60 protein-coding genes, 6 tRNA genes, 1 pseudogene and 5 riboswitches are annotated in these 56079 nt (G+C 36.3%); of the genes and pseudogenes, 44 read left to right on the top strand and 23 right to left on the bottom strand.

Features of this window, described 5'->3' with window-relative positions; genetic code table 11:
• The first annotated feature begins 7 nt into the window (after positions 1 to 7).
• The 8 genes from LOK41_RS21680 to LOK41_RS21645 all read left to right on the top strand — a co-directional run bounded on the left by LOK41_RS21680 (position 8) and on the right by LOK41_RS21645 (position 2560).
• Positions 8 to 80: transfer RNA gene (locus tag LOK41_RS21680), tRNA-Phe, on the top strand.
• An 18-nt stretch (positions 81 to 98) separates the two neighbouring features.
• Positions 99 to 174 (top strand) — tRNA-Thr (locus LOK41_RS21675).
• 3 nt (positions 175 to 177) lie between these two features.
• Positions 178 to 248: transfer RNA gene (locus LOK41_RS21670), tRNA-Trp, on the top strand.
• 10 nt (positions 249 to 258) lie between these two features.
• Positions 259 to 335 (top strand) — tRNA-Ile (locus tag LOK41_RS21665).
• A 3-nt stretch (positions 336 to 338) separates the two neighbouring features.
• A tRNA-Asn gene (locus LOK41_RS21660) sits at positions 339 to 413 on the top strand.
• 1 nt (position 414) lies between these two features.
• Positions 415 to 486 (top strand) — tRNA-Glu (locus LOK41_RS21655).
• 174 nt (positions 487 to 660) lie between these two features.
• Positions 661 to 1080, top strand: coding sequence for a CBS domain-containing protein (locus LOK41_RS21650; protein WP_241818237.1), 420 nt, complete (start codon positions 661 to 663; stop codon positions 1078 to 1080).
• A 328-nt stretch (positions 1081 to 1408) separates the two neighbouring features.
• Positions 1409 to 2560 carry a DUF3965 domain-containing protein gene (locus tag LOK41_RS21645; RefSeq protein ID WP_241818236.1) on the top strand — a complete coding sequence of 384 codons (1152 nt, stop codon included), beginning with the start codon at positions 1409 to 1411 and terminating at the stop codon, positions 2558 to 2560.
• 91 nt (positions 2561 to 2651) lie between these two features.
• On the opposite strand, the gene LOK41_RS21640 is transcribed toward LOK41_RS21645, so the two are convergent.
• Together LOK41_RS21640 and LOK41_RS21635 are read right to left on the bottom strand one after the other, a co-directional pair.
• Entirely contained in the window at positions 2652 to 2984 is a 333-nt protein-coding gene (locus tag LOK41_RS21640; RefSeq protein WP_241818235.1) for a hypothetical protein, read from the bottom strand.
• Between the two features lie 6 nt (positions 2985 to 2990).
• Positions 2991 to 3164: pseudogene (locus LOK41_RS21635) on the bottom strand (M23 family metallopeptidase); the annotation flags it as partial.
• Between the two features lie 790 nt (positions 3165 to 3954).
• Positions 3955 to 4067: riboswitch (TPP riboswitch) on the top strand.
• Between the two features lie 61 nt (positions 4068 to 4128).
• Positions 4129 to 4231: riboswitch (TPP riboswitch) on the top strand.
• Positions 4232 to 4315: 84 nt separating this feature from the next.
• Between LOK41_RS21635 and tenA the strand changes: the two are divergent.
• The 19 genes from tenA to LOK41_RS21540 all read left to right on the top strand — a co-directional run bounded on the left by tenA (position 4316) and on the right by LOK41_RS21540 (position 20378).
• Complete coding sequence (gene tenA / locus LOK41_RS21630; protein ID WP_241818234.1) at positions 4316 to 5011, top strand: thiaminase II; 696 nt, start codon at positions 4316 to 4318, stop codon at positions 5009 to 5011.
• The gene (locus LOK41_RS21625; protein ID WP_241818233.1) at positions 4980 to 5729 is read left to right on the top strand and encodes an ABC transporter ATP-binding protein; all 750 of its coding nucleotides are present in this window, start codon (positions 4980 to 4982) and stop codon (positions 5727 to 5729) included. The genes tenA and LOK41_RS21625 overlap by 32 nt, the downstream gene beginning before the upstream one ends.
• Positions 5726 to 6478: an ABC transporter permease gene (locus LOK41_RS21620; protein WP_241818232.1), complete on the top strand. Its 753-nt coding sequence runs from the start codon at positions 5726 to 5728 to the stop codon at positions 6476 to 6478. Before LOK41_RS21625 ends, LOK41_RS21620 begins: the two co-directional genes overlap by 4 nt.
• Entirely contained in the window at positions 6475 to 7476 is a 1002-nt protein-coding gene (locus LOK41_RS21615; RefSeq protein ID WP_241818231.1) for an ABC transporter substrate-binding protein, read from the top strand. Before LOK41_RS21620 ends, LOK41_RS21615 begins: the two co-directional genes overlap by 4 nt.
• A gap of 10 nt (positions 7477 to 7486) precedes the next feature.
• Positions 7487 to 8107, top strand: coding sequence for a thiazole tautomerase TenI (gene tenI / locus LOK41_RS21610; protein ID WP_241818230.1), 621 nt, complete (start codon positions 7487 to 7489; stop codon positions 8105 to 8107).
• The gene (gene thiO / locus LOK41_RS21605; protein ID WP_241818229.1) at positions 8100 to 9209 is read left to right on the top strand and encodes a glycine oxidase ThiO; all 1110 of its coding nucleotides are present in this window, start codon (positions 8100 to 8102) and stop codon (positions 9207 to 9209) included. The genes tenI and thiO overlap by 8 nt, the downstream gene beginning before the upstream one ends.
• A gap of 195 nt (positions 9210 to 9404) precedes the next feature.
• Positions 9405 to 9608: a sulfur carrier protein ThiS gene (thiS, locus tag LOK41_RS21600; RefSeq protein ID WP_241818228.1), complete on the top strand. Its 204-nt coding sequence runs from the start codon at positions 9405 to 9407 to the stop codon at positions 9606 to 9608.
• 2 nt (positions 9609 to 9610) lie between these two features.
• Complete coding sequence (locus LOK41_RS21595) at positions 9611 to 10381, top strand: thiazole synthase (RefSeq protein WP_241818227.1); 771 nt, start codon at positions 9611 to 9613, stop codon at positions 10379 to 10381.
• Positions 10374 to 11393: a thiazole biosynthesis adenylyltransferase ThiF gene (locus tag LOK41_RS21590; protein ID WP_241818226.1), complete on the top strand. Its 1020-nt coding sequence runs from the start codon at positions 10374 to 10376 to the stop codon at positions 11391 to 11393. The genes LOK41_RS21595 and LOK41_RS21590 overlap by 8 nt, the downstream gene beginning before the upstream one ends.
• 6 nt (positions 11394 to 11399) lie before the next feature.
• Positions 11400 to 12212, top strand: coding sequence for a bifunctional hydroxymethylpyrimidine kinase/phosphomethylpyrimidine kinase (thiD, locus tag LOK41_RS21585; protein ID WP_241818225.1), 813 nt, complete (start codon positions 11400 to 11402; stop codon positions 12210 to 12212).
• 170 nt (positions 12213 to 12382) lie between these two features.
• Positions 12383 to 12530, top strand: a riboswitch (cyclic di-AMP (ydaO/yuaA leader).
• Positions 12531 to 12623: 93 nt separating this feature from the next.
• Complete coding sequence (locus LOK41_RS21580; protein ID WP_241818224.1) at positions 12624 to 13022, top strand: hypothetical protein; 399 nt, start codon at positions 12624 to 12626, stop codon at positions 13020 to 13022.
• A 14-nt stretch (positions 13023 to 13036) separates the two neighbouring features.
• Positions 13037 to 13267: a hypothetical protein gene (locus LOK41_RS21575; protein WP_241818223.1), complete on the top strand. Its 231-nt coding sequence runs from the start codon at positions 13037 to 13039 to the stop codon at positions 13265 to 13267.
• A 263-nt stretch (positions 13268 to 13530) separates the two neighbouring features.
• Positions 13531 to 13676: riboswitch (cyclic di-AMP (ydaO/yuaA leader) on the top strand.
• Positions 13677 to 13777: 101 nt separating this feature from the next.
• Entirely contained in the window at positions 13778 to 13882 is a 105-nt protein-coding gene (locus tag LOK41_RS21570) for a hypothetical protein (protein ID WP_026592831.1), read from the top strand.
• Positions 13879 to 13959 carry a K(+)-transporting ATPase subunit F gene (gene kdpF, locus LOK41_RS21565; protein ID WP_000972378.1) on the top strand — a complete coding sequence of 27 codons (81 nt, stop codon included), beginning with the start codon at positions 13879 to 13881 and terminating at the stop codon, positions 13957 to 13959. The genes LOK41_RS21570 and kdpF overlap by 4 nt, the downstream gene beginning before the upstream one ends.
• 19 nt (positions 13960 to 13978) lie before the next feature.
• Positions 13979 to 15646: a potassium-transporting ATPase subunit KdpA gene (kdpA, locus tag LOK41_RS21560; protein ID WP_241818222.1), complete on the top strand. Its 1668-nt coding sequence runs from the start codon at positions 13979 to 13981 to the stop codon at positions 15644 to 15646.
• 13 nt (positions 15647 to 15659) lie between these two features.
• Positions 15660 to 17750, top strand: coding sequence for a potassium-transporting ATPase subunit KdpB (kdpB, locus tag LOK41_RS21555; protein WP_241818221.1), 2091 nt, complete (start codon positions 15660 to 15662; stop codon positions 17748 to 17750).
• Positions 17751 to 17768: 18 nt separating this feature from the next.
• The gene (gene kdpC / locus LOK41_RS21550) at positions 17769 to 18350 is read left to right on the top strand and encodes a K(+)-transporting ATPase subunit C (protein ID WP_241818220.1); all 582 of its coding nucleotides are present in this window, start codon (positions 17769 to 17771) and stop codon (positions 18348 to 18350) included.
• A gap of 65 nt (positions 18351 to 18415) precedes the next feature.
• Entirely contained in the window at positions 18416 to 19561 is a 1146-nt protein-coding gene (gene kdpDN, locus LOK41_RS21545; RefSeq protein WP_241818219.1) for a KdpD-like non-kinase potassium sensor, read from the top strand.
• A gap of 256 nt (positions 19562 to 19817) precedes the next feature.
• The gene (locus tag LOK41_RS21540; protein ID WP_241818218.1) at positions 19818 to 20378 is read left to right on the top strand and encodes a cupin domain-containing protein; all 561 of its coding nucleotides are present in this window, start codon (positions 19818 to 19820) and stop codon (positions 20376 to 20378) included.
• A gap of 179 nt (positions 20379 to 20557) precedes the next feature.
• On the opposite strand, the gene LOK41_RS21535 is transcribed toward LOK41_RS21540, so the two are convergent.
• Positions 20558 to 21766, bottom strand: coding sequence for an MFS transporter (locus tag LOK41_RS21535; RefSeq protein WP_241818217.1), 1209 nt, complete (start codon positions 21764 to 21766; stop codon positions 20558 to 20560).
• A 147-nt stretch (positions 21767 to 21913) separates the two neighbouring features.
• Here LOK41_RS21535 and LOK41_RS21530 point away from each other — a divergent pair, with 147 nt between their 5' ends.
• Together LOK41_RS21530 and LOK41_RS21525 are read left to right on the top strand one after the other, a co-directional pair.
• Positions 21914 to 22375, top strand: a complete 462-nt coding sequence (locus tag LOK41_RS21530) for a MarR family transcriptional regulator (RefSeq protein ID WP_174103012.1) — start codon at positions 21914 to 21916, stop codon at positions 22373 to 22375.
• Between the two features lie 502 nt (positions 22376 to 22877).
• Positions 22878 to 23732: a patatin-like phospholipase family protein gene (locus LOK41_RS21525; protein ID WP_241818216.1), complete on the top strand. Its 855-nt coding sequence runs from the start codon at positions 22878 to 22880 to the stop codon at positions 23730 to 23732.
• A 99-nt stretch (positions 23733 to 23831) separates the two neighbouring features.
• On the opposite strand, the gene LOK41_RS21520 is transcribed toward LOK41_RS21525, so the two are convergent.
• The 4 genes from LOK41_RS21520 to LOK41_RS21505 form a co-directional block, all read right to left on the bottom strand.
• Positions 23832 to 24845, bottom strand: a complete 1014-nt coding sequence (locus tag LOK41_RS21520) for an ABC transporter permease (RefSeq protein ID WP_241818215.1) — start codon at positions 24843 to 24845, stop codon at positions 23832 to 23834.
• Positions 24823 to 26310, bottom strand: coding sequence for a sugar ABC transporter ATP-binding protein (locus LOK41_RS21515; protein WP_241818214.1), 1488 nt, complete (start codon positions 26308 to 26310; stop codon positions 24823 to 24825). The genes LOK41_RS21520 and LOK41_RS21515 overlap by 23 nt, the downstream gene beginning before the upstream one ends.
• Positions 26307 to 27422 (bottom strand): sugar ABC transporter substrate-binding protein, encoded by a 1116-nt coding sequence (locus tag LOK41_RS21510; RefSeq protein WP_241818213.1) that lies wholly within the window; start codon positions 27420 to 27422, stop codon positions 26307 to 26309. The genes LOK41_RS21515 and LOK41_RS21510 overlap by 4 nt, the downstream gene beginning before the upstream one ends.
• 88 nt (positions 27423 to 27510) lie before the next feature.
• A riboswitch (SAM riboswitch) is annotated at positions 27511 to 27615 on the bottom strand.
• Between the two features lie 90 nt (positions 27616 to 27705).
• A complete protein-coding gene (locus tag LOK41_RS21505) occupies positions 27706 to 29007 on the bottom strand; it encodes an NCS2 family permease (RefSeq protein WP_241818212.1) in 1302 nt (433 codons plus the stop codon).
• Between the two features lie 234 nt (positions 29008 to 29241).
• On the opposite strand from LOK41_RS21505, the gene LOK41_RS21500 reads away from it, so the two are divergent.
• The 3 genes from LOK41_RS21500 to LOK41_RS21490 all read left to right on the top strand — a co-directional run bounded on the left by LOK41_RS21500 (position 29242) and on the right by LOK41_RS21490 (position 31547).
• Positions 29242 to 30108 carry an SDR family oxidoreductase gene (locus LOK41_RS21500; protein ID WP_241818211.1) on the top strand — a complete coding sequence of 289 codons (867 nt, stop codon included), beginning with the start codon at positions 29242 to 29244 and terminating at the stop codon, positions 30106 to 30108.
• Positions 30109 to 30224: 116 nt separating this feature from the next.
• Positions 30225 to 30986: a L,D-transpeptidase gene (locus LOK41_RS21495; RefSeq protein WP_241818210.1), complete on the top strand. Its 762-nt coding sequence runs from the start codon at positions 30225 to 30227 to the stop codon at positions 30984 to 30986.
• Positions 30987 to 31274: 288 nt separating this feature from the next.
• Complete coding sequence (locus LOK41_RS21490; protein ID WP_174103004.1) at positions 31275 to 31547, top strand: hypothetical protein; 273 nt, start codon at positions 31275 to 31277, stop codon at positions 31545 to 31547.
• 126 nt (positions 31548 to 31673) lie between these two features.
• Here the strand turns inward: LOK41_RS21490 and LOK41_RS21485 are convergent, their stop codons facing one another.
• The 13 genes from LOK41_RS21485 to LOK41_RS21425 form a co-directional block, all read right to left on the bottom strand.
• Entirely contained in the window at positions 31674 to 31889 is a 216-nt protein-coding gene (locus LOK41_RS21485) for a DUF1540 domain-containing protein (RefSeq protein ID WP_241818209.1), read from the bottom strand.
• 74 nt (positions 31890 to 31963) lie between these two features.
• On the bottom strand, positions 31964 to 32371 hold the full coding sequence (locus LOK41_RS21480; RefSeq protein ID WP_241818208.1) for a thioredoxin family protein: 408 nt from the start codon (positions 32369 to 32371) through the stop codon (positions 31964 to 31966).
• Between the two features lie 12 nt (positions 32372 to 32383).
• The gene (locus LOK41_RS21475) at positions 32384 to 32803 is read right to left on the bottom strand and encodes a disulfide formation protein C (RefSeq protein ID WP_241818207.1); all 420 of its coding nucleotides are present in this window, start codon (positions 32801 to 32803) and stop codon (positions 32384 to 32386) included.
• Between the two features lie 143 nt (positions 32804 to 32946).
• Positions 32947 to 33798 (bottom strand): LCP family protein, encoded by an 852-nt coding sequence (locus LOK41_RS21470; RefSeq protein WP_241818206.1) that lies wholly within the window; start codon positions 33796 to 33798, stop codon positions 32947 to 32949.
• 128 nt (positions 33799 to 33926) lie between these two features.
• Positions 33927 to 34175 carry a YhdB family protein gene (locus LOK41_RS21465; protein ID WP_174103000.1) on the bottom strand — a complete coding sequence of 83 codons (249 nt, stop codon included), beginning with the start codon at positions 34173 to 34175 and terminating at the stop codon, positions 33927 to 33929.
• Positions 34176 to 34296: 121 nt separating this feature from the next.
• The gene (locus LOK41_RS21460; protein ID WP_241818205.1) at positions 34297 to 34794 is read right to left on the bottom strand and encodes a PCYCGC domain-containing protein; all 498 of its coding nucleotides are present in this window, start codon (positions 34792 to 34794) and stop codon (positions 34297 to 34299) included.
• Between the two features lie 58 nt (positions 34795 to 34852).
• Complete coding sequence (locus tag LOK41_RS21455; protein ID WP_241818204.1) at positions 34853 to 35953, bottom strand: GerAB/ArcD/ProY family transporter; 1101 nt, start codon at positions 35951 to 35953, stop codon at positions 34853 to 34855.
• Positions 35954 to 35965: 12 nt separating this feature from the next.
• A complete protein-coding gene (locus tag LOK41_RS21450) occupies positions 35966 to 37048 on the bottom strand; it encodes a Ger(x)C family spore germination protein (RefSeq protein WP_241818203.1) in 1083 nt (360 codons plus the stop codon).
• Positions 37045 to 38562: a spore germination protein gene (locus tag LOK41_RS21445; RefSeq protein WP_241818202.1), complete on the bottom strand. Its 1518-nt coding sequence runs from the start codon at positions 38560 to 38562 to the stop codon at positions 37045 to 37047. The genes LOK41_RS21450 and LOK41_RS21445 overlap by 4 nt, the downstream gene beginning before the upstream one ends.
• 151 nt (positions 38563 to 38713) lie before the next feature.
• Entirely contained in the window at positions 38714 to 39916 is a 1203-nt protein-coding gene (locus LOK41_RS21440) for an NAD(P)/FAD-dependent oxidoreductase (RefSeq protein ID WP_241818201.1), read from the bottom strand.
• Positions 39913 to 40245, bottom strand: coding sequence for a (2Fe-2S)-binding protein (locus LOK41_RS21435; RefSeq protein WP_241818200.1), 333 nt, complete (start codon positions 40243 to 40245; stop codon positions 39913 to 39915). Before LOK41_RS21435 ends, LOK41_RS21440 begins: the two co-directional genes overlap by 4 nt.
• Complete coding sequence (locus tag LOK41_RS21430) at positions 40242 to 40502, bottom strand: (2Fe-2S)-binding protein (RefSeq protein ID WP_174102992.1); 261 nt, start codon at positions 40500 to 40502, stop codon at positions 40242 to 40244. The genes LOK41_RS21435 and LOK41_RS21430 overlap by 4 nt, the downstream gene beginning before the upstream one ends.
• A 70-nt stretch (positions 40503 to 40572) precedes the next feature.
• Positions 40573 to 42270: a sigma-54 interaction domain-containing protein gene (locus tag LOK41_RS21425; RefSeq protein ID WP_241818199.1), complete on the bottom strand. Its 1698-nt coding sequence runs from the start codon at positions 42268 to 42270 to the stop codon at positions 40573 to 40575.
• Between the two features lie 302 nt (positions 42271 to 42572).
• Here LOK41_RS21425 and LOK41_RS21420 point away from each other — a divergent pair, with 302 nt between their 5' ends.
• Genes LOK41_RS21420 through LOK41_RS21410 form a run of 3 tightly spaced genes read left to right on the top strand, consistent with a single transcriptional unit; the run spans position 42573 to position 45757 of the window.
• On the top strand, positions 42573 to 43751 hold the full coding sequence (locus LOK41_RS21420) for an NAD(P)/FAD-dependent oxidoreductase (protein WP_241818198.1): 1179 nt from the start codon (positions 42573 to 42575) through the stop codon (positions 43749 to 43751).
• Positions 43748 to 44770: a proline racemase family protein gene (locus LOK41_RS21415; RefSeq protein ID WP_241818197.1), complete on the top strand. Its 1023-nt coding sequence runs from the start codon at positions 43748 to 43750 to the stop codon at positions 44768 to 44770. Before LOK41_RS21420 ends, LOK41_RS21415 begins: the two co-directional genes overlap by 4 nt.
• Positions 44771 to 44827: 57 nt before the next feature.
• Complete coding sequence (locus tag LOK41_RS21410) at positions 44828 to 45757, top strand: proline racemase family protein (RefSeq protein WP_241818196.1); 930 nt, start codon at positions 44828 to 44830, stop codon at positions 45755 to 45757.
• Positions 45758 to 45795: 38 nt separating this feature from the next.
• Here LOK41_RS21410 and LOK41_RS21405 read toward each other — a convergent pair whose 3' ends face one another.
• Complete coding sequence (locus tag LOK41_RS21405) at positions 45796 to 46392, bottom strand: hypothetical protein (protein ID WP_241818195.1); 597 nt, start codon at positions 46390 to 46392, stop codon at positions 45796 to 45798.
• Positions 46393 to 46634: 242 nt separating this feature from the next.
• Here LOK41_RS21405 and LOK41_RS21400 point away from each other — a divergent pair, with 242 nt between their 5' ends.
• The 8 genes from LOK41_RS21400 (at position 46635) to LOK41_RS21365 (ending at position 52824) form a co-directional block, all read left to right on the top strand.
• The gene (locus LOK41_RS21400; protein WP_241818194.1) at positions 46635 to 47195 is read left to right on the top strand and encodes a nitroreductase family protein; all 561 of its coding nucleotides are present in this window, start codon (positions 46635 to 46637) and stop codon (positions 47193 to 47195) included.
• Positions 47196 to 47382: 187 nt separating this feature from the next.
• Positions 47383 to 48801: a stage V sporulation protein SpoVR gene (spoVR, locus tag LOK41_RS21395; protein WP_241818193.1), complete on the top strand. Its 1419-nt coding sequence runs from the start codon at positions 47383 to 47385 to the stop codon at positions 48799 to 48801.
• Between the two features lie 189 nt (positions 48802 to 48990).
• Positions 48991 to 50664 carry a CoA-disulfide reductase gene (gene cdr, locus LOK41_RS21390; RefSeq protein WP_241818192.1) on the top strand — a complete coding sequence of 558 codons (1674 nt, stop codon included), beginning with the start codon at positions 48991 to 48993 and terminating at the stop codon, positions 50662 to 50664.
• Positions 50665 to 50782: 118 nt separating this feature from the next.
• A complete protein-coding gene (locus tag LOK41_RS21385) occupies positions 50783 to 51046 on the top strand; it encodes a metal-sensitive transcriptional regulator (RefSeq protein WP_174102983.1) in 264 nt (87 codons plus the stop codon).
• A 258-nt stretch (positions 51047 to 51304) separates the two neighbouring features.
• A complete protein-coding gene (locus tag LOK41_RS21380; RefSeq protein ID WP_241818191.1) occupies positions 51305 to 51532 on the top strand; it encodes a sulfurtransferase TusA family protein in 228 nt (75 codons plus the stop codon).
• 47 nt (positions 51533 to 51579) lie between these two features.
• The gene (locus LOK41_RS21375; protein WP_241818190.1) at positions 51580 to 51948 is read left to right on the top strand and encodes a rhodanese-like domain-containing protein; all 369 of its coding nucleotides are present in this window, start codon (positions 51580 to 51582) and stop codon (positions 51946 to 51948) included.
• A gap of 14 nt (positions 51949 to 51962) precedes the next feature.
• The gene (locus LOK41_RS21370) at positions 51963 to 52259 is read left to right on the top strand and encodes a rhodanese-like domain-containing protein (protein WP_241818189.1); all 297 of its coding nucleotides are present in this window, start codon (positions 51963 to 51965) and stop codon (positions 52257 to 52259) included.
• A gap of 85 nt (positions 52260 to 52344) precedes the next feature.
• Complete coding sequence (locus tag LOK41_RS21365) at positions 52345 to 52824, top strand: DsrE/DsrF/DrsH-like family protein (RefSeq protein WP_241818188.1); 480 nt, start codon at positions 52345 to 52347, stop codon at positions 52822 to 52824.
• Between the two features lie 64 nt (positions 52825 to 52888).
• Here LOK41_RS21365 and LOK41_RS21360 read toward each other — a convergent pair whose 3' ends face one another.
• Both LOK41_RS21360 and LOK41_RS21355 read right to left on the bottom strand, forming a co-directional pair.
• Positions 52889 to 53329: a T3SS (YopN, CesT) and YbjN peptide-binding chaperone 1 gene (locus tag LOK41_RS21360; RefSeq protein ID WP_241818187.1), complete on the bottom strand. Its 441-nt coding sequence runs from the start codon at positions 53327 to 53329 to the stop codon at positions 52889 to 52891.
• Between the two features lie 173 nt (positions 53330 to 53502).
• A complete protein-coding gene (locus tag LOK41_RS21355; protein ID WP_241818186.1) occupies positions 53503 to 54768 on the bottom strand; it encodes an LCP family protein in 1266 nt (421 codons plus the stop codon).
• A 286-nt stretch (positions 54769 to 55054) separates the two neighbouring features.
• Between LOK41_RS21355 and LOK41_RS21350 the strand changes: the two genes are divergently transcribed.
• Positions 55055 to 56056 carry a YhdH/YhfP family quinone oxidoreductase gene (locus LOK41_RS21350; protein ID WP_241818185.1) on the top strand — a complete coding sequence of 334 codons (1002 nt, stop codon included), beginning with the start codon at positions 55055 to 55057 and terminating at the stop codon, positions 56054 to 56056.
• Positions 56057 to 56079: the final 23 nt, after the last annotated feature.

Raw genomic sequence — 56079 nt, 5'->3', positions numbered from 1 at the left:
ACATAAAGGCTCGGTAGCTCAGTCGGTAGAGCAGAGGACTGAAAATCCTCGTGTCGGCGGTTCGATTCCGTCCCGAGCCATCTTTTTTTTTTTGAAAAGCCGGCTTAGCTCAATTGGTAGAGCAACTGACTTGTAATCAGTAGGTTGGGGGTTCAAGTCCTCTAGCCGGCACCACTTAGGGGCATAGTTTAAAGGTAGAACAGAGGTCTCCAAAACCTCCGGTGTGGGTTCGATTCCTACTGCCCCTGTAAGAAATATGGGCCTATAGCTCAGCTGGTTAGAGCGCACGCCTGATAAGCGTGAGGTCGATGGTTCGAGTCCATTTAGGCCCACCATATTCCGCAGTAGCTCAGTGGTAGAGCTATCGGCTGTTAACCGATAGGTCGTAGGTTCGAGTCCTACCTGCGGAGCCATGGCCCGTTGGTCAAGTGGTTAAGACACCGCCCTTTCACGGCGGTAACACGGGTTCGAATCCCGTACGGGTCATAAAAAAGAGTCAGCAATTAGCTGGCTCTTTTTTCTTGTGAAAATATAATGTGAAAGCTTTTTCTTTTTGTATATACGATAACATTAATTTGAAATTCCCTTTATTTATTTCATAATAAATAAAGGGAATTTGGAAAAACTATAGTATGTATAAAAAGGAGGGAATAAAGCTACATGACAACAGTTAGAGAATTTATGAGTACCGATATTGTACAGTGTACACCGTTAGATAATGTATATGAAGCTGCTGTGAAAATGAAAGAAGAGGACATTGGAATGATTCCAGTTGTAGAGAACGATCAAGTTGTTGGTCTTGTCACTGATCGTGACTTAGTTGTTCGTGGAATTGCTGAGAAACATCCTGGGTCTAATAAAATTACAAATGTCATGACTACAGGAATTGTGTCTGTTTCTCCTGATGACCCTATTGAAAAGGCTACAGAGTTAATGGCGCATCATCGAATTAGGAGACTGCCTGTAGTTGAGAATGGCCAGCTTGTTGGGCTGTTAGCGTTAGGGGATTTAGCAATAGCAGAGAAAGCTGATGATCAAGCAGGATTTGCTTTAAGCGAAATTTCCGAGCATACAGAATAAAGGAGTATATGCAGATTATTTTTCGTTTAGAGAATAGGTAAGGGTGGATACGTTTTATTAATAATGCAAATAAAGCTATATTGTGATTAAAACGTATCCAAAATCTTACGCATGGATATAAAGATTCTCCATTAAGTGTATCTGGAGAATGACATATGTTAAGTTCATTTGAAATTTTATTTAACAATTTCCATTACTAATTTTTGTTATGTTAAAAAATGATATAATAAATATAAGTTTTATAAGAGATTTTGAATATAATAATATTATGATTATCTACTAGGCTATCAAAGATTTCATATATAAATAGAAACGGAGGGGAAATAATATGAGGGAGGTACAGAGTAATCCAAATTGGAATTTGGTTACAGAGGCCTATGTGGAACCAACTAATTTTGCAGATTTATTTTCTTTACTTGTACCAAATCATCCAAAAGGCGAAGGCAAAGAACGGACAATTTTAGCCTGGAAAGAAAAAGAATTTTATAAACAAGAAAACTTGGCTCCGTTTATTTTATATGGAATAAATAAAGTGAAGGATTTGCCACAGTTTCATAAAGATGAAATACCAACTTTAGTTCGTATTGTTCATTTGTGCCAAAAAATTGGTTGGTATAAGGAAGCTTATACATTTATGGTGAAGCATAAATTAGATGAATTTGTACATACATCCATGGAATATGAAACTTGGGACATTTTAACCCAAGTTGTGGCTTGGAACTACTTAATTGTAAAATATCGCATTGGAGAATTGGAAAATAGAGATGCAATGATATGGGAAAGAATTAAATTAAATGAAGAATGTATTCAAAAATGTGAAAAGCTATTATCACATAAGGAAGTAATGGAACTTACATTCTTTTATATTTGTAAACAGGCAAAACGATTGTCTAAAGAAGAATTAGATCAAGAGATGATGAATTTAGCAATATACTGTAATACATACGTTTATGACTTATACATATATGACTTATTAAAAAAATATCGGAAGTGTACGGATTTTTTAACATATTATGGACCAAGTCGCTCTGTTGTTGCATGTCAAAGAGCTGTAATTGCTCAAATTTCTGACCGTCTTAATCCTCTAAAAACTACTCATGTGGATGATTATCTGTATGTAATGAAGGAAATGATGGAGCATATGTCGTTTGAATTTATGAATCGATATGAGCACTTCATTGGAAAACTATTATCATATGTACCATTTTTTGAAATGATTCAAGTTCCGCAACATGCATATTATTGTGAAGAGTTGATGCATGTTTGTAAAGGAATTGAACATAAGGAAGAAATGTTACGGAATTATATATTTATACAATTACACGATTGTTTACCGTCATTTATTAAGCAATTTCTAAAGAATAAGCGTTATGCAACAATTCATGATATTTTATTTTACTGGTGCGATGATGCACAACGAATGGGCTTAGAAAAGAAGTATAATTTAAGTTTTATTTATGAGCGATATGCGTGTGGATAAAGAGAAGCTGTTCAATATAATGCATATATGAAAAAGGGATCTCACTTCAAACGTGAGATCCCTTTTTTAGTCATAAATGTAGAAGGTTGTTCTAAGCTTCTTGCTGATTTTTACGGTGTTCAGGAATGTAAATATATTGGGAAATAATGATTAGTACTCCTATAAAAAATACAGGGAATATAGCAGCCATATGAAAACCACTATAAATGATATTTGTTATTAAGCTGCTCATAATAATAAATGCAGTATATATATGAGAAATTCGTTTCTTCAGTCGGATTTTGAATGCTTCCATCAAAGATTCAATAGCAACAAATGAGATGACGATACCCAAAAAGACAAGGTTCGTATTGTAAATGACTAAGCAACAGATTAAACCGAGAAAAGCTATATACTCAATTATTAATGGTATATTACGTGACATATAATATTACCGAACCAAATAAGGCAGTGGATTTACTGCGTTTGTTTTTTCAAAATGATGATGCTGCCTAAATGAATGATCTGTATTTCCCATATGTTCTAATAATTGTCCAATCAGAACTTGATCACCAACTTGTACTGAACGGTCTTTCGTATGAGCGTGAACGGTTGTATATAGCTTAGTAGATTTAGTAAATGAAGTATTTGCTTTTTTTAAGGAATTAGTATTATTCCTTGTGTTCATTTCGTTATTAAAATATAATGTTTTTGAATTGAGTTTTATATATTGAGTGTTTTTGGTAGGCAATTGTTGAGTTGCTACAGTACGTGTATCTACTTGATTTATGGATGGAAGTAGAGATGTGACTGCGACAGTAGTTGCCGTTAAAGCTGTAGCTTTCTGTTCCATCTAATATTAGCCCCCCATAGATGTATTAATATATTTTTTATTATAGTATAAAGATATAATACTTTGTGCATTGTTCACATAACTGTAATATGAAATAAGAAAAAATAACTGTTTTTTAATGGAATCGAAATATATTACAAGAATAACAGATAAATGATTATTAGAATATGGATAAATAGATAATCGATATTTTCTGAATAGATATATAAATATGAATTAAAAAACGAAAGAAAAGCTTTCTTTTTAGGGGGAGAGAATCCGCCCATGCATAGAAGCGGTCAGAGCCTTTTTTGCCCCATGCCGAGTTAAAACAGAAAGAGAAAATGAGAGCAGATCTTCTTTTGTTTTTATAGCATCAACGTATATGTTGAAAAATTATTTTGTAACTGCCATAGGCCGATGGGGATTCATGCCTATATAAATATTTATTTTTCATATTTTATATAAGTGGAAAGTAGAACCTTGATGGAAAGATTAGATCCGCTAATCATAAATGAGATTGTAATAAATGAAAACAGTTGCTGATGACCAATGACAGTGTTATACTGACTATGGTAATTTCATATTGTGCTAGGAGAGCTGGTGTTGCCAGCTGAGAGTAAGACCGGGAGTCTTAGATCCTTTTCATTACCTGATCTAGATTATGCTAGCGTAGGGAAGCAATTCGGACTAAAGTAGTAAGTCCCGTTTCTTTTGCGCAGAGAAACGGGGCTTTTTTATTTGATAATTGAATAGTAGAAACCACTAGGGGTGCTTTATGTGCTGAGAGAGGAATAATCCTTAACCCTTACTGACCTGATCTAGATTATGCTAGCGTAGGGAAGTGGAACAATGAATAAATGTATTCTTATTTGCTGAACCACTTCTTATATAGAAGTGGTTTTTTATTTTAATAAATAGATATAAAGGAAGGGGAAATATAAATGAAATTTTGTGAGAGGTTATTTGAAACTGTGCAGCCTGTTTGGGAGAAAAGTCATAACCATCCATTTGTAACTGGAATGGGGGATGGTACGTTAGAAAAAGACAAATTCCAATATTACATCGTACAAGATTATTTATATTTGCTAGACTATGCAAAACTATATGCAATTGGAGTTGTAAAGGCAACAAATCCACATGTGATGGGTAAATTTGCGGAACAAATAGATGGCATTTTAAATGGAGAAATGACGATTCATAAACAGTATGCAAAGCGCCTTGGTATTTCTGTACAAGAGATAGAAGAGGCAAAACCATCTGCTAAAAATTTAGCGTATACAAACTATATGATGTCAGTATCTCAAAATGGTACGCTTGCAGAGTTAATTGCGGCTCTTCTTCCATGTATGTGGAGCTATTGGGAAATTGGAAAGCGTTTAAATGATATTCCAGGAGCAAGGGATCATGAGTTCTTTGGGGAGTGGATTCAAGGCTATAGCTCAGAAGAATACGGAGATCTTTGTATTTGGTTAATAGATTTATTAAATGAACTAGCGATTGGAAAATCTGAACAAGAGTTAGCTAAATTAGAAGAGATTTTCTTATATTCCAGCCGATTTGAGTATTTATTCTGGGATATGGCGTATCGTAAGGAGATGTGGGGTTTTGAGGAGCAAGAGCATACTACAATTTCATAATGTTTCCTTTCATTATGATGAAAAGCCAATCATAAACGACCTAGATGCTTTCGTGCAAGAAAAAGAGTTTGTGAGCATCATTGGACCGAGTGGCTGTGGCAAAAGTACATTGTTTCGTTTAATTACAGGATTAGAAGAACCTACGGCTGGAAATATTCAACTGACAGAAACAACGAGTCATCCTGTAGGGTATATGCCACAAAAAGATATGCTTCTGCCGTGGAGAACGATTATTGAAAATGCGGCATTGCCGTTAGAGTGCCAGGGAATAAAGAAAAAAGAAGCGCATTTGAAGGCGAAAGAGCTTTTAGAACAATTTGGTTTACAAGGATATGAACGGAAATATCCGAAAGATTTGTCGGGCGGTATGCGGCAACGAGTATCTTTTATTCGGACGCTATTAACAGGCGGGGACATTTTATTGTTAGATGAACCGTTTAGCGCATTAGATGCCTTAACGAAAGCAACTTTGCAAGAATGGTTGTTTGAACAATGGAAACAGTGGCAAAAAACAATTTTATTTATTACACACGATGTGGAGGAAGCGCTTTTTCTTTCCAATCGGATTTTTGTTGTGACAGAGCAGCCTATTACAACTTTGACGGAACGTATTGTACCACTTGGACCAGATCGCTCAAGGAAAGACTTGCATAAACCTGAAATATTAGCTTTAAAAGATGAATTACTTAGTATGCTGCAAAGGCAGGTGCTTGTATGAAACGTGTGATCGAGTTATTGCCTGCACTGATTTTAAGTAGCATACTGCTCATAGCTTGGGAAGTGGGAGCTAGAATTGTGGATGAGATGTACATCTTACCATCTCCTACTGCAATTCTAGCTAAAATGTGGGCGCTGCGAGATATATTATTTACTGTGCATTTACCGGCAACGTTATACGTTGTGTTAATAGGCGTTGTGATTTCACTTGTGCTCGGTGTGGGACTCGCGATGTTGATGAATGCTAGTACATGGATGGAAAGAGCATTTTATCCATTGTTAGTTGCATCGCAAACAATTCCAATTACAGCGCTAGCACCATTATTTGTTTTATGGTTTGAATATTCTATTTGGAGCAAAGTAGTTGTGACTGTTTTGATTACATTTTTCCCAATTGCCGTAAATACGTATGATGGGCTACGCAGTACGAAAAAGGAATGGGAAGAGCTTTTAGTTACATATGGTGCAACGAAAAAAGATATTTTTCTAAAATTAAAGTTGCCCTCTGCACTTCCATACTTTTTCTCTGCTTTAAAAATCGCTGTTCCGCTTAGTGTAATTGGGGCAGCAATTGGTGAGTGGCTTGGGGCACAAGCTGGTTTAGGCTACTTTAGTAAACGAATGATGACGCAGTTAGACGGAGCAGGCGTATTTGCACCGATTGTATTGTTATCATTACTAGCTATTTTCTTTGTATTACTTGTTTCTATATTAGAAAAGAAATTTATTAGTTGGAGGAAGCATTCATGAAATTATTAAAGCGCATCTTTGTGTTTACATTATTAGTTGCAATGATTGCAGGGTGTTCTAGCAATTCAGTGTCAGACAAGAAAAAGGCCGAGAAAGAAGTAACAGTTATGCTCGATTGGTATCCAAACGCAGTTCATAGTTTTATCTATGCAGCGATTGAAAAGGGCTACTTTAAAGAAGAAGGAGTAAAGGTGAATATTAAATTCCCTTCTAATCCAACCGATCCATTAACATTAGCGGCAGCCGGAAAAGTAACAGTTGGTCTATACTACCAGCCAGATGTTGTCATCGCAAGAGCCAATGAACAAATTCCAGTGAAATCAATTGGAGCTGTAGTCCGCTCACCACTAAATCATGTTGTATCGTTAAAATCAGCAGGTATTCAGTCTCCAAAAGATTTGGAAGGGAAAACAGTCGGTTATTCAGGAACACCTTTAAGTGAGGCGTATTTAAAAACGATGGTAAAAGAAGCTGGTGGTAATCCTGATACTGTAAAAGTAGTAGATGTTGGATTTGATTTAGTACCAGCGTTAATTACGAAAAAAGTAGATGCTGTTACAGGTGCTTACATTAACCATGAAGTTCCTGTTATGCGCCATCAAGGCCATGAACCAGCATACTTTAACCCAGCTGACTACGGTGTGCCAAATTATCATGAACTTGTTTTTGTCACAGGTGATAAAACATTGAAGAAAGATAAAGAATCATTACAAGCATTTTTACGTGGTGCGAAAAAGGGATACGACTTCATGAAGAAAAATCCAGATGAGGCACTAAATATTTTATTAGATCATCAAGAAAAAGAAAACTTCCCGCTCGTCCCAGAAGTTGAAAAAGAAAGTATGAAAATTTTATTAGAGAAAATGGAAACGAAAGATGAGCCATTTTTATCGGATTCAAAAGAGTCATGGGAAAAACAAAATAAATGGTTGAAAGAAAAAGGCATGACAAAAGAAAGTGTTCCTGCCGATGAATTATTCGAAAACATTTTAAAGTAGGCGAATGAATATGAAAAATGAGCTCCATGTGATCTCAAATGGTCAGATGACATTCGAAGAGTTAACGAATGTAGCGATGCAAATTGAGGGTGAGATTGACTATTTGCATATTCGTGAGCGTGAGAAAAATACGAAAGAGTTGTATGAAGGTGTGGAAAGCCTTTTAAAAAGAGGCTTTCCAGCATCTAAGCTTGTGATGAACGATCGGATTGATATTGCGATTCTATTAAATATCCCTCGCGTACAATTGGGATATCGAAGTGCAGATGTTAGATTTGTGAAAGAAAAGTTTTCTTATTTGCATGTCGGGTATTCTGTGCATTCTTTGGAAGAAGCAATAGTAGCTTTCAAAAATGGTGCAGATTCCCTTGTTTATGGTCATGTATTTTTAACGAATTGTAAGAAGGGTGTTCCAGCAAGAGGGTTAGAAGAAATTTCAGATATGGCAAGGCGATTAACGGTACCGATTACAGCGATTGGTGGGATAACGCCTCAAAATGCAGCAGAGGTTCTTCGGTCTGGTGTAAGTGGTATTGCAGTTATGTCTGGAATTGTCAGTGATCGTACTCCATACGAGAAAGCAAGATTGTATAAGGAAACAATAAGAAAGTGGGCGGAAAACCATGAGTAAGATATATGATGTAGCCATTATTGGCGGTGGTGTAATTGGTAGTTCAGTTGCACATTTTCTAGCGGAAAGAGGATACCAAGCGGCGATTGTTGAGAAACAAAGGATTGCGTCTGAAGCTTCTAAAGCAGCGGCAGGTTTACTTGGTGTACAGGCGGAGTGGGATGCGTATGATCCACTATTTGAACTTGCTAGGAAAAGCCGTGAAATATTTCCACAACTTGCAGAAACGTTACGTGAAAAAACAGGTGTTGATATTGGGTATGAAGAGAAAGGTATCTATCGTATTGCTCAAACGGAAGATGAGAAGAGAAGAATACTAGATATTATGAAGTGGCAACAAGAAACAGGTGAAGAATCATATTTTATGACTGGAGATGAGCTTCGTGAAAAAGAGCCATTTCTCTCTTCATCCATTATGGGGGCTGTATATTATCCGAAAGATGGTCATGTCATCGCGCCGGAACTTACGAAAGCATTTGCGCATTCTGCAGCCGTTTCTGGAGCTGATATATATGAACAAACAGAAGTATTTGATATCAAAATAGAGAACAACCGAGTAGTAGGGATTATTACGAATGAAGGTATGATTCTATGTGAAAAGGTAGTAATTGCCGGTGGTTCATGGAGCACAAAACTCCTTCATCATTTTGATAAAGAGTGGGGTACATATCCTGTGAAAGGAGAAGTGGTGGCTGTGAAGAGCAATAAACCATTACTGAAATCTCCTATTTTCCAAGAACGTTTTTATATTGCACCAAAACGTGGTGGACGCTATGTAATTGGAGCAACAATGAAGCCTCATACCTTTAATAAATCTGTACAACCAGAAAGTATCACTTCAATACTAGAGCGTGCTTACACAATCTTACCAGCTTTGAAAGAAGCAGAATGGGAAAGTGCGTGGGCGGGGTTACGCCCGCAATCTAATCATGAAGTCCCTTATATGGGAGCACATGAAGAAATAAAAGGATTATATGCTTGTACAGGTCATTACCGAAACGGTATTTTATTAAGTCCTGTTTCTGGTCAATATATGGCAGATGTAATAGAAGGAAAGCAAGGGAATGATTTACTAGATTCATTGCTTTCAAAGTCAGTTTAGCTAAATGCAAATAAAAAACCAACTTTTTAGGTAGGAGAGAGTATCCAGCCATGCATAGAAGCGGTCAGGTCCTTTTCCTGCCCCATGCCAAATGAAAACAAAGAGAGAAGACGAGAGCAGATTACCTTTTGTTCTTCAAAGCTGTGACTTATACGCTTGAAAAACAAAATGGATTTATAGAAAGGGGATGGAAGCTTGAACTTAAAAATTAATGGTAAGCAAGTAGAGGTGCTGGGAAGTGTTAAGACAGTAGCAGAATTGCTTACGCATTTAGGATTAGATACAAAGATTGTTGTAGTAGAACGCAATGCAGATATTTTAACAAAAGAAGACCATCAGGATACATCTGTTTTTGATGGAGACCAAATTGAGATTGTAACTTTCGTAGGAGGCGGTTGATTATGTTAAACATTGGACCATTTACATTCAATTCTAGACTTTTATTAGGAACAGGGAAATTCTCAGACTATGATGTACAAAGAAAAGCAATTGAAGTATCAGAAGCAGAAATTTTAACATTTGCAGTACGCCGTATGGATATATTTGATGCACAGCAACCGAATTTACTAGAAAAAATTGATGTAAAAAAATATACATTACTTCCAAATACAGCGGGAGCGAAAAATGCTGAAGAAGCAGTTCGTATTGCAAAATTAGCAAAAGCTTCAGGACTTTGTGACATGGTAAAAGTAGAGGTAATCGGGGATGATAGAACGTTATTACCAGATCCAGTGGAGACTTTAAAAGCATCTGAAATGCTTTTAGAAGAAGGGTTTATTGTTCTTCCTTATACATCAGATGATGTTGTATTAGCTCGTAAACTACAAGAACTTGGTGTTCATGCTATTATGCCTGGTGCATCACCAATTGGTTCAGGCCTAGGTATTGTGAACCCATTAAACTTAGGCTTTATTATTGAGCAAGCAAAAGTACCAGTTATTGTTGATGCTGGTGTTGGTAGCCCGGCTGATGCTGCGTTTGCGATGGAATTGGGCGCAGATGGCGTGTTATTAAATACAGCTGTATCTGGTGCGAAAGACCCTATTAAAATGGCGGAAGCAATGAAACTAGGTATTCATGCAGGACGTCTAGGATTTGAAGCAGGGCGTATTGCACGTAAGCGCTGCGCGACGGCAAGTAGTCCTTTAGAAGGAATGAGTGTAGTTGAATAATCGATATTCTCGCCAAGAGCTATTTTCTCCAATTGGAGAAAAAGGGCAACAAAAGATAGGAGAAAAGCATGTACTAATTATCGGTGCTGGAGCGCTTGGTAGTGCGAATGCAGAGATGCTTGTGAGAGCTGGCGTTGGCCGTGTAACAATTGTCGATCGTGATTATATTGATTGGAGTAATTTACAGCGTCAGCAGTTATATTGTGAGGAGGATGTGAAAAATAATCTTCCAAAGGCTGTAGCAGCGCAAAGACGCTTGCAAGCAATTAATAGCAACGTAACTGTAGAAGCCTTTGTTCAAGATGTAACAGCCGAAGAATTAGAAGAACTTGTTACGACTGTCGATGTAATGATTGATGCGACTGATAATTTTGAAACACGTTTTATCGTTAATGATATATCACAAAAGTATTCTATTCCGTGGATTTACGGGGCGTGTGTAGGAAGCTACGGCCTTTCTTATACGATTTTACCAGGAAAGACTCCGTGTCTCTCTTGTTTATTACAATCCATCCCGCTTGGCGGAGCGACATGTGATACAGCAGGGATCATTTCACCTGCTGTATCTCTCGTTGTTTCTCATCAAGTTACAGAAACGCTTAAGATTTTAGTAGAGGATTACGAAGCACTTAGGGATGGGCTTGTATCGTTTGATGTATGGAAAAATGAATATTCATGTATGAATGTGCAAAAACTTCGAAAACATAATTGTCCTTCATGTGGTGAGAAAGCGGTGTACCCATATTTAAATAAGGATAATACGTCAAAAACTGCAGTTTTATGCGGAAGAAATACAGTTCAAATTAGACCTCCGCATAAGGAACGATTAGATTTTGAACGATATAAAGAACTGCTGCGCGATCGTGTAGCAGATTTAATGGTGAATCCATATTTACTATCGTTTTCAGTTGAAGATAAGAGATTGGTTGCATTTCAAGATGGCCGGGTTCTTGTACATGGAACAAAAGATATAGTAGAAGCAAAAACAATTTATCATCGTTATTTTGGATGAAAAAGGATGAGTGAAATGAAAGTGAATAAAGCTTTAACAATTGCTGGATCTGATAGCGGCGGCGGTGCAGGTATTCAAGCAGATTTAAAAACATTTCAAGAGCTGGGTGTATACGGAATGACAGCTATTACAGCTATTACGGCTCAAAATACACTCGGTGTGCAAGGGGTATATCCAGTTGCTCTCGAAGGCATTCAGGAACAATTAAATTCTATTGGTACAGATTTAACCCCAGATGCTGTGAAGCTTGGTATGCTATTTAGTAGCGAAATTATTAAAGTTGTTGCAGATAATATTAAAAAATTTGGTTGGAATAATATTGTACTAGATCCTGTTATGATTGCAAAAGGTGGTGCTTCGTTATTACAGCAAGAAGCTGTGCAAGCATTGAAGGAATATTTATTACCAATTGCAACAGTAGTGACTCCGAATGTACCAGAAGCTGAAGTATTAACTGGAATGGAGATTCACAATATCCAAGATAGTAAAGAAGCTGCAAAAGAATTGCATAGATTAGGAGCTAAATATGTTCTTATGAAAGGTGGACATGCAGCGTATCAAGGAAATGAAGTAATTGATCTCCTATTTGATGGTGAACAATTTATCGAGTATAGAAGTGAACGAATTGATTCAAAACAAACGCATGGTAGTGGCTGCACATTTGCATCCGCTGTAACGGCAGGACTTGCAAAAGGCTATCCAATTGAAGAGGCAGTAGGGGAAGCTAAACAATTTATTAGTATAGCAATTGAAGAGCAATTAAATATTGGAAGTGGTCATGGACCAACGAATCATTTTGCATATAAAGTAAAACTTTAATGGGTGGGGAGTTTTGTCCCCCACTGATTATTAGCCCTCACCAATCGGGGGGGAAGCCAAGGAATTCATGCATAAATATTCAGAATTTGATGAAGAAGCCAGTTTTTATAATTGGCTTTTTTATTATTTACTTTTTCCATATTTAGGAGTATTATATCAGCCAGAATCTGTTTTTTGTAACGCTGAGTTCAATTCATTTGGAGCGGAGGAACCAAATTGTGCGTGGTCACTAGGGGTGAATCTTTCATGATGAAAGTAGGGCTACTCTCAAAGTCCGAATCCGACAGCTAACTTCGTAAGCGTCTTGGGAGAGGATGGTGCATGGATGGATACATCACTTCATCGATCTGATTAGTATAGGAGAATATCAATCTATATTTGAATTCTTTTATACTAAGGAGGATGATATACATGGGTGAGGAAAAAGAATTAACACTCATTTGTGTGGGAGAAGAGGAAAAAGTAAACAGTTTACGAGAATTAGTGCCTTTTCAACAAGATATGATTATTTTTACAGTAAATGAACATGTAGCAGATGAAGTACGAGCATGTGGCTTTGAATCAACGTATTACTGCAATAAGGAACTGAATATAACAAGTATTTGTAACGGAATAAAAAAAGTAATCTTGCTAGGAGATGAACTTCCGACGGTTAGTTTCTTTACGGAGCGCATTCGCTTTTCTTTTCAAGCGCCTATTACAGTTGTTACAAGGAATAAACGATATCCAGTAAGGCTCTATGAAACAATTGGAGCTAAATTTGTAGTGTTTACGAATTGTGATAATATTTATTTTTTATTTTTTGAATAGGGCGGGGAGTGAAGATGAAGGTGTTATTACTTGGAGATATAGCAAATCGTTGGGCGGTATCAGTAGAGCGAGTTCAAGAGTTAGCCATGCAAGATCCTATTTTTCCAGATCCATATATAGTCTTGCCATCGAAAGATAATTTGTATTTAGAAGTGGATATTATTGAATATGAGAAACTGCATGCGGAGCTGTCACAAATTTATATTCGAGGGAGAAATTTACGTTCATTTTTACAAAGAGAATAAATTTTGAATGGGAAACAGAGCGAATGTTAAGTGCAATAAACTAGGCACTTATATGAATGCGCTCTTTTTCTTTCATATTTAAAAGGCTATTTTCTTGTAAAAGAAAGAAAAGACAAGAAAACAGATGATAAAATACTAATATCAAAAAATGTAAGCGTTTAAATAGTTGAATATTTTCTTATTTTAGGTAATTTTCCTCTTTACAAGTGAAATGGAGAGGAGTATATTTACATTCATAAATCATTCATAAAATTTCCAAAAACAACCTGATATCGCTGAGTCCAATTATTTGGAGCGGGGGAACCAATTTTGTGCATTGTCACTTGGGGTGAATCTTTCATTACGAAAGTAGGGCTACTCTTTAGGCCCGAATCCGACAGCTAACCTCGTAAGCGTTTGGAGAGGAGGTTTACTTTTGTGTTGTTCATTTTTGAACACTGAGTAGAGCCTCAGTGTTCTTTTTTTGATGGATTAATGGTAAAAATTAACATTTTGAAATGAGGGATTGGAATGCTAGATGTAGTGATGATTGGAATCTTTGTTGTATTAGTAGCATCGATGATAGGGCTTGCGAGCTGGTCAGATAAAGTTGTGAAAGAAGGGAAGCAATCATGATGATTGCCTTATCAGTTATTGTCGCAGCGATTACTGTGTATTTAGTTTATGCGTTATTAAATCCGGAGAAGTTTTAATTAGGGGGAATCATACATTATGATTTGGGTTGCAGTTGTCATTACAATGTTATTGTTTATTCTTGTGGCAAAGCCAACGGGTATTTATTTAGAGAAAGCTTTTCAAGGGAGTAGAAGACTAGATAAAATATTCGGGCCTTTTGAAAAGCTGATTTTCAAAATCACGGGTGTTAAGTCTTACAATCAAACGTGGAAACAGTACGCGTTATCATTAGTTGCACTCAATGGTTTTATGATTGTTGTCGTATATTTCATTTTTCGCTTACAAGGTGTATTGCCGTTAAACCCGGCGCATATTGAAGGGATGGAACCAACGCTCGCTTTTAATACGGCGATCAGCTTTATGGCAGATACAAACTTACAGCATTATAGCGGTGAAAATGGATTATCTTATTTATCACAATTAATTGGGATTACATTTTTAATGTTTACTGCGCCGGCAACAACATTAGCACTTGTAATGGCTTTTATAAGAGGATTAGCAGGTAAGGAACTTGGAAATTTTTTCGTAGATTTTACACGAGCTTTAACAAGGGTCTTCCTTCCAATTGCATTTGTGGCAGCGTTAATTTTTGTGGCACTTGGTGTACCGCAAACTTTAGATGGGGCGGTTACAGCCAACACAATTGAAGGTGTGAAACAAAGTATTTTACGCGGTCCTGTAGCTTCATTCGTTTCCATTAAGGAACTAGGCAATAATGGTGGTGGATTCTTCGGAGCAAACTCCACACATCCATTTGAAAACCCAGGACAAATCAGTAACATTTTACAAATGATGCTCATGATGCTATTGCCGACAGCTTTACCGTTTACGTACGGAAGAATGGTCGGAAATAAAAAACAAGGACGTATCCTTTTCGTTTCCTTGTTTATGGTGTTTTTAATTGGATTTGGAACCATTGTTTCATCAGAATTACAAGGAAATCCAGCATTAAATCAAATGGGTATGGAACATGTACAAGGAAGTACAGAAGGAAAAGAAGTACGATTTGGAACGATCTTTTCTTCACTATATGCGACAGTAACGACAGCAGCCGAAACGGGTGCAGTTAATACGATGCATGATACATTAACACCAATTGGCGGATTGGTACCACTTGTAAACATGATGCTAAATACGGTGTTTGGCGGCGTTGGGGCAGGTTTCGTGAATATTATTATGTACGCAATTATTGCAGTCTTTATATCTGGATTAATGGTTGGACGGACACCAGAATTTCTAGGTAAGAAAATTGAAGGGAAAGAAATGAAGTTAATTGCGGTAACGATATTATTTCATCCATTGCTGATCTTAGGGTTTTCGGCACTAGCTCTTTCAACTCATTTAGGAACAGATGCTATTTCTCATTCAGGTTTTCATGGTTTAACGCAAGTTGTATATGAATACACGTCTTCGGCTGCTAACAATGGATCTGGATTTGAAGGTTTAGCAGATAATACACCGTTTTGGAATATCACAACTGGTTTAGTTATGTTTTTAGGACGTTATTTCAGCTTAATTACAATGTTAGCTGTTGCGGCTTCATTGAAAGAGAAGACGGTAGTACCAGAAACAGTAGGAACATTCCGCACAGATAATAGTTTATTTGGGGGCATTTTCATTGGGACAATTGTAATCGTTGGTGCATTAACGTTCTTCCCGATGTTAGTGCTAGGGCCAATTGCAGAATTTCTTACATTGAAGTAATGGAGGGTAAATGATGAGACCTGTAGTGGTAAAGGAAAAACAAGCGAATCAATCACAAGTACATGTTGTAGAAGATGAAGTGAGACAAGCGAAAACGATGGACCGTGATATTGTTACACATGCGATGAAACAGTCAGTTGCGAAACTGAATCCAAAAATAATGGTGAAAAATCCAATTATGTTCGTAGTGGAAATTGGATTTATAATCACTTTGATTTTATCGTTTCTTCCGAATAGTTCTAGTAGTATACCAGGTTGGTTCAATATAACAGTTTCTTTTATTCTATTATTTACAGTTTTATTTGCTAATTTTGCAGAGGCACTGGCTGAAGGGCGCGGGAAAGCGCAGGCTGATTCTTTAAAACAATCGAAGAAAGATGTATTTGCAAACGTCGTAAAAGAAAATGGGAAAATCGTTCAAGTATCAGCGACTGAATTGAGAAAAGGTGACGTTGTTATTGTAAAACAAGGAGAAATGATCCCAAGTGATGGCGAGGTTATTAAAGGTTTGGCATCGGTGGATGAGTCAGCAATAACAGGTGAATCTGCCCCTGTTATTAAAGAAGCCGGTGGTGATTTTTGTTCAGTAACAGGTGGTACAATGGTTGTTAGTGATGAGATTACCATTTCAATTACAAGTAATCCAGGTGAGTCATTTATAGATAAAATGATCTCTTTAGTAGAAGGGGCTGCTCGTCAAAAAACACCGAATGAAATAGCTCTGAACACAGTATTAACAAGTTTAACTCTTATTTTCTTAATTGTAGTTGTAACACTACCGATTTTCACGAATTATTTAGGATTTAAGATTGATACTGCTGTACTTGTTGCGCTTCTTGTTTGTTTAATTCCAACGACAATTGGAGGATTATTATCCGCGATTGGGATTGCTGGAATGGACCGTGTGACGAAATTTAATGTATTGGCAATGTCAGGGAAAGCTGTAGAAGCTGCGGGCGATATTAATACAATTATTTTAGATAAAACAGGTACCATTACGTTTGGGAATCGGATGGCACATACATTGCTTCCTGTAGGAAACGAAACAATTGAGCAATTAGCGAAATGGGCTGCATTAGGATCAGTTTTAGATGAAACACCAGAAGGTCGTTCTGTAATTGAATATGTAAAATCAAAAGCTTTATCATATAACAGGGAGCTTGCTGAGCAAGGTGAGTTTGTTCCGTTTAAAGCAGAAACAAGAATGAGTGGTGTAGACTTACTTGATGGTACAAAAGTAAGAAAAGGTGCAGTTGGTGCTGTTATGGAGTGGGTACAAGCACAAGGTGGTACAATTCCAAAAGATTTGAATCAAAAAGCAGATTTAATTTCAAAAGAGGGTGGAACACCACTTGTAGTTGCAGTGGATAATCGTATTTATGGATTAATCTATTTAAAAGATACTGTCAAACCAGGTATGCGCGAACGTTTTGAACAACTTCGCCAAATGGGAATCAAAACGGTGATGTGTACAGGTGATAATCCATTAACAGCAGCAACAATTGCAAAAGAAGCAGGTGTAGATGAGTTTGTTGCGGAATGTAAGCCAGAAGATAAAATTGCAGTTATTAAAGCAGAACAAGATAAAGGAAAACTTGTAGCAATGACAGGTGATGGTACGAATGATGCACCGGCACTGGCACAAGCTGATGTAGGATTAGCGATGAATAGCGGAACCACAGCTGCGAAAGAAGCGGCTAATATGATTGACCTAGATTCCAATCCAACAAAAATTATTGAGGTTGTAGGGATTGGGAAACAGCTGTTAATGACGCGCGGTGCGCTAACAACATTCAGTATCGCAAATGATATAGCAAAATACTTTGCGATTATCCCAGCGATGTTTACATTAGCCATTCCACAAATGGAAGCACTGAACATAATGAAATTAACTTCGCCACTTTCAGCTATTTTATCAGCATTAATATTTAATGCGATTATTATCCCTTTACTCATCCCATTAGCGATGAAGGGGATTGCGTATAAGCCAATGAGTTCCAATGCTTTACTCGGTCGTAACTTATTGATTTATGGGCTTGGAGGAGTCATTGTTCCGTTCATTGGGATTAAAGTAATTGATATGATTGTGGGATTGTTTATATAAGGAAGAGGGGAAAAGAAGATGGCTAACAAACAAAGTATACTTTCACCGGTCATTCGCGTTACCTTTACATTTCTTGTTCTATGCGGGCTTTTATATCCACTACTTGTAACTGGAATTGCACAAGCGGTAATGAAGGACAATGCAGATGGAAGTCTTATATATAATGAAAAGAATGAAGTGATTGGTTCGAAACTAATCGGTCAAAACTTTAAAGATCCGCGTTATTTTCATGGACGCGTCTCTAGTATAGAATATAAAGCAGAAGCATCGGGATCGAATAATTATGCACCTTCTAATCCTGATTTAGTAAAACGTGTAGAAGAGAGCGTGGCGAATTGGAAAGAGAAAAACCCGACTGTTCCTGTTATGGAAGTACCAATGGATTTAGTGACGAATTCAGGTTCAGGACTCGATCCTGATATTAGTCCAAAGGCGGCTTATGTACAGGTTGATCGTATCTCAAAATTAACGAATATTCCGAAAGAGAAAATAAATCAACTGATTAAGTCTCAAACAGAAGGAGCTGCATTAGGTTTATTTGGAGAGGATCGCGTGAACGTTTTGAAATTAAATTTAGAATTACAAAAAATAATGAAATAGTACTGTTGCTACCTCAATCCAATCGATTGAGGTAGCGTTGTTTACGAGGAAAGGTTGTGTGCGTAATGTATACAGATGATTATAAACCAACATTTCAAAGGCGAACACCGGAAGAGTATTTAGAATATATACGCCAGCAAAATCGCGGGAAGTTAAAGTTGTACGTAGGTGCTGCTCCAGGAGTAGGAAAAAGTTATAAAATGTTGTTTGATGCAAGAGAAATGAAAAAAGAGGGTATTGATATTGTAATAGGTTTAATTGAAACACATGGGAGAAAAGAAACGAAAGAAGCAATTGCTGATTTAGAAAAAATTCCTTTAAAGGAAATAAATTATAAAGGAAAAGTATTTTATGAGCTTGATGTAGAAGGGATTATAAAGAGAGCACCACAAGTAGTTGTTGTCGATGAACTAGCACACAGTAATATTCCAGGATCAAAACATAAAAAAAGATATATGGATGTAGAAGAATTGTTGGACGCTGGGATATCAGTGTTATCAGCGTTTAATATTCAGCATTTAGAAAGCGTTCATGATATTGTAGAACAAATTACAAACGTAAAAGTACGAGAGCGCATTCCTGATTTTATTTTACAAAAAGCAAATGAGATTCAACTTGTTGATGTAACACCGGAAGTGCTGCGGAAACGATTAATTGATGGAAAGATATACAAAAAAGAAAAAATTCAGCAAAGCTTACAAAATTTTTTTACGGTTAATAATTTAGGCGCCTTGCGAGAGTTATCACTTCGTGAAGTTGCAGATGATATGGATGAGAAAATTAGTCAGTCGGTGACGGAGCCAATAGGCGTAAAAGAAAAAATCCTCGTTTGTGTGCAATATAGCTCAACGGCAGAGAAATTAATCCGGCGTGGTTGGCGGATGGCAGATCGATTAAATGCTGAATTATATGTATTAAACGTTGAAAGAGAAAATATAGAATCATTATCGGCAAGCAAAAGGCAAACAATTGATGAGTGGCAGTCGTTGACGAATCAATTTCATGCTACTTTCTTATTGGAAGAAGCGAAAGGAAGAAAGCCAGCTGATGTCATTATTGAAGTTGCAAAACGATTACAGGTCACTCAAATTTTACTCGGGCAATCGGCAAGAACAAGGTGGGAGGAAATTCGAAAAGGATCTATTGTAAATGAAATTATGAGGCAAACAAAGCATATTGATATTCATATTGTTGCAGATCAGAGAGTATAAAGTGTTTCTTTGAAAGAAAGGCCTATTTATTCTATTCAGTTCCCTATAAATAGGGAACTGAATAGGATAAAGTGAAACTTCAATCAGTGGGGGTTTTCTTCACCCCCCACTGATTGTTAGTTGAACCAATCGGGCTTTTACGGGCTGTTTATCTCCCACCTAAACTTCGTCGCATTTTCTTAAGTTTTGAGGTGGGAGTATTACAGCCCGTTAATGCGGGATAAAAGGTAAATAAAATCATGAGAGGAGCATGAATATGTACCGTAAATCATGGTATCACTATCAATGGGAAAATCCAATGCATAGCAACTGGAATAACAACAATTGGATATATAATTGGAATCCTTATTATTGTAATAGGAACAATAACAACTGGAATCCTTATTACGGAAGCATCAGATTAACAGATTATGGATCAAAACCATTTGTAGTGAATATTGACCAAGCTACTAAGCAAAACAATACTTACCGCACGGCTTTATGGACAGGAAACAACTTACAAGTGACTTTGATGAGTATTAATGTTGGAGATGACATAGGTTTAGAGGTCCACCCGACAACTGATCAATTCATACGTATTGAAGAAGGTCAGGGACTTGTTCAAATGGGTGATAGCAAAGATAAATTAGATTTTCAAGAAATGGTCTATGATGATTATGCGATTATGATACCTGCTGGAAAATGGCACAATATAACCAATATGGGGAATATACCACTTAAAATTTACGCTATTTATGCACCGCCAGAGCATCCGTATGGTACAGTTCATGAAACAAAAGCAATTGCCATGTCTACTGAAGAAAACCGCTATTACTAATCAACTAACAGGTGCTAATGTTCGATAAAACGTATATTAAAACGATCAAACTTTTTATAAAAAAATTAAAATTTGCATAAGAAGAATCCATTTTGATCAACTTCTTCAAAATGGATTCTTCTTATTTACTTTAAAATAGCAGTTTGTGAGCTGTTTTTGGACACGCTCTTTTTTGCCTGTTATTTAGCCTTTTGAATTTCTGCATTTCTTACAGGATGATGAGCTAGCTTTTTCATCGCATATAAGACCACGATTAGAAAAAGAACTGCCGCTGTAAAGAAGATCCAAAAGTAATTTTGATTAAATAATAGGAAACCACCTACAATTGGTCCTGTACCCATGCCAATATAACGAATAAAGTTATAAATTCCAATGGCAGTTGCTCTTTCTTCTACAAATTCTTCTGTCAATAAAGTGGTATGTGTTGGCATGGATAACCCCATGCTAAAGCCGTATAGGGATGTGACAAGGAGAACCATGGGAATACTTAGATGGTATGTGAAAGAGAATAGAATGACGCATATGATATTGAAAAAGCTAGTAATCAGTAAAGAGTGTTTTGTAGAAAGGAATCTTTGTAAAAGCTTGTAGCAATAACTTCCTAGCATAATGAATAGGGACATTGGTACAAACACCATTCCAATTTCACCTGCGTTTAGATGGAATAGATTTGTTAATAAAGCGGGTAAAAAAACGAGAAAACAAAAATAAATACAAAACTGCATAAAGCCGATACTTGCAATAGTAAAACCAGTTCTGTTTTGTAAGATGCGCCAATAATTATTTGTTGTTTTTGCTTTGTTAGGTATAGATGGTTTCGTTTCGGGAAGCAATATAATATTGATAAGTAATAAGATTACACCAATTGTAGATAAAAAAAGAAAAATAGATATGTGACCGTTTATGCTACCGAGGTAGCCGCCCATGAGAGGAGCTACTGCAGGCGCAAGAGCAAGTAGCATTTGATAAAGGCTCATTGCTTTTCCGCGCTCTTTTCCTTCAAATAAGTCTCCAATAATAGTAGCCGCTACAACAGGAATGGCAGCAATGCCTACTGCTTGAACGGCTCTGAAACTAAGAAATACATAAATATTTGTTGTAAAAGCGCAGCCAATAGCTCCGATTGTACTAATGAATAGACTAGGAATTAAAATATATTTGCGTCCCTTTGCATCAATTAATGGCCCGTAAATAAGCTGCATTATGGCAAGGACAAAGGTGAAAAGTGAGACGGTTAAATTTACAAGATAAAGAGAGGTGTGAAAGGAATCTTGAATCATTGGTAAAACAGGTGTGTAAATATTTTGGGTAAAAGAACCTAATAAAGCGCTAATACAAACAATATACAAAATGGAGTTTAAACTTGATGAAGATAATGAATGTTTCATAATAAACCCTCCTTATTTAGTTTCTTCGGAAACTAAATAAATTGTAACATTATTTTCTTACTTGTAAAGATAAAAAAATGATTTTAAAATGGTATATAGTTAAATTGTTTCTGTGGAAACTTATAAAGTACTATGGGGGGATCTGATTTGGACCGTACATTGAGGCAAATGGAAATACTTTCGGATATTCGTACACTTGTTCATAAAAAAGAAGAGCATATGAAGGAAAATAATGAGCGGTTTCTTCGTGAGACAGGTGTAAGCGGTATGTCTCTATCAGAACTACACGTAATTCAATGCATAGGAACAAAAGGTTTAATGAATGTGACAGCGATTACGGAAGAGATGGGAATGACAAAGGGAGCCATTTCTAAAATTTGTACAAAATTGTTTAATAAACAATTTGTTGAAAAGATGAAAATGCTAGATAATCAAAAAGAAATATTTTTTCGTTTAACAGATAAAGGAAATGAAATTTATATAGCACATGAGACACTTCATCAACAAGCTGAAGAGAAGTGGCTAGTACTTTTAAATCAGTATACAGAAGAGGAATTGTCATTAATTCAAAGGTTTGTAAAGGATGTCGGAGCGCATTTAGAAAAGTAGAGGAATAATTTTTGCTCGCATTAAGCCTTCTGAATATAGTTTTTGGAAAGACTCGTATATAATAGAAAGAGATACTTAACAAGATGAATAGTTAAAGAGTCTAGATATATATAAATTCAAATTAAAAAACTAACATCAAACCATTCTTTTCAGATGGGTGAGAGCATCCGGCCATATATAGAAGCGGTCAGAGCCTTTTTTAGCCCCATACCATGTGAAAACAGAAGGAGAAAATGAGTAAAAGTCTCTTTCTGTTCTTCATAGCCATGATTTATATGTTAGAAAATCAAATTGGATTTATATATAAATGGAAATTCTAAAACTATTCTTTTAGGGTGATAGAGAAGATTCGCCGGTAGATAGAAGCGGTCAGAGCCTTTTTTGGCCCCATGCTATGTGAAACCAAAAGGAGGAAACGAGTAGGGAGTCACTTTTTGTTTTTATGGCCACGACTGATATGTTGGAAAATCAAAATAGATTTATATAAAGAGGAGAGAAAACAATGCTTGAAAATACGGGTTTAGTATTAGAAGGCGGCGGTATGCGCGGCGTATATACGGGTGGAATACTAGAGTACTTTATGGAACAGGATTTATATTTTCCATATATTATTGGTGTTTCAGCAGGAGCTTGTCATGCGGCGTCATATATTTCAAGACAGAGAAACAGAAATAAAACAGTAAACATTGATTATGCAACACATCCAAAATACTTATCTTATAGAAATTTATGGAAAAAACGACAGCTATTTGATATGGATTTTATTTTTCGTGAAATTCCAGAAAAGCACGTACCATTTGATTTTGACACATATTTTAATAGTACAGAGCGTTTTCTAGTAGGGACGACAGACTGTGAAACAGGTAAGCCAATGTATTTTGAAAAAGAAGGAACAAATGAAGAGGCATTGACTTTGTTACAAGCATCTAGCTCATTACCATTTATCGCACCAGTTGTAAATTACCGTGGTAAACAATTATTGGATGGAGGAATTTCTGATCCAATTCCAGTTCGTAAAGCACAAAAAGATGGCTATGAAAAATCAGTTGTTATTTTAACGAGAAATCACGGATATGCTAAGAAAAAATCAAAATTTGGATGGATTGCAGCGAAGGCTTATAAGAAATATCCTAATCTTGTTAATACGATGCTTTCGCGTTATGAAGTATATAATGAGACACTTCATTATATTGAGAAAGAAGAGCTAGCCGGTAATTTATTCGTCATTCGTCCAGAAGTGCCACTTCAAGTGGATCGAATGGAGAAAGATCAGCAAAAACTACAAAATTTATATGATCAAGGTTATAAAGATGCGAAGAGACAATTTGCTGATTTGCAGGCGTTTTTGCGGAGTTAATCGTTAGTGGATGGTTAAACGATACAACTATGAATAAAAACAGAATAAGAGAAAAAACACCTTGGTTCAAGAAACTTGTGAGCCAAGGTGTTTATTTTACTATTTTCGAGTATATTTCTTTTTAGTAAATGAAAATGCAAGTGTACCAATTAAGATACTACCTTTTATAATATCTTGTGCATAATAAGGAACATTCATCATTGTTAAACCATTTAATATAATTCCAATTAAGATAGAACCAAGAAATGTTCCAATTACATTTGGTTTTTTTGCGCCAAACATTGCATAGCCAATATAAGCAGCTGCAACGGCATCCATTAGCAATGGTGCGCCAGCTGAAACTTGCCCTGTTCCAATTCTGCTACTTAAAATAATCCCACCAATCGAGGCGAATAAACCGCTAATCATATAAGCATATAAACGGTAACGATCTGTAGGAATTCCAGCTAATCTAGCAGCTTCACGATTTCCACCTGTCATATAAAAGAAACGACCATACGTTGTTTTTTCTAGAAATAGATAGGAAATGAGAACTGCTATAAGCATGATAATAACAGGAACTGGGATGTTAGCAAGAGCCCCTTGACCGATAAATAGAAAGGATGGAATAAAATGTCCTGAAGCAGTTCCGTTTGCTCCAGACATTCCTTCGTAAATAGAAGATCCTTTTGAAAATGTTAAGTGTACGCCATTAACAATATACATGACACTTAGTGTAGCTAGTAAGTCAGGTAATTTAATACGAATAATAAGTAGTGCATTTAACAACCCAACTAATAGGCCACAAAGTATAGGGATAAGGAGTGTCATCCATAATTCTTGGCGATATAAAACGAGACATGCAGCAGAGGCGATTGTTGCTAGGCTAGCTGTAGAGCCAACTGACAAATCAAATCCATCAACAATTAATGTGAAGGTGACCCCAATTGCAAGTAATGTAACAATAGAAACGGAACGTAAAATGTCGCTAATATTGTTATAAGTTAAAAAAGAATCGTTTACAATTGAGAAGAAAATTGTCACCCCTATAATAATAGCAATTGTACTAAATTGATAAAAAAGATTAGTAGATAGGAATGTTTTTTTCGTTTTAGTTTCGTGAACTAGATTCAACGGAATAGCTCCCTTCAGATAAATGTAAAAGTTGTTCAGGTGAAAGTTCATGAGGAAGGTATTCACCTACAAATGCTCCATTCACTAGTATTAAAATACGATCAGCAATGTGTAATGCTTCATCCTGTTCGCCTGTAAAGTAGAGAACGGAGCTGCCATTCTCTGTAATGTGCCGAATAAATTGGAAAATGTCTTGTTTTGCAGCTACGTCGACACCTTTTGTTGGTTCATCTAAAAGAAAGAGATTGGGCTTAAAGCCCGTCCATTTCGCAATAGAAACTTTTTGCTGATTACCGCCGCTAAGTGAATGGACGGAAGCTTTTGAGTTACTTGGTGAAATGCTGAATGAATCAATAGCTGCTTCAGCACATTGGATTTCTACCTTTTTTTGTTTCCGACCTAATTGATGTAAATTCACATGTTCTATAATGTTTTCAGATAAAAATAATCCTTGTTTTCGCCTTTCTTCAGGTACAAGTGCAATCTTCGCTTGAATGGCATCGCTTGGTGTCTTAATGGTTATATTCTGGTCGTTTATCGTTGCTTGATAAGCATGACGAGCCCCAAATAATGTTTCTGCAAGTGTTGTTTTTCCGCTTCCGATTAATCCATATATAACAACTGTTTCTCCTTTTCGAATAGTAAGAGAAATAGGAGAACGATTTTTGTGTAACTGAAGATGTTGAACTTGAAATAGATCTTCTGTAGGCTGCTTTATTTGTGCATTGATTGGAATTGTAAGTTCTTTTCCTGTCATAGCTTCAACAATTTGTTGGTCAGTAATCTTTGTGATAGTTTCTGATAATGAAATGGTACCATTTCGTAATACAGTTACAACATCTGCAAATCTTCTGATTTCTGATAGACGATGAGAAATTAATATGACTCCGATTCCTTGTGATTTTAACTGTTGCAATAGATCTCCAAAGTTTTCGACTTCTTTCGGTCCAAGTGAAGACGTTGGTTCATCTAATAAGAGATAACTTGTGTTATTTGATAATGCTCTTGCAATAAGAAGTAATTGTTTTTCATGTAAAGAACACTTTGAAATATCTTCCCAAAGGTTTAAATCGATGTGCACGGCTTGCAAATATTTTTTAGCAAGCTGTGTTAGTTGTGATTTTGAGAATAGAATTTTACTATTTAGTGCTAAGTAATCGATTAGTAGATTTTCTAATACAGACAAATTTGGAATAAGTCCGTGATCTACTTCTTGTGTAACGAAAGCAATACCATGTTTTTTTGCATCTTTTGGCGAAGTGAAAGAAATGGTTTGTTCATTAATTTTTATCTTTCCGGCAACTGGACGGATTTCGCCAGTTGCTATTTTTAATAAAGTACTTTTTCCTGCACCATTCATTCCAAGTAACGCATGAATTTGTCCTTTTTGTACCTCTATGGAAACATCTTGTAGCACAGGGGTAGTTGTATAAGAATGTGTAATGTTTTGAAGTGAGAATGTCATCGTTTTTTCTCCTTCTCTAATTTGTTCATCCAAGGTGAGTACGCATCTTTTGAATTTCCCCAGCCGCTTATGTATCTAGATAAGTGTTCCATAGTGATACTTTCTGTAGGTAAACTATTTTTCTTTACAAGGTATGGGTCTAACGAGTAAATATCTGGCGTATGTTCGCCGGCAATTTTTTTATACAGGAAGCGCACTTGTACTTTACCTACTTCAGCTGGATCAGTTGCAGTTGTTGCAGCCCAAGGTGAGTTTTCTTTTTGCATTAATTGTAAATCTTCGTTGCTTAAATCAATGCCGTATACTTTTATATCAGTGCGACCAGCTTGTTCAAGTGCTTTTACAGCCCCTTTGGCAAATTCATCCCAAGAAGCAAAAATAGCATGTAAATCGCCTTTGTTAGGATATTTCTTTAATAATGCTTCTACTTGTGTTTGTGTATCTAGTGGCGTGTTATTACTAGCAGTACCGAATCGAGCCACTTCTTTTATATTTGGATAACGTTTATAAAATGCATCAATAATAACACTACGACGTTCCATTGGAGCAAAGCCGCCAACCCATACTACAGCTATATTTCCTTTGCCATTTAAATCTTCAGCTAATGTTTTTAACGACTTCCATGCGAGACTATAGTCGTCTTGATCAATAACAGTTACACCAGGTAAACGTAAATCATTATCAAATGCGACGACTGGAATATTTGCTTGTAATGCTTTTTCTACACCTGGCTTTAACGCCTCAGAGCGACCGTGGTCAATTAAGATTCCATCAACTTTCGAATTAATCGCGGTATCTAGATTCGCTGCCATTTTTGCCAGGTCATTATCGGAATTGTACACTTGTACGCTACCACCAAATTGTTCAATCTGCTTTTTTACACCTTCAATATATTGGGAGGAGAATGTCCCGATAGACATCTGCATAATTAAAGCAACTTTTAACGGTTTTTGCACTTGTTTTGGAATTTCTGTATTCGAACTACTTTGCGTTGAGGTCGTTTCTTTTTTGATGGTTTGTTGTTTCTGTGAAGAAACAGCATCTTGCTCATTTGTACAGGCTGTTAATGCGAACAAGAGAATGATTAATAATATGGAACACAATTTTTTCATAAAAAAATCCCTCCTAAATGTAAGAAGAGAGGGGAGAAGAGGAAATAAAAAACGTCTTTTCACAGAGAAAAGACGTCTTATCACGTTACTCTTATCTTTCAACACAATGTGTTGTAAGAATTAGCACCGTGCCCATTATGGGTCGGTTGCCGGGCTTCGTAGGGCTCATCCCTCCACCTGCTCTTGATAAGATATCAAATATTTAACTAGTTCGAATTATTCCACATTTATATAATGTTGTCAAACACTTTTTATAAAAAAAAGTTCCTCATTACGAGGAACTTTAATGCGGTAAGAAAATCAACTGATAAGCGAACAAAATCCCAAATACGTATACAAGAGGATGAACAGCACGGAATTGTCCTTTTGCCATTTTCATAAGTGGATATGAAATGAATCCAAGTGCAATACCTGTTGCGATACTTGATGTAAGTGGCATGCTTAAGATTACTAAGAATGCAGGGAATGCTTCGTCAAATGTATCCCAATCAATGTGACGTACAGATCCCATCATTAAGCTACCAACAATAATTAATGATGGAGATGTAATTGCTGATACGCCAGAAACAGCACCTACTAGAGGACCGAAGAATGCAGCAACTGCAAATAGTGCAGCAACTGTTATTGTTGTTAAACCAGTACGGCCACCAGCTGCAACACCAGCAGATGATTCAATATAAGCTGTTGATGGTGTTGTTCCGAACATAGATCCAATTGTTGCTGAGAAAGAATCAGATAGAAGAGCTCGTCCTGATTTCGGAAGTTTGCCATCTTTCATAAATCCACCTTGCTGCGCAACACCAAGTAGTGTACCTGTTGTATCAAATAGCGTAACAAGGAAGAAAGAGAATACAACGCCGTATAACCCGTAATTAATGACATCAGAAACTGCTGTAATTGGGTTAGAAACAATGATTCCTTCTGGTAATCCAGGCATTGATGTAATGCCGTTTGAGAATGTTAACTGTCCTGTGAAATAAGCGATAATTCCTGTTAATAACATTCCGAAGAATAATGCGCCGTTTATGTTTAAAGACATAAGAATAAGTGTGATCCCAAGGCCAGCTAAAGCTAGTAGTACTGGAGCAGAATGAAGGTCTCCAAGTCCAACTAAGTTTGAGTCATGTTTCACTACAATTCCTGTCATACGTAAACCGATAAAAGCAATAAATAAGCCAATACCAGCAGTAATTGCATGTTTTAAGTTTTCAGGAATAGCTTCCATTAATTTTGTACGGAATGATGTGAATGATAACAAAATTAAAATCATGCCTGCTACGAATACAGCAGAGAATGCAATTGTAAATGTCATACCTTCATGTGCTTTTACAACAGAGTAAGAGAAATAAGCGTTAAGTCCCATACCTGGTGCGATTGCAATTGGTAAGTTTGTAAAGATTGCCATAAATAATGTTCCGACAACAGCTGCAATAATTGTCGCTGTAAATGCTTGTTCAAATGGAACACCTGCATCGCCAAGGATGATAGGGTTTACGACAATAATATATGCCATTGTTAAGAAGGTAATTATACCTGCCATAATTTCAGTTTTTATAGAAGTTTTATGTTTTGAAAGGTTAAACATATAAACATCCTTTCTGTTTACGAATGATAATCACAACAGTTATATATAATATTCGTTTTTTAAGTGTTTTGCAAGCGTTTTGCATAAAAAGTTTATAACAATTCATATTTTATGTCTTAATTTCGAATGTTAATCAAGAAAATACTCTTATGTTTCGGTTTTTCCCTTCTTATAAGTACTTTTCATAATTGTGTACATCATAAGAAAGAGAAATGAGAAGGAGCTGAAAGATTCATGGCAGAACAAAAAAAGTTTTTAACGTTGCCACCGCAACACCAAAATAAACAGCCAGGAATAGAATCGATGATGAACCCTCTTCCGAAGTACGAGGATCCGAATTATCGTGGTAGTGAAAAGTTAAGAGGGAAAAATGTACTTATTACAGGAGGAGATAGTGGAATTGGAAGGGCAGTTGCCATTGCTTTTGCTAAAGAGGGTGCACATATTGCTATTGCTTATTTAGATGAGCATGTAGATGCAAATGAGACGACAAGACTTGTGGAAAAACAAGGTGTAAAATGCATATTATTTCCAGGTGATTTAAGTAGTGAACAACATTGTCAGAACATTGTAAAGGAAGCGGCTTCGCAGCTAGGTGGTCTGAATATTATTGTAAATAATGTTGCGCAGCAATATCCGCAGCAAAGTTTGGAATACATTACAGCAGAGCAACTTGAAAAAACATTTCGCGTTAATATTTTTTCTTATTTTCACGTTACAAAAGCCGCTCTCGCACATTTAAAGCAAGGAGATGTAATCATAAATACAGCTTCTATTGTTGCATATGAGGGAAATGAACAGCTTATTGATTATTCCGCAACAAAAGGAGCGATTGTTGCTTTTACGCGTTCTCTCGCAAAGTCTTTAGTTCAAAAAGGGATTCGCGTAAACGGAGTTGCACCAGGTCCGATTTGGACACCGCTTATTCCAGCAAGTTTCGATAAGAAAAAAGTAGCTGAATTTGGAAGTAATGTTCCAATGAAGCGACCTGGTCAACCATACGAATTAGCACCTGCATATGTATATTTAGCTTCAGGAGATTCCACATACGTATCAGGACAGATTCTTCATGTAAATGGTGGTGTAATTGTAAATGGATAAAAATAAGAGGGAGGCGCTTTGTATTTTCATTCATAAGAATAGAGCTCATAGTAAAAGCTAATTGTACCCTCATATATTATGGTCAATTTTAAAGGGGGATGCTTGGGGGGATATGAATGAAAAAGATATGTTTCGTTGTAATACTCTTTTTCTGTCTGCCAATTAGCACTTTTGCTAGTAGCGATCATTTAATACTAATTAACCTTAAAACAAATCAATTATCTTTTTTTGAAAATGGAAACTATGTAAGAACGTTTCCTGTTACAACTGGAAAGCGCCAAACTCCGACTCCTGAAGGTACGTTTTGTATCATTAATAAATATAAAAACAAAGAATATCACCGTAAGAAGATTCCAGGTGGTGCACCGAATAATCCACTTGGAACAAGGTGGCTCGGTTTAAATGAAAAAGAATATGCAATTCATGGTACAAATCGAGAAGGAACCATTGGAGGAAGGGAATCAAATGGTTGTATTCGCATGCATGATCGCGATATACAATGGTTATATGACCGGGTATCGTTACAAACAAAAGTCATTATTTCGCAGTTTTACACATCTCCAGAATATGCAGCGCATCAGCTCGGGTATCGTGTTATAAGCTGGAATGGACGAATAATAGAAGAAGAACAAATTGGAACATTGACACTTGTGGATCGCATGAATATATTTTGGCAGGAACCTAATGGTCAATTTACGGAAGTAATAACGGTATTGCCAAATGAACGATATGCTGTTTATTCCCGAGGGAAAAATGGCAGCTATTATATAGGAAATAATTTGTATATTATGGATGAAACAGGGGAGAAAATTCGTTATGAACAAGTTCCTTATTCCATTTTAAGCAATATTTATAAACGGAAATATAATGTACCATAAAAGCTATCGTAAATAGACGATAGCTTATTTACTGTATAAAGAAAAGGCGAAAGACCTTTCTTTTGGGGTGGGAGAGAGGAGAGGATCCACCGGTGGCTAGAAGCGATCAGTGCTTTTTTAGCCCCATGCCGTGTTAAAACAAAGAGAGCGAATGAGTGGAAATCTCCATTTGTTTTCATAGCCGCGATGTATAGGATGGAAATATGGCAAAGTGTAAATTAGCCTGCCCAATCGCAACTATTCTGTTCTTGTGAATATAATACAGTACAGATTGGGGGCGGGTATGTTATGAGAAAAGGGAATAGCCAATTTGCATTTAAAATCTTTTTGTTAACGAATTGTTTATTTATTATTTATCTGTACGTATCATTTATGTTTGATTTTTACATTACCTTTATTGATTTAATACTTTTAGTTGGCTTTATTTGGTCCTTTGTTGAAGCAAGGGAAGGAGAAGATGGAATATATCGCTGGGTAACATTATTTGGAAGCGTTTTTATATTGATTTTGTATATGACGCTGATGCATGATGCTTGGAAATATGGGGTTGTTATGATATAGAAGCATACCTTTAGCGGTATGCTTCTATATCTTTAGGCGTTGGAAGATAAGCGATTGTGCCATAGTTTGTACATATTATATATGAAAGAAAAATCCCCATCTCAAAAATGGATGGGGATTCATGTATTAATATTTCGGTCTAAACGTCTGGCAGCATGTTTCAACACTTGTTGTTGCAGAGCTTTCAAGTGTTTCGCCTGTTAAGGCCGAATTTGTATAAGAGTCAGTATCTGATTGATTCGTGTTTTGATCATCAGGCTGAACAAAGATTGAAGTTGCTTGACAAAAGTTACCTTGTCCCCAAAATGAACAATTGGAAACAGAGCAGCGTACTTCTGGCATAAAAATCCCCCTCCTTATACATTAGTGTGGGATTTTACACACGTTTCATGTATAGAAGGAGTTTCCTTTTCTCGTTACTTTTTGTTTTTCTTAAACCATTTTTCAAAATCTTCTTTTGACTGTTCGCCGTGAATACGACTTACTTCTTTACCATCTTTAAAATGAATAATCGTTGGTGTTCCTTTAATTTTATACTCATCCCAAGTTGGGTTGTCGTTTAAAATATCAATAACTTTCATATCAATGTTCATGTCTTTCGTCATTGGAACAACAACAGGGGTAACTTTTTCACAGTGTACACAACCTGTTTGATAGAAATAAATCGTTTGTTCTTTCTTCTCTTCATTATTCTTACGGATCTCATCAGAAGAAATTTTATTTGTATAATAACTTTTCTCTTTATTTGATTCCATTTTCGTTACAGCAAAAATAGCCGCAAATAAGACGATAATGATACCGCCAAAGATAAGCATTTTTTTCATGATTTCATCTCCTTATTTGTTTTTAATTACAATAAAGCTACAAATTGCAATTGTGATAAATCCGATAAGTGCTAAAAACGGAATTGTGACGAATCCAAACCAATTTATATATTGTCCCGTACAAGGCACGCGGCCACAAGCTGCTCCTGCTTCTGAGAATGCGGAAACTTTTTGAATCGCATAATGATAGAGCGAAATACAGGCACCGATACTTGCAATTGGTAAAGAGTATGTAGCAATGCGGTAGTCTTTTTTTACAACTGCAATGCCAAGCCATAAAACAAATGGATACATAAAAATGCGTTGATACCAACAAAGTACACAAGGCTCAAACTTCATAATTTCAGAAAAATATAAGCTTCCAAGTGTCGCAATAAAAGAAGCTCCCCAAGCAGCAAGCAATGCATATTCTTGTTTTGTTTCACGTGTCATGTTTTTTACCTCTCTTATAATAGTTACATACTAAATTATAGTATGAAGAGGACAAGAAAATAAAGAGAAAATATTTTTATCAAGGAAAGTTTTATGAGGAGAAAACTTGGAAATGAAAAAAACAAGGTGTATAAACCTTGTTTTTAAGGGCGATTTACGGGTTTTGTCACATGGAAAAAGTTTTGAATGGCTTCTTTATTTTTTTCAGGATGAATTTGTAATACAGAACCAGCATGTTCGATAAGAGTAGGTTCGTATTCGTTATCAATGGGAATTCGCATTGTTTCTATTTTTGTAGTAGGTTGACGGAATATACTATTGCTAAGTGAAAGTAGCGTTGGTATATCTAGATTTGTTTTTACATATGGAGAAATTTTATGTGCCATTATTGGTAAATCGAGTATATCGTCTATAGAATGAATTTTATCAGTAAATGACTGTTTTAATGCTTGCAGTACTTCTTGTTGCCGTTTCACGCGGCCAAAATCACTTTCAGTATCATGGCGAAAACGCGCATACTTTAATAAATCTTTGCCATGAAGAGCCTGCACGCCTGGTTGTAAATGTAATCCCATATCATCGATTATTGTTTGTGTAACATTTACGTCAATCCCTTCAGGTGCGACAGTATCTACGATTTTCACAAATGCTTCAAAATCAATCGTAACATAATGAGAAACATCAATTCCCAAATTATGTTGAATCGTCTTGCGTAATAATTCAGGACCGCCGTAATAATAGGCGGCATTGATTTTATTATATTTTTTATCATAAGAAGGAATTTCTACATAACTATCCCTCATAATAGAAGCGAGTTTTGCTGTATTTTCTTTTTTATTGTACTGGGCAATCATAATTGTATCAGCACGAGCTTGTTGTTCGCCTCGTGAATCGCTGCCGATAATTAACATATTCCATACGTCTTTTTCCTGTTTTACTCCGTGAAACGAATGAGGATTATTCGCTTTTTCACAACCGATAAGCAATATAATCATACAGAGAAATACGCACAAGGATTTATGCAAAGAATCACGTCCATCCATTATTGATATATGTATTATGAACGGTTATATGGAAAAATATTCAAAAAGCGCTATTCTCGAGAGGGAGAATAGCGCTTCATTTACATTTGTACTTGATCTATTTCTTCTATATGTGACTTTTGTGAAGCATGATCGATATATTGAAATAGAAGCTGGAGTTGTTTATCTACTTCTGGTAGTTCTTTTGCATATTTGTAAGCATGTAAAAAATGCTCGATTCGTTTAGAAAATAATTGATCATCGGTTTGTACCATTAAAACAAGCAACTTATCCCAATTACAACAATACGTGTAATAGAGAGCTTTATCGTAGTCGTTATATGTGTGCATGGTGTACCCTCCTTACTGAGGAGTTATATATAGTGTACACCAAGCGAGAAGAAAAACACTTGAAAGAATTTGTTAAGGAAAATGTTGAGTGAAAAATAAAAAACGAGGAAATTCCTCGTTTTTATGCGTTTGGCATTGGAGTAGGCGTTGGTTTTGCGTAGCCCTCTTTATACTTATTATCAATGTAGTTTCGAATTTCAAGAGTGGATTTTCCTTTTTGCCGCATCGATGCAGATTCGACCGCAATTTCTAAACAGTTTACACAAGTCGTTGCGTGAGAATCCCAAACAACTTCTCCATTTGGTTTAATTTCTTGGATAAAACAGTTTTTATTGTTTTTATGCCCCACACTTTCACCGCAACCGCAGTAACAAGGTATCCAATTTAATAATTCGGCATTTTTTCCTGCAACTGCATAAATGTCTTTCATTTGTGGATCTAGCTTGTCCAAAAATGTTGGGAGTGTATCAATTCCTTTTGTCGTTTCTTGAATATCACCTTGCTGGGTGTGGGAAGCATGTTTTTCTTTAGGTTCAGACGTTTCTTTCTTATCTGCTGCGCCGCATCCAGAAAGCGTAAGACTGCTTATTACAAGTAGAGAGAATAGATACTTTTTCATCTGCATTTCCCCTTTGTTTTTGTGTTAGTAAAATTGTACCAAACTCTCTAGTGCTTTCCTATGAAGAAGTTTTGTTTTGTTTATTTTTCAAGCGCCATCGAATGGAGTGCCATAGAAAAAGGAGAGGGATATAGACATATACAATGTACATACCCGTCTCGGATAAAATTGTATTTAATGTGTTGATACTTTCTCGGTTTGTAAAAAATAAGGAAGAAATGTATACGACAAGAATAAAAAAAGGTAGTGTGATATTAAATGGGATACGGAATGAACGCTTCATAGACTGACAGGAGGACCATATTGTTAAACAGAGATTCGGTAAAATGATAAGAAACCATACAAAAATAATAATATATTCAAACCGCTGAATAAAAGGGACTTTAATAATTTTTAACATTGTTAACGTAGGCCAAATTGTATGCTTTAATAATCCTTCACTATAGTACATAAAAGAGATAAGCGCTAAAAGTACATAAAGGATAGTTGTGAAAGCAATGCCACCATGTGCCCATCTTTTTAAAGATTTTCCTTTTTCAATAAGTGGATAAAAGAAAAGTAGCGCTTCAAATCCTAAAAATTCTAAAGCAGAGTCTTTCGCTGATTTCGCAATATCTAAAGGTGAATGGGTGAAAATTGGTAGAATATTACGAACGTGTGCATATTTCATTGGGAAAATTAAAAAGAACAATACGAAAATAGGTAGTACAATTCCCCAAAAACATATTCCGGTTACAGAACGGAACCCACCTTTTATAATATAGTGAGTGACTAATAAAAAGATTAAAGTTAGTTTCCATAATTTAATGGTCGGGAATACCCAAACTTGAATTACTTCGATATATGTACGAAGGACAGTGAGACAAAATAATAAAAAATAAATCGTAACAAGCAAAGAAAATAAGGAACCAATCCATTTTCCAAAGCATGTTGTATGAATATTGATTAGATCGTTATCTTTTTCCAACATTTTTAGCATACAATATAATACAATGTGAGTTGCAATTCCTGCAAGAATAAGGGAAATCCAAGCATCATAACCGGCACTTTTTATAATAATGCGTTGGTAACCTAAAACTCCGATACCAACTTGAAGAGAGTGAATCAAAAAAAATACTAAGTAAGGGGAGACAGTTATTTCTTTACTGTTTGTATCCATCTTATCACCTCACTATTCTCCGATACCAGATTGTACAACGTTAACATCAGATTCAACATTAATATCTATAGATGGATACATTGCTTGAATTTGTTGTATGGTCCATTTTCTTGATCGACTTCTAATTTGGTCGCGTATTCCTAAAGGGTCTATTTTTTTTTGCTGAAATTGCTGAATCAATTTTTGAGACTGATTTTTAATATTTTGCTCTACTTGATTTTTAACAGATCTTATATTTTCCTTTTTTGATAAATCAATCCAACTAGGAGAGTTTTTTATTAATCCATTTAATTTTAACCGGATAGTTACTTTAGGAGTGGCGCCCGTTTGATCAACGTGATAGACACTTTTTCCGGATAAATTTTGTATTACAACAAGACCTTTATGATTATCTTTTTTTATTTGTGTTTCATAACGACCATTTTTAGTCGGATTAAGGAGCGATTTTACTAAAAAAGAGTCTTTTTTATCGGTATACATTACCACTTTATCACCTTTTAAAAAAGCAAGACCTTTTACAGAAACCGAGTGATTATCAGCGATTTGGATGTAAGGAAGAAATGGATCGCACACAAATGAATAATAATCGTATAAAAAAATATTCAAAGCTGTCCGAGGAATATTTTCATTCATTATATTTTGTTCAAGTAAGTCAGATAGATACAATGAACCGTTTGATGTGACATATTCTAGAAGTTCTTTGACTGAACCATCTACAAGTGCTAATTGTACATCTCGTCCAATATTAGGATCGCGTTGTAAATTGTTGATGATTTCATCAATTCCATGTGAACCAATAGATTTTCCAAATAACACGACACGCATTTGCCCTAAAACAACATTGTGAGGTGATTTTGCATTCAAATGAGAAGCAATCGTTTCAAGAGATCTTGCAGTGGTTGACTGAGTTTTTGGTTTTGTTTTTACACCAAGCGTGTAGTCAGGGTATAAGATCGTACCTTGAAATTTTTTGTCTTTTGTTATATCGAATCCAGCTATGTGAATGATTCTTTGCGTATCTACTATATTTGTTTGCGTGCAAGCGGTTTGGAAGCATAAAAGCACCGTTATGAATAAAATTAGAATGTTTCTCATTTTTCTCCACCATCACGTTTTCTTTTTGCTTGCCTTGGGCTATAGCGCCAATTTGATTTGGGGCGCCAAAAAGAAGGGCGTTGAGCCGTTTGGCTAAATGGCCAGCGAATGAAGCCTTCTGCTGAGCTGAGACCACGAAATGGATATAAGGGTAATAAGTAAGGCGATCCAAGTGATTTTAAATGCAGTAGATGTGCCAATATAAAAACAAATCCTAAAATAAGGCCAAGTCCTCCGAAGGCACCCGCTAAAAGGATGAGTGGGAATCGGAGTAAGCGAATGGTTGTAGACATTTTCACAGTTGGGGTTGTGAAAGAAGCTAGTGCAGATAAAGCCACAGCAATTAATAAGATTGTACTTGTTAAAGCGGCTTCAACTGAAGCTTGTCCGATTACAATTCCGCCAACGATACCGATTGTTTGTCCTACTTTTGTAGGTAAGCGGGCGCCGGCTTCGCGCAATAACTCAATTGTAATTTCTAAAAAGAGTGCTTCTAAAATGGGCGGAAATGGGACATTCGCTCTAGAGTAAATAATAGGCCCTAATAAATCTGTAGGAATCATTTGATAGTGATATGTTAATACAGCTGTATAAATTGCAGATGAGAATAATGAAAATACGGCACTAAAAAAGCGAATCATGCGAAAAAATGAACCTGCAATCCATGGTAAATAGTAATCCTCTGGAGAAATAAAGAAATCTAATAATGTTGTCGGTCCAGCTAATGCATAAGGTGAACCATCTGTTAAGATTAATACTTGCCTAAACACTAATGCGGATACTGCACGATCTACCCGTTCCGTTGGTAAAAGCAAGGGAAACGGTGAATTACTATTGTCACTAACAAGTTGTTCAATTATTGTTGCATCGAAAGGAACATCATAATCAACATCCTGTAATCGCTGAATAGCGGTGTTAATATGCTGTTTGTTTGTAATTCCTTCTATGTAAGCAATTGTAACTTTTGTTTTAGAGAGAGAGCCAACAATAATCTCTTTAAAAATCAATTGTTCAGATACGATGTTACGACGTAACAAATGGAGATTTGTATCAATATTTTCCACAAAACCAACTTTTGGTCCAATTACGCTATATTCATTTTCTGTATCATTATATAAACGCTTACCAAGAACGGTACTTTCTGCTCGAATTAGAGCATATTGTGCAGCCTGTGATATATTTTGTAGTTTAACGAGTACATATCCCCCCAATAACTTTTCACGAATATCGTCAATGGAAGGTGAGATAACAATGTCTTCAATAGAGACGATGTTAGCTAAGTCAGCGATGTCTTGAATATGTTCTAATTGTTTTTTGATAGGCGTTAAAATAAATTGTTTAATGATAAGTGCTTCTACGACAGATTTATAATAAAAAAGGCATAATGCACTGTTTTCTGTAATGTTGTAAGAAACAAAATCAGTAGATTCCTTCATCGTATGAATAAATTCTGGAATGGTACAGCTCGTTTTTTTATTTTTAGCCTTATCATTTTTTCGTGGTAAGCCAAACATATTTTTCACTCCTTTCCCTTATATGGAATGCTCTCGTTAGTTTTTGGGGAAGACGGAAATTTATACAGGAAACAGAAAAAAGCTGTTCAAAAGTTAGACACTGTGTGGCTTTTGAACAGCTTTTTTCTGTATTTGTTAAACATTCATACCTTCATATCTGCTGAGAGAGGGCAAGCAGTTGCTCGCGGGCTCTAGAAATATGCGGGTGAAATTGAATTGTTGCATTTTCCCGCGTTCTTTTCACATCTTGAATCGCGCGCTGTAGTAAAGAATCGAGATGTGAATGAGATGGTTGTATTTCCTTTGCAATGGCAGTGCCGGCAACGGTTCCTTGTGCCATTGCAACCTTCGCGCTTTCAATTCCTGTAATATTACCAGCAACATATAGACCAGGAAGCGGTGTAGCCATTGTTTCATTATGAAGCGGAACATGCCCGCCAAGTTCTTCGATGTAATGAAAAGGGCATCCAGCGACAGCTGCTAATTCTGCTAGTGGATAAAGCCCACCAGCAATACAGACAAAATCAACAGGACGTATTTCTTCAGTTCCAGGAATGATCTCTCCATCTGATGTAATCGTAGCAATCTTCACAGCTTGGGCTTGCTTGTCTCCGATAATTTCAACGGCAGCTTTTCGCAAATGAAGCGGTACATTCCAAATTTTCATTCCTTGCTTTGGATAAAATTGAATAGCTAATTTTCGCATTGCACGCTGTTTCATAAAGCGGCTCCCGATTTTTAATAAAGGGGAGGGAGCGATGTGAGCAACGTGAAGCAAAGAATTCAAAACATGAAGCGGTTGTGCACTTTGCTTTGTTACTGTATGTTTTGGTGGTAAGACGATGCTGTCAATTTCCAGTCCAGCAAGCTGTAATTCATGCATAATCGCAAATGATAATATATTTGCCCCAATAATGATTCCTTTATTACCGACTTTGACGCGGTGTACATTCGTCATAACTTGTGCAGCCCCAATGGACATAACGCCAGGCAAGGTCCAGCCGGGAAGCGGAGTTGGGAACTCAGCTGCTCCTGTTGCAAGAAGAACGTGTTTTGTTTGGAAGGTACCGATATTTGTATGAACAGCCCATTCATTTTCATTTTTTTCTAAATCATGTACGGTTACACCGCATTCAATAGGAAGTGCTAAGTCTTGTAACTGTTTTTGTAGTTTCTTTGTTTCTTCTATACCATTCCACCATGTACCGTTTGGTTCTTGATGAAGTTGCCCAAGGAGGCGCCCTCCAGGTTTGATAAATTCATCAAAAACTCTAACGGATAATCCATATGTTTTGCAGGCGATAGCTGCACATAATCCAGCAGGACCGGCGCCGATAATGATGACATCAATCATATGTGATCCTCCTTTTTTAAAGGAGTAGGTTGCTGCAAGCCGCTTTGTACTATCATTTGATCTTCAACTACAGTCATGCATGCACGCACATTTGGTTTGCCATTTATTGTGACGCGGCATTCAAAGCAATGGCCAATATTACAATAAATAGAGCGCGGGGCTCCTGTTTCTTCATGAACACGGAAAGTCCGAATGTTATTGGCGAATAGGGAAGCGGCGACTGTTTCGCCAGCGATTCCTTCATACTTCGTTCCGTTAAATGTAAAAGAGATGGTTTTGCTGTCTGATAGGTTACCGAGAATTGGGTGATGAATGATACGATTACTCATGTTCTATCACCTAACAAGTCAAAGGTAATGGGACGAACCGGCGGTTGATGTTTTAATGGCTGATGGTTCTGTTCCCGGGATGATATAAAGCTTTCTAGTGCACATCTACATGTTCGGCCCCCGCAAAATCCCATTCCCGCTCGGGTACGTAGTTTTAATTCTCGTGTAGAGCAGTTATATGTGTTCGCTGTATGAAGCAGTTCCTTGTATGTTACTTCTTCACAACGACAAATGACAAAATCGTCTGCAATGTTCATGACAAATCCCCCTTGTTAGATTGGTTGTTTGCTAATTTATATGCAAAATACATGCCAATCTAGACAAAGATTAAAATGGGATGCTTAATTTTTTCATGCGATTATATAAGGTTGCCCGTGTAATCCCAAGACGTTTCGCACAAGCAAGTTTATTGCCATTCTCTAATTCAAGTGCATGTTGAATGATATTTCGTTCGTATTTGTTTAAAGCATCATCAAGTAGTTCGCCTTCTGTTATATCTACTCTAAGAGGAACCGGCGGTTGTTCTTTTTGTGTTTTTGTAGAGAAGGGAAGGTCTTCTCGTTTTATGATTCCATCTGTCGCAAAAACAACGAGCCGTTCAATGGCATTACGCAGTTCGCGAATGTTACCGGGCCATTTATGCTCAAGCAATTCATACATAACGTCTTGCGGAATACTTTGAATTGGACGGTTATATTGAATCGAAAACTCATATAAGAAAGAGTGGATGAGCTCCACAATATCTTCTTTTCTTTCACGCAGTGGCGGTACATCAATACTTACAACGTTTAAACGATAAAATAAATCTTCACGAAATTTTCCTTTCGCAATTTGTTCTTTTAAGTTTCGATTCGTAGCAGCAATAATATGAAAATCGGCATGTAATTCTTTTACACCGCCCACGCGGTAAAAGGTTTTATCTTGCAGGACACGAAGCAGTTTTACTTGCATTTCCATTGGCATTTCACCAATTTCATCTAAAAATAAGGTACCCCCTTTTGCTAACTCAATTTTTCCTTTTTTTCCTTTCTGATCAGCTCCAGAAAAAGCTCCTTTTTCATAGCCGAAAAGTTCACTTTCAAATAGTGATTCAGGAATTGCACCGCAGTTAATAGAAATAAACGGAGCTTGTGCATTTTCACGCGCTTCATGAATTGCTTTTGCAAATAGCTCTTTTCCAACGCCGCTTTCTCCTAAAATAAGTACAGTTGATTTTGTTGTACATATCTTTTTCGCAGTTTCAATTGTTTGTTGTAGTGTGGAGCTGTTTCCTTTAATCGCATGAAAGGGATTAGCAGGCGGTGTTAATTTAGCAACTTGTTTTTCTAATTGATGCATCTTGGTAGAAACAGAGAATAGTTCCTGATTGAGCCGAACTTGGCTCGTAATGTCTGTTTCGGATACAACAGCTCCAATAATTTTATTGCGCAAGTAAATGGGATTGGAGTTAATGAGTACAATTAAATCTTCTCTCGGTTGATGTTGGTGTTTATGTAGTGAGCGACCTTCTTGTAGTGTTTTTAATATTTCTAGCATGTCTTCATGAAAAAATGAGGTGATTGGTTTTCCTAAAATATCCTGTCGTCTTACGGAAAAGATTGCTTCTGCCCCATTTGTCCACACATTGACATTCTCCTGATTGTCAATAACGGTAACTGATGCATCGGTTGTTTTGATAACGGTTTCAAAATAAGCTCGTAAATATTCATAAGACTGAAAAATAGTTTCAGCTAGCCTAACAGCTGTAATAAAACCAATTGGTTTATGAGAGGCATTTGTAAAAACAACTGCATGATAGTTTTTTAGTTTCTTTAATATATGTGAAATAGAAGAATAGTAGGAAGTTATATAGCAAGGTTGATACGTACCGTCAGCAGTAAGCATGTATATATCATTGTTTCTTTTGATTAGAACGGTTGTATCTTTATGATTTGTATGATTATTTTGTTGCCACTCTTCTAGCGATGGAAAGAAGAAAAAATTTGTATTCATAAGTTGATCTATAGAAGGGAGTTCGATTGTCATACTAAAGCCTCCTTATTGGATTGACTGTAAGTTTTTTATACACTATTTCATTATTTTTACACATTTTTAAAGTGAATGTAAAATGTTTTTCGGAAAAGTTAAATAACTGTTTTCGTATGCTATTTGAAGACAATGATTTAAGTACTTTAAAAAGTAAAGAGATGAAGTGAGGGGCAGAAAATCTTTGCTAACGATCGTTTTCTATTAAGTTGGCATTTTAATTGCAAGTAAAAGAATGTACGAACATGAAAAAATGATGGCTGCTATAAGTTTCACTTTATAAATAGAAAAGAGGGGAAGCCATGACAAAGCATTGTGATGTTCTTATCGTTGGCGGAGGCATTATTGGAAGTGCAATTGCTTATTATGTTTCAAAATGCGGGAGAGAAGTGACGTTATTAGAAAGGGGAGAATTAGCGAGTGGTACATCCTCGCGATGTGATGGGAACATTTTAGCGATTGATAAAGATCCTGGGTTTGATAGTCAAATGTCTCTTGAGAGTCAAAAACTTGTTGATCAACTAGCGAAAGAATTACGTCACTCTTTTGAGTACCGAGCACCAGGCAGTATTTTAGTATGTGAAAGTGAAGAAGAGATGATCGCTGCAGAGAAATGGGTAAAGCGGCAAAAAGAAGCAGGTTTACCATTTCGAATGTTAGACAGGCAAGATATTCGGCAAGAGTCACCGTATTTTGCAGATGATTTATTAGGTGGATTAGAGTGTGCAACGGACTCGACTGTTAATCCGTATTTATTATCGTTTTCTTTGCTTGATGAAGCGAAAAGGCAAGGAACAGATGTGTATCTTCATATAGAAGTAAGCAGTATTCGAAAAGATGTAACTGGTGTGTTTGTTGTTGAAACAAATAAGGGGACATTTACAGCGAATAAGGTCGTAAATGCAGCGGGAGTATGGTCGCCTGTTATTGGTGATATGCTCGATGTGAAAATTCCAATTCAGCCGAGAAAAGGTCATATTATCGTAGCTTCAAGACAAGAGCCAGTTGGAACGAGAAAAGTAATGGAGTTTGGTTATTTAATTAGTAAGTTTGGGGGCACACGTCATGTGGATGAGGAAACAGAGAAATATGGAGTTGCTCTTGTATTTGAGCCGACAGAAAGTCAAAATTTCTTAATTGGCAGCAGCAGGCAGTTTGTCGGTTTTCAAACGAAGGTAGATTCAAATGTTATCAAGTGTATTGCGAAGCGAGCGATTCGCTTTTATCCGAAGATGGCAGATATGTTGCTTATTCGAACATATGCAGGGCTACGTCCGTGGACGGCAGACCATTTGCCAATTATTTCTCATGTCGAAGAGATGCCAGGTTTTTATATTGCAGCTGGTCATGAAGGGGATGGAATTAGTTTGGCAGCCATTACAGGAAAGCTTATTGCGGAAATGATTGAGGGGCAAAAGACAACAGTACCGATTGAATTACTAAGCCACAATCGTTTTCAAGAAAGGATGGAACGTGTGTGAAAGTAAAAAAAGTGTTTACTACAATTGATACGCATACAGGTGGGAATCCAACAAGGACAGTCATAAATGGTCTTCCGAAGTTAGAAGGAAATACAATGTCAGAAAAGATGTTATTTATGAAAGAAAAGTATGATTGGATTCGGACATTTCTTATGTTTGAGCCACGCGGTCACGATGTGATGTCTGGGGCTTTATTAACAGATCCATGTGACCCAGAAGCTGATGTGGGTGTTATTTATATAGAAACAGGCGGATATTTACCAATGTGTGGTCACGATACAATTGGCGTTTGTACAGCTTTAATTGAAACGGGTATGGTTGAGGTGGAAGAACCGTATACCCATATTAAATTAGATACACCGGCCGGCCTTGTTACAACGAAAGTGCATGTGGAAAATGGAAAAGCAAAAGAGGTAACATTTTGTAACGTACCGGCTTTTTTATTAAAGTCTGTAGAAGTACATATCGAAAATATAGGGAATGTACAATGTGATATTGCCTATGGTGGTAATTTTTATGCGATTACAGATGCGAGAAAACTAGGCGTGCAGCTAACAACAGATAACTCTACAGAGATTATAGAAACGGCGATTCGGATTCGTGATGCCATTAATGCAGCCGTTCCAATTTCACATCCGGAATTTTCTTTTATTGAAGGAGTGACGCACGTCGAATTTTTCTGTGATCCAACGGACGAACGGGCTGATGTGAAAAATACAGTAATTGTACCACCGGGCGGGATTGATCGTTCTCCGTGCGGTACAGGAACATCAGCCAAACTTGCTACATTGTATGCTTATCAGAAAATTGCTATGGAAGAATTATTTGTACATGAAAGTATTGTCGGTTCGCTATTTCAAGGGAAAATTGTTAGCACAACAAATGTAGGGAAAATAGAAGCTGTAATTACAGAAATTACTGGATCAGCATGGATGATGGGGATGCACCAATTTTTATATCATGAGGAAGACATCTTAAAAGATGGATTTATTCTTATTCCACCAATGGAAGGGCATTGATGTAACCATATTTATACTAGCTAAATAACAGGAGAAATGGAAGACGGGGGAGATTGAATGAAGTTCGTAAAAGCGATTACAACAGTTGATGCACATATGGCTGGGGAGCCACTACGCCTCATTATGAACGGCGTACCTCTATTACAGGGAAATACTTTGCAAGAAAAGCAAAAAGAATTAGTTGAAAACTATCAAGCATTTCGAAGAATTCTTATGCAAGAGCCGCGTGGTCATGCAGCGATGAACGGTTGTATGATTGTACCACCTTGTTCAAAAAAAACTGATTTTGCAGCGTTGTTTATGGATGCAAATGAATTTACTTCTAGTATAGAAGAGTTTGTGATGATAGCTGCTGTTGTTATGGTGGAAATGGGAAATGTGCAAATAAAAAATGATGTAGTAGCGGTGGAAACAATTGATGGGATATTTTCTGTGAACATCTGTATGGAAGATGGAGAGATACACGCTGTTTCATTACAGAAAAATTGTGAATACGAACTTCAGCATCATGCTTCTCAATCAGTCGTCTCATTTGGGTCCAATGAACACTACGTAATCAGTCATACAAAGCATTTAGGCGTCAAACTAGCTATGGATGAGTTTATAGAATTAAAGAGCTGGGCACATAGGGCAAGAACGTCATTATCATCTGAATGTAGTAGCATTTTAATAGATGCGGCGCAGATTGAAGAGAAACGCTTTAAAACGATGGTGCAGAAGAAGAATGGACTTGTAAGCCGCTCTCCCTATGTGAGAGCAACCTGTGCGTGTTTAGCACTTTTTAGAGAAGAAGGTATGTTACAAGAAGGAGAGAGTTTGCAACATGAAAATATTACGGGCGGGACATATGAAGCAAAACTGATGGAATACACAAAAAGCGCCATGACAGTACAAATTACAGGAAGGGTTTTTATTACAGGAATGCATCAATTTTTATTAGATCCATCTGATTCGTTGGCGGACGGCTTTATTATTGTAGGTTCATAAAGAAAAGGAAGAGTAGCTGTCTCTTCCTTTCTTTATGTCTAGCTTGTCTTTTTTTGTTTGACAGACTGTATTAATTTCATCATTTCAGCTCTTATATCTTCTCTTTTCACATTTAATTTTTCGGCAATTTGTTTGACATGCATGCCATCTGTTTTCATTTGTAATACATCATTGAACGGTGTATTACTTTTTTGTGCAATGATGGTTAAAACTGCGAGATGACGCAAGTGAAGGCGGTTATCTTCCATTGCTTTTTTCATTTGTTCTGGAGTCGATTTTTGCATTTCAGCTATTTTTTGTAGTAATGCTGCTTTCATCTCTTTACTCATATGATGTTTATGCATTTTCTTTGGATCCACACCAAAATGTTTCGCTGTTTCTTTCCAAGATTTATTTTGTTTATAGTACGATAAAACGTCATTGATATCTTTTTTACTTATTTTCGCAATGTGTGCAGCTTTCCAAATTTCATGTTTGTTGTAACCTTGTTTTTCTAATGACTGGATTTGTTCTTCTGAAATTATTTTATGGTGATGCGCCGTAAACTCTTTTTGAGTAGCGGCAGAAGCAGGGAAGACTGCCATTCCGCATAAAAGTCCTGTTGCTAAAATGCTTGCTATTACTTTTTTGTACATATAGGTTCCTCCTAAGTGAATGAAATGGAAAACTTTACACATAGGATGTCCCGAAGTTGTGGAGAAGTTGTGAAGAACTCGTGAACATTGCAAGTTTTTCTGCAATGTAACAAAAAAAGTTTTTTGTTAGTTTCACAACATAAAACATTGATTAATGGTAGAAAACTGCGTTATAATCGAAATTGAAAATCAATATCAATAACAGATGTATACATATAGATAAGAATAAGGGAGAGAAACATATGACTACATATACTTCCATTGCAAATATCATTAAGGAAAGACGTTCCATTCGTACATTTACAGATAAAGCAGTAGAAAAAGAATTATTAATTGAATTATTAAATGATGCAACATGGGCACCAAACCATCAGCATCGTGAGCCATGGAAATGTAAATTATTTATTGGTGAAGGTCGCCAAAAGTTAGTAGATGCTGTATTAAATTCTTTTACAGAAGAAGAAAGAGCAAAACGAGGTAAAATTTTATCAGATCGTTTTCTAAGTACACCAGCTCAAATCGTTGTATATATGGATGAAGATCCACGTCAAATTCAGCGTGATGAAGACTACGCGGCAGTATGTGCATTTATGCAAAACTTCCAACTACTAGCTTGGGAGCGCGGACTAGGTTGTGTTTGGAAATCAGGCGGACTGAATTATAATCCTTTATTTATAGAAGGACTTGGGTTAACAAAAGGACAACGCATTGTTGGAATTCTTCATATTGGTTATTTTGATAAGAAGCCAGAAGGAAAAGCGCGTACGCCGATTACGGAGAAGCTAGAAGTTATTGAAGGATAATAGGTGAAGATGAGAAGCTGGATGCAAATGGTTTGAAATTTGTGTTCGGCTTTTTTGTGGTTTTTATGAATTATGAAGAAAATTGCTGATATAAGTGAAGAACAGACTATCTATTTTTCATCATTTCTCATGAAAGCTCGTTTCCCTTCATACACTTTCTTAAGGGAAAGTGTAAGGAGGGAAAATAATGAGAGCTAGTGATGATAAAGCACTACAATATGCAATCGCTGAAATTACTGAAATTGCAACTGGATTTGGGCTGGATTTTTATCCGATGCGCTATGAAGTATGCCCAGCGGAAATTATTTATACATTTGGTGCATATGGAATGCCAACGCGTTTTTCGCATTGGAGTTTTGGAAAACAGTTCTTCAAAATGAAACTGCATTACGATTTGGGACTTAGTAAAATATATGAGCTTGTCATCAACTCGGACCCGTGTTATGCGTTTTTACTCGATACCAATTCATTGATTCAAAATAAATTGATTGTAGCACACGTATTAGCACACTGCGATTTCTTTAAAAATAATATCCGTTTCTCAAATACGAAGCGCGATATGGTTGAAAGCATGGCAGCAACGGCAGAACGTATTAAAGCATATGAACATAAATATGGAAAAAAAGAAGTAGAAACATTTTTAGATGCGGTATTAGCAATTCAAGAACACATTGATCCATCGCTTATGCGGCCAAAGCTTGCATGGAGTATCAATGACTTAGATGAGGAAGAAGTAGAAAAGAAACGAGTTTCACAGTATGATGACTTGTGGGATTTAGATGATAGAAATAAAAAACGAGAACGCCCAAATATAAGGAAGAAAAAGAAAATCCCGCCGCAGCCAGAGAAAGATCTCCTTCTCTTTATTGAAGAATATAGTAGAGAGTTAGATGAGTGGCAACGTGATATCTTAACGATGATGAGAGAAGAAATGTTATATTTTTGGCCGCAACTAGAAACGAAAATCATGAACGAAGGCTGGGCTTCTTACTGGCATCAGCGTATCCTTAGAGAAATGGATTTAACGTCCGGTGAAGCAATCGAATTCGCAAAGTTAAATGCAGGAGTTGTACAGCCGTCCAAAACAAGTATTAACCCATATTATCTTGGTATCAAAGTCTTTGAAGATATTGAAGAACGCTACAATAACCCAACAGAAGAGATGAAACGCAGGGGTGTAAAGCCAGGTTCAGGCCGGGACAAAATCTTTGAAGTGCGGGAAATTGAATGGGACGTTTCCTTCCTTAGAAACTACTTAAATAAAGAACTTGTGATGAGAGAAGATATGTACTTATTCCAGCGCCAAGGGAAAGAGTATAAAGTTATTGATAAAGAGTGGGAACATGTACGTGACCAGCTTGTAAATATGAGAACGAATGGCGGATTCCCATATTTAGTGGTAGAGGATGGAGACCATTTAAAGAACGGTGAACTGTATATTAAACATTGTTATGAAGGAATCGAGCTTGATTTAAAATACTTAGAGAAAGTACTACCGTACATTCATCAGTTATGGGGAAGAACGGTTCATATGGAATCTAGTGTTGAGAATAAAAATGTTGTCTTTTCTTATGATGGGAAGATGGTGCATCGGAAGTATGTGTAAAGCCGCTGGAGTCAGCGGTTTTTTTAATGCTCAGTTTGTTTCAATTTGGTGAACAAGTATAAAGTTTGATGCTTATATATTGTCATTATATTTTTTTGTGTTTATTATATACCTATACGGGTATATGTAATTTAGAGTTTGTATATATCCGTAGCAGTAATCAAAAATAGTTGTGGAGGTTAGGGAAATATGAATAAAAAAATCATCGTAGTCGGTGGAGTTGCCAGCGGAGCATCAGTAGCAGCACGTCTTCGTCGTTTAAGCGAAGAGGATGAAATTATTATGTTTGAGCGAGGGGAATATATTTCTTTTGCAAACTGCGGATTGCCGTATTACATTGGCGGTGTAATTCAAGAAAGACAGAAACTATTAGTGCAAACTGTTGAAAAGATGTCAAAGCGTTTTAATTTAGATATACGTGAATTAAGTGAAGTGATAAAGATTAATAAAGAAGAAAAAACAATTATTGTGAAAAATGTAATGACAAATGAAACATACGAAGAATCTTATGATGTTTTAATTCTTTCACCAGGATCAAAACCAATTGTGCCGCCTATTCCAGGAATCGAAACAGCAAAGGCATTGTTTACATTACGGAATGTACCAGATACAGATCGTATTAAAGAGTATATTGATGAGAAGAAACCACGCCATGCGACTGTCATTGGCGGAGGATTTATTGGAGTTGAAATGGCCGAAAACTTGAGAGAAAAAGGAATAGATGTGACGCTTGTTGAGATGAATAATCAAGTAATGCCACCAATTGATTATGAAATGGCCGCATATGTACACGAACATATGAAACAGCATGGCGTTCAGCTTATTTTTGAAGACGGAGTAGAGGCTTTTGAAGAAGGTGGGGCAGTCGTACGCTTAAAAAGCGGCTTAAAAATCAATACAGATTTGATTATTCTATCTATCGGTGTTGGGCCAGAGAGTCGTTTAGCAAAAGAAGCAGGGTTAGAACTTGGAGTAAGAGGAACAATTAAAGTAAATGAAAAACTACAAACTTCGGATTCATCTATTTATGCGATAGGTGATGCGATTGAGGTAAAAGATTTTGTAACAGAAACAGAGACAATGATTCCATTAGCATGGCCAGCAAATCGACAAGGGCGTCTGTTAGCAGATATCATTCATGGGCATACAGAGTCTGTATACAAAGGAACGATGGGAACATCGATTGCGAAGGTATTTGAATTAACAGTTGCTTCAACAGGAGTAAATGAAAAGGTATTGCAGCGTTTAAATATACCCTATGAGGTAGTGCATGTACAGGCGAATTCTCATGCTGGTTATTATCCAAATGCACATCCTGTTTTACTAAAATTGATTTTTAATAAAGAATCAGGAGAAATTTATGGTGCGCAGGCTGTTGGACGTGACGGTGTAGATAAACGAATTGATGTCATTGCAACGGCAATGAAAGCGAAGCTAAAGGCATTAGATTTACCAGATTTGGAATTAGCATACGCGCCGCCGTATTCTTCTGCAAAAGATCCAGTAAACATGTTGGGGTATGCTGCAAGTAATATAATTGAAGGGCTTGTAGATACAGTGCAGTGGTATGAGATTGATCGTATTGTCCAAAATGGTGGATATTTGATTGATGTTCGTGAACCAAATGAGTTAAAACAAGGGATGATTAAGGGTTCAGTTAATATTCCATTAGATGAATTACGCGAAAGATTGGATGAAATTCCAGTAAATGAAGAAATATATATGACATGCCAGCTCGGTATGAGGGGCTATGTTGCTGCACGTATGTTAATGGAAAAAGGGTATAAGGTGAAGAATGTCGATGGTGGTTTTAAATTGTATGCAACAGCTTTGCCAGAACGGATTGTATATAAAGTAAAATAGTGCTTTACAAAATACCCTTAAGGGTATAAGATGGTTTGTGAATGTAAATCAAAATCTTACTACAGTAAGTATTTCTTTAAATAAAGCATATTTTAGAAAATATTGAGGTGATTGGGCATTGGAATACAATCAAGATATTAAAAATAGGCTGAAGCGAATAGAAGGGCAAATTCGTGGTGTTCTTCGAATGATTGAAGAAGAAAAAGATTGTAAAGAGGTAATTACACAATTAACTGCGTCACGTTCTGCTATGGATCGCGCAATTGGATTAATTGTCGGAACAAATTTGGAAAAATGTTTGCGAGAACAATTTGCAAAAGGTGATACATCCAATGAAGATCTAATTAAAGAGGCTGTACAATTACTTGTGAAAAGTAGATAATCTGTCAAACGAATGCGTTGACAGATTTTTAAAACACTATTTTATACCCATGTAGGTATATAGATTCTTTAGGAAACAATTGGAGTTAGAATATAGGATATTAAATTTTTTTAAATGAAAATATACCATAGGGGGTAATGGAATGGTGCCCTATCATTATAAGCAAAAGATGTTGCTGAGAAAGTTTTATTTTAGGTGTTCGTAATGAAGCAGAGTGTATGGATTGAAAAATAGAAGAAACAGATGGAGGTATAGAACATGAATGTAAAACAAGTATTAGATGTAACAAGCTTAGCATGCCCAATGCCAATCGTAAGAACAAAAAAAGCTATGGAAGCTTTACAATCTGGAGAAGTGCTAGAGGTTCACTTAACTGATAAAGGCGCGATAAAAGATATTCCAGCTTGGTCAAAAAAAGGTGGACATGAAGTATTACAACATGTGGAAGAAAACGGTGTGCTGAAGTTCTGGATTAAAAAGGCGTAAAAAAATAAGAGACTAATTGCATAGAAAAGGATTGGAGGAGATGATGGATGAGCGTAACCGTAGTATTCAATATTGTTTTAGCTATACTTGTTGCTTGGCTTATTATTTCTCGTTTTTTACCGATTAAGGGAGTTAAAAATATAAGTGGGAAAGAGCTAAACGATTTACTTCATAAAAAGAATAAACAATTCATTGATGTTCGCACACAAGGTGAATTTAGAGGGAGGCACATTCAAGGATTCCGGAATATCCCATTAAATGAGTTTGTGCAGAAAGCGAGTCATTTAGATAAAAATAAAGAAGTAATTGTGATTTGCCAAAGTGGAATGAGAAGTAAACGCGCAGTAAAAATGCTAAAAAAATTAGGCTTTCAACATATTGCGAATGTTTCGGGCGGTATGAATGCTTGGAATTAAGGAGGAAATGACAAATGAAAGAAATGACAGCCAAAGAGTTAGAAAATAAATTAATGAATCATGAAGTATTAAATATAATTGACGTTCGTGAAGTAGAAGAAGTAGAGGAAGGAAAAATTCCAGGAGCTCTTCATATGCCACTTGGGTTATTAGAATTTCGTATGCATAAATTAGATAAAAGCAAAGAATATATTATGGTATGTCGCTCTGGTGGGAGAAGTTCACGAGCTGCTCAGTTTTTAGAAAGCAATGGTTTTAAGGTTATAAATATGACTGGCGGTATGTTAGATTGGGAAGGTGAAACAGAATAACACCGTACGATGAAGAGTTCTTTAATAAAGGATATTGTACATTTTTTATAATACCCATATAGGTATATAGAGGCAGGGGATTAACATGGAGAATCAGAAGAAAACAACAGTTGTCTTATTTAGCGGAGATTATGATAAGGCGATGGCAGCTTATATTATTGCGAATGGGGCAGCAGCGTATGATCAAGAAGTGACGATTTTTCATACATTTTGGGGGTTAAATGCACTCAGGAAAGATGAACATGTGCAAGTAAAGAAAAGTTTCGTAGAGAGAATGTTTGGAAAGATGATGCCTCGCGGAGCAAATAAGATGGGGTTATCCAAAATGAATTTTGTAGGAATGGGTCCAAAAATGATCAAGCACGTTATAAAAAAGCATAATGCTATGCCGCTTCCAGATTTAATTGATATGGCAAAAGAACAAGGTGTTAAGCTTGTAGCTTGTCAAATGACGGTTGATTTATTAGGCTTAAAACAAGAAGAGATTATGGAAGATGCCGAGTTTGCTGGCGTGGCAGCTTATTTAGCAGATGCTTCTGATGGAAATGTGAATCTATTTATTTAATAAATAAATAGATTCCTTAAGAAAAAACGATGAACGCCACTGGAGAACCAGTGGCGTTCAATGATTAAGCCCAAATAAGCTTCATTAAATTTTCATATTCATCATTTGCAGCTTTATATAATAGTCTCGTATGTTCAAATACAAGAGCAGGGTTAAAGTATGGTTCTGTAAATACAAGAGACGTTGAAATGGTGATGGAATCGTCTTTACTAATTGTGAATTTTGCGAATCGATATGCTGTATTTAACTCGTTGATTACATGCAATAAATCGCTTTTCTTAGCTGCATCATGAACTTGAGCGACATTGAAGCAATATATATCGACAGTAGGATGCTCGTTATGAAAGGCAGCGATAAGACGAACTTTTGCACCGCTTTCTGTTTCTAAGTTTACTGAAAAAAATACGGAACCATCATTTTCATCTATGTTTTCTTCCATATGTATTTCATTAGATTTTAGGTAATCTTTAAAGTCTGAAACGTTATGTTTTACTGCGGCTTTCATATGTTTTTGCCCCCTGTTAATTGGAATATACATCTATCCCTTATTATAATTTAAAGATATGGGAATTGATAGTTGAAAAGTTAGAATTTTTAATATTTTTAGAAGTTATTCACGGATAAAAGGTTAGAATTAATAAGAAACCCAGCTCTATGGAAGTAGAGCTGGGTTTCTTATTAATTCTCATTCGATGTAGCTTCTGTATCTGTGTCTTCATCGTTGTTGTTATTTTTTTTGTTACTAGAGCTTTGCTGATGATCCGTATTGTGTTTTGTATTTTTGGTGTTTTCATCCGATGTAGTTTCTATATTTGTGTCTGTGTCTTCATCGTTACTGTTATTTGTATCTTTTGTTTTCTTTTTGTCTTCTTTATCGCTAGAATTAACTTTCTTATACTCCGGTAATCCAAGGTGAGTGCGAAGTTGATTTGTTAAATCTGTTAGTTCTTTTGAATCTGGTTTGTAGTAATATGTTCGTCCATCTGCAGCAGAACGACTGCATGTATCGTCACCTTTTTCCATGTAGCAGTCTGAACCATTGATTTGTAATTTTTCAAGTGAAGAATCTACACCGTATTTATAGAATGATAGCATATCATCGAATGTTAAGTTTGTAACGAATTGTCCGTTAATGTCATCAATAATATTTCCTACTTTTGTTACAGAATCAACGCTTGTTAGTTTTTTCAGAATGGCTTCAATAACAAGTTGTTGACGTTGCCCACGCATTGCATCGCTGTCAATATGACGTGTTCTAGCAAGAGCAAGAGCTTCTTCACCATTTAATTTTTGAACGCCTTTTTTCAAGTGGATTGCACCTGGATTATCGTTGCTATCTTGCTCTGTAAATTCAACAGGTACATCTACTTCAATACCACCTAAATCATCAACAATTTTCATAAATGATTTAAAGTTGAATTTTACAAAGTAATCAACAGGTACATTGAGTAATTTTTCTACTGCATCAATACTTGCTTGAGGTCCACCATCTTTTCCATTTTTTGCAGAGCCATATGCATGTGCATGTGTAATCTTATCTTTTTTCTTTTCTATTGGGATATAAGTATATGTATCGCGAGGGATACTTAAAAGTTTTACAGTTTTGCTATCTTTATTAAAAGTTGCAAGTAACATTGCATCTGTTCTTATGGCATCACCGTATTCTTTACCACGTACATCACTTTCGTCAACGCCCATTATTAATACAGATACATTATTTGTAATAGGTTTAACAGCTTTATCACGTAAATCTGATTTATCACCGCGTGCTAAATCGTGAGCGGCATTACGAACAGCAGAGGATGCTTTATTTACTAAAAACCAAGTATAACCGCCTCCTATTATTAAAAATAATAAAAGGGCACTTATGATAATTTTTGTTTTTTTCTTTCCTTTTTGCGTATTATTTCGTATATTTTTTTGCCAAGATGGGATTTGATCCATTTCATATACTCCTTCATTTGGATTGAAATACGACACTCATATCACCTAATTATAATGAAATTTGGCGAAAAAGAACATTACAAATCATTTACATTTCGCAAAAGTTCAATTTATTTTACAAAAAGTCAGATTTTTCGACTCTTTGTAAAGCGAATTTTAGGGGTTTAAATGATAGAACAAGTATAATTTGTTGAAATATGTTCAAAAGGGCGATTATATAACTTTCTATAAATTTAATATAATGAAGTAAAAAGACCGCTTGTTAGGAGTAAAGGAGATAGACATAATGAATCATACATTATTTCGAGCAATTCTTGTAAATGAACAGGAAGAAAATCAATTTGAAAGAACCTTGGTTGAGAGGAAGATAGATGACTTACCTGAAGGGGAAGTGTTAATACGTGTTCATTATTCTTCGCTAAATTATAAAGATGCCCTTTCAGCTACTGGGAATAGAGGCGTGACAAGAAAATACCCACATACTCCTGGAATTGATGCAGCGGGAGAAGTGATTAGTAGTCAAAATCCTTCTTTTAAAACAGGGGATCAAGTAATTGTAACCGGATATGATTTAGGAATGAATACCTCTGGTGGATTTGGTCAATATATTCGCGTCCCTGCATCATGGGTTATTCCATTACCAGAAGGGCTGTCGTTGAAAGAAAGTATGATGTATGGAACAGCAGGATTTACAGCTGCTTTGTCTGTACACAAATTAATTACAGCAGGAATTACACCTGACATGGGAAGAATTCTTGTTACAGGAGCAACCGGTGGAGTTGGAAGTGTTGCAGTTAGCATTTTAGCAAGGTTAGGATATGATGTCGTAGCTGCAACTGGAAAAGTGGCAGAGAAAGAAATGCTGCTTCACTTAGGTGCGAAAAAGATTATTCACCGAGGTGAAATGAATGATCAATTGGGAAAACCAATGTTAAAAGGAATATATGCAGGTGTGATTGACACAGTCGGTGGAAGTACGTTAGCAACTGCTTTAAAAGTAGTTCAATATGGTGGAAGTGTAACGACGTGTGGGAACGTTGCTGGACATGAATTTACAACTTCTGTATATCCGTTTATTCTGCGTGGTATTAATCTGTTAGGAATAGATTCTGTACAATGTCCAATAGCATTAAGAAAAAAGATTTGGGCACTGTTAGGAGAGGAATGGAAGAACTTAGACTTATTGCTGTATACAACAGAATGTACATTAGAAGAGTTGAATGATAAGTTTGAAGCTATATTAAATGGAGAGTTGAAGGGAAGAACAATCGTGAATCTTAAATTATAATAAGAAAAGAGACGCCTTATATG

This window comes from Bacillus sp. TL12, assembly GCF_022625245.1.
Taxonomy (GTDB): domain Bacteria; phylum Bacillota; class Bacilli; order Bacillales; family Bacillaceae_G; genus Bacillus_A.
The sequence above is the reverse complement of the archived record's forward strand: the minus strand, read 5'-3'. Positions and strand labels throughout refer to the sequence as shown.

Bases quoted from the DNA above. Each gene is read 5' to 3' on its own strand.
- LOK41_RS21650 (WP_241818237.1), top strand. From the start codon at position 661: ATGACAACAGTTAGAGAATTTATGAGTACCGATATTGTACAGTGTACA.
- LOK41_RS21400 (WP_241818194.1), top strand. From the start codon at position 46,635: ATGACTACATATACTTCCATTGCAAATATCATTAAGGAAAGACGTTCC.
- LOK41_RS21475 (WP_241818207.1), bottom strand. From the start codon at position 32,803: ATGACACGTGAAACAAAACAAGAATATGCATTGCTTGCTGCTTGGGGA.
- LOK41_RS21375 (WP_241818190.1), top strand. From the start codon at position 51,580: ATGAGCGTAACCGTAGTATTCAATATTGTTTTAGCTATACTTGTTGCT.
- LOK41_RS21485 (WP_241818209.1), bottom strand. From the start codon at position 31,889: ATGCCAGAAGTACGCTGCTCTGTTTCCAATTGTTCATTTTGGGGACAA.
- LOK41_RS21465 (WP_174103000.1), bottom strand. From the start codon at position 34,175: ATGCACACATATAACGACTACGATAAAGCTCTCTATTACACGTATTGT.
- kdpC (WP_241818220.1), top strand. From the start codon at position 17,769: ATGGCTAACAAACAAAGTATACTTTCACCGGTCATTCGCGTTACCTTT.
- LOK41_RS21455 (WP_241818204.1), bottom strand. From the start codon at position 35,953: ATGGATACAAACAGTAAAGAAATAACTGTCTCCCCTTACTTAGTATTT.
- LOK41_RS21615 (WP_241818231.1), top strand. From the start codon at position 6,475: ATGAAATTATTAAAGCGCATCTTTGTGTTTACATTATTAGTTGCAATG.
- LOK41_RS21640 (WP_241818235.1), bottom strand. From the start codon at position 2,984: ATGTCACGTAATATACCATTAATAATTGAGTATATAGCTTTTCTCGGT.
- LOK41_RS21535 (WP_241818217.1), bottom strand. From the start codon at position 21,766: ATGAAACATTCATTATCTTCATCAAGTTTAAACTCCATTTTGTATATT.
- kdpB (WP_241818221.1), top strand. From the start codon at position 15,660: ATGAGACCTGTAGTGGTAAAGGAAAAACAAGCGAATCAATCACAAGTA.
- LOK41_RS21470 (WP_241818206.1), bottom strand. From the start codon at position 33,798: ATGATTATATTGCTTATCGGTTGTGAAAAAGCGAATAATCCTCATTCG.
- LOK41_RS21350 (WP_241818185.1), top strand. From the start codon at position 55,055: ATGAATCATACATTATTTCGAGCAATTCTTGTAAATGAACAGGAAGAA.
- LOK41_RS21525 (WP_241818216.1), top strand. From the start codon at position 22,878: ATGCTTGAAAATACGGGTTTAGTATTAGAAGGCGGCGGTATGCGCGGC.
- thiO (WP_241818229.1), top strand. From the start codon at position 8,100: ATGAGTAAGATATATGATGTAGCCATTATTGGCGGTGGTGTAATTGGT.
- spoVR (WP_241818193.1), top strand. From the start codon at position 47,383: ATGAGAGCTAGTGATGATAAAGCACTACAATATGCAATCGCTGAAATT.
- LOK41_RS21490 (WP_174103004.1), top strand. From the start codon at position 31,275: ATGAGAAAAGGGAATAGCCAATTTGCATTTAAAATCTTTTTGTTAACG.
- LOK41_RS21405 (WP_241818195.1), bottom strand. From the start codon at position 46,392: ATGTACAAAAAAGTAATAGCAAGCATTTTAGCAACAGGACTTTTATGC.
- LOK41_RS21425 (WP_241818199.1), bottom strand. From the start codon at position 42,270: ATGACAATCGAACTCCCTTCTATAGATCAACTTATGAATACAAATTTT.
- LOK41_RS21595 (WP_241818227.1), top strand. From the start codon at position 9,611: ATGTTAAACATTGGACCATTTACATTCAATTCTAGACTTTTATTAGGA.
- LOK41_RS21450 (WP_241818203.1), bottom strand. From the start codon at position 37,048: ATGAGAAACATTCTAATTTTATTCATAACGGTGCTTTTATGCTTCCAA.
- LOK41_RS21360 (WP_241818187.1), bottom strand. From the start codon at position 53,329: ATGAAAGCCGCAGTAAAACATAACGTTTCAGACTTTAAAGATTACCTA.
- LOK41_RS21495 (WP_241818210.1), top strand. From the start codon at position 30,225: ATGAAAAAGATATGTTTCGTTGTAATACTCTTTTTCTGTCTGCCAATT.
- LOK41_RS21430 (WP_174102992.1), bottom strand. From the start codon at position 40,502: ATGAACATTGCAGACGATTTTGTCATTTGTCGTTGTGAAGAAGTAACA.
- LOK41_RS21355 (WP_241818186.1), bottom strand. From the start codon at position 54,768: ATGGATCAAATCCCATCTTGGCAAAAAAATATACGAAATAATACGCAA.
- thiD (WP_241818225.1), top strand. From the start codon at position 11,400: ATGAGTGAAATGAAAGTGAATAAAGCTTTAACAATTGCTGGATCTGAT.
- LOK41_RS21580 (WP_241818224.1), top strand. From the start codon at position 12,624: ATGGGTGAGGAAAAAGAATTAACACTCATTTGTGTGGGAGAAGAGGAA.
- tenI (WP_241818230.1), top strand. From the start codon at position 7,487: ATGAAAAATGAGCTCCATGTGATCTCAAATGGTCAGATGACATTCGAA.
- LOK41_RS21480 (WP_241818208.1), bottom strand. From the start codon at position 32,371: ATGAAAAAAATGCTTATCTTTGGCGGTATCATTATCGTCTTATTTGCG.
- LOK41_RS21540 (WP_241818218.1), top strand. From the start codon at position 19,818: ATGTACCGTAAATCATGGTATCACTATCAATGGGAAAATCCAATGCAT.
- LOK41_RS21645 (WP_241818236.1), top strand. From the start codon at position 1,409: ATGAGGGAGGTACAGAGTAATCCAAATTGGAATTTGGTTACAGAGGCC.
- kdpF (WP_000972378.1), top strand. From the start codon at position 13,879: ATGATGATTGCCTTATCAGTTATTGTCGCAGCGATTACTGTGTATTTA.
- LOK41_RS21575 (WP_241818223.1), top strand. From the start codon at position 13,037: ATGAAGGTGTTATTACTTGGAGATATAGCAAATCGTTGGGCGGTATCA.
- LOK41_RS21510 (WP_241818213.1), bottom strand. From the start codon at position 27,422: ATGAAAAAATTGTGTTCCATATTATTAATCATTCTCTTGTTCGCATTA.
- LOK41_RS21370 (WP_241818189.1), top strand. From the start codon at position 51,963: ATGAAAGAAATGACAGCCAAAGAGTTAGAAAATAAATTAATGAATCAT.
- LOK41_RS21365 (WP_241818188.1), top strand. From the start codon at position 52,345: ATGGAGAATCAGAAGAAAACAACAGTTGTCTTATTTAGCGGAGATTAT.
- kdpDN (WP_241818219.1), top strand. From the start codon at position 18,416: ATGTATACAGATGATTATAAACCAACATTTCAAAGGCGAACACCGGAA.
- cdr (WP_241818192.1), top strand. From the start codon at position 48,991: ATGAATAAAAAAATCATCGTAGTCGGTGGAGTTGCCAGCGGAGCATCA.
- LOK41_RS21620 (WP_241818232.1), top strand. From the start codon at position 5,726: ATGAAACGTGTGATCGAGTTATTGCCTGCACTGATTTTAAGTAGCATA.
- LOK41_RS21420 (WP_241818198.1), top strand. From the start codon at position 42,573: ATGACAAAGCATTGTGATGTTCTTATCGTTGGCGGAGGCATTATTGGA.
- LOK41_RS21505 (WP_241818212.1), bottom strand. From the start codon at position 29,007: ATGTTTAACCTTTCAAAACATAAAACTTCTATAAAAACTGAAATTATG.
- LOK41_RS21410 (WP_241818196.1), top strand. From the start codon at position 44,828: ATGAAGTTCGTAAAAGCGATTACAACAGTTGATGCACATATGGCTGGG.
- tenA (WP_241818234.1), top strand. From the start codon at position 4,316: ATGAAATTTTGTGAGAGGTTATTTGAAACTGTGCAGCCTGTTTGGGAG.
- LOK41_RS21435 (WP_241818200.1), bottom strand. From the start codon at position 40,245: ATGAGTAATCGTATCATTCATCACCCAATTCTCGGTAACCTATCAGAC.
- LOK41_RS21515 (WP_241818214.1), bottom strand. From the start codon at position 26,310: ATGACATTCTCACTTCAAAACATTACACATTCTTATACAACTACCCCT.
- LOK41_RS21500 (WP_241818211.1), top strand. From the start codon at position 29,242: ATGGCAGAACAAAAAAAGTTTTTAACGTTGCCACCGCAACACCAAAAT.
- LOK41_RS21380 (WP_241818191.1), top strand. From the start codon at position 51,305: ATGAATGTAAAACAAGTATTAGATGTAACAAGCTTAGCATGCCCAATG.
- LOK41_RS21570 (WP_026592831.1), top strand. From the start codon at position 13,778: ATGCTAGATGTAGTGATGATTGGAATCTTTGTTGTATTAGTAGCATCG.
- LOK41_RS21460 (WP_241818205.1), bottom strand. From the start codon at position 34,794: ATGAAAAAGTATCTATTCTCTCTACTTGTAATAAGCAGTCTTACGCTT.
- kdpA (WP_241818222.1), top strand. From the start codon at position 13,979: ATGATTTGGGTTGCAGTTGTCATTACAATGTTATTGTTTATTCTTGTG.
- LOK41_RS21445 (WP_241818202.1), bottom strand. From the start codon at position 38,562: ATGTTTGGCTTACCACGAAAAAATGATAAGGCTAAAAATAAAAAAACG.
- LOK41_RS21440 (WP_241818201.1), bottom strand. From the start codon at position 39,916: ATGATTGATGTCATCATTATCGGCGCCGGTCCTGCTGGATTATGTGCA.